The organism is Streptomyces diacarni, assembly GCF_003323715.1.
Lineage (GTDB): Bacteria > Actinomycetota > Actinomycetes > Streptomycetales > Streptomycetaceae > Streptomyces > Streptomyces diacarni.
On sequence record NZ_QOIN01000034.1, the window covers coordinates 170,920 to 228,221 of the forward strand.

General features: G+C 72.7%; 48 protein-coding genes and 1 riboswitch (2 of these 49 only partly in view). Of the genes, 18 read left to right on the plus strand and 30 right to left on the minus strand.

Annotation, left to right across the window (positions count from 1 at the left end; genetic code table 11):
• The 3 genes from DTL70_RS07430 to DTL70_RS07440 all read right to left on the minus strand — a co-directional run.
• A protein-coding gene (locus DTL70_RS07430; protein ID WP_220183593.1) for an ABC transporter ATP-binding protein crosses the window boundary here: on the minus strand, positions 1-107 show its beginning. The gene continues 664 nt to the left of window position 1, outside the view; the window shows 107 of its 771 coding nt (coding positions 1-107); the start codon lies at positions 105-107; the stop codon falls past the left edge of the window.
• A 160-nt stretch (positions 108-267) separates the two neighbouring features.
• Complete coding sequence (locus DTL70_RS07435) at positions 268-1,383, minus strand: tetratricopeptide repeat protein (protein ID WP_114021113.1); 1,116 nt, start codon at positions 1,381-1,383, stop codon at positions 268-270.
• 244 nt (positions 1,384-1,627) lie between these two features.
• The gene (locus tag DTL70_RS07440) at positions 1,628-2,440 is read right to left on the minus strand and encodes a thioesterase family protein (protein WP_114021048.1); all 813 of its coding nucleotides are present in this window, start codon (positions 2,438-2,440) and stop codon (positions 1,628-1,630) included.
• 89 nt (positions 2,441-2,529) lie between these two features.
• Between DTL70_RS07440 and DTL70_RS07445 the strand changes: the two genes are divergently transcribed.
• Positions 2,530-3,984: a glyceraldehyde-3-phosphate dehydrogenase gene (locus tag DTL70_RS07445; RefSeq protein WP_114021049.1), complete on the plus strand. Its 1,455-nt coding sequence runs from the start codon at positions 2,530-2,532 to the stop codon at positions 3,982-3,984.
• Positions 3,985-4,517: 533 nt separating this feature from the next.
• Positions 4,518-6,737: an NADP-dependent isocitrate dehydrogenase gene (locus tag DTL70_RS07450; RefSeq protein ID WP_114021050.1), complete on the plus strand. Its 2,220-nt coding sequence runs from the start codon at positions 4,518-4,520 to the stop codon at positions 6,735-6,737.
• Between the two features lie 183 nt (positions 6,738-6,920).
• Here DTL70_RS07450 and DTL70_RS07455 read toward each other — a convergent pair whose 3' ends face one another.
• On the minus strand, positions 6,921-8,261 hold the full coding sequence (locus DTL70_RS07455) for a DUF5685 family protein (RefSeq protein ID WP_114021051.1): 1,341 nt from the start codon (positions 8,259-8,261) through the stop codon (positions 6,921-6,923).
• A gap of 147 nt (positions 8,262-8,408) precedes the next feature.
• Between DTL70_RS07455 and DTL70_RS07460 the strand changes: the two genes are divergently transcribed.
• Both DTL70_RS07460 and thrS read left to right on the plus strand, forming a co-directional pair.
• Positions 8,409-8,771, plus strand: coding sequence for a hypothetical protein (locus DTL70_RS07460; RefSeq protein WP_114021114.1), 363 nt, complete (start codon positions 8,409-8,411; stop codon positions 8,769-8,771).
• Between the two features lie 267 nt (positions 8,772-9,038).
• Entirely contained in the window at positions 9,039-10,292 is a 1,254-nt protein-coding gene (thrS, locus tag DTL70_RS07465) for a threonine--tRNA ligase (protein WP_114021052.1), read from the plus strand.
• 178 nt (positions 10,293-10,470) lie between these two features.
• On the opposite strand, the gene DTL70_RS07470 is transcribed toward thrS, so the two are convergent.
• The 6 genes from DTL70_RS07470 to DTL70_RS07495 all read right to left on the minus strand — a co-directional run bounded on the left by DTL70_RS07470 (position 10,471) and on the right by DTL70_RS07495 (position 16,212).
• Positions 10,471-11,382 carry a (2Fe-2S)-binding protein gene (locus tag DTL70_RS07470; RefSeq protein WP_245979084.1) on the minus strand — a complete coding sequence of 304 codons (912 nt, stop codon included), beginning with the start codon at positions 11,380-11,382 and terminating at the stop codon, positions 10,471-10,473.
• On the minus strand, positions 11,379-12,179 hold the full coding sequence (locus DTL70_RS07475; RefSeq protein ID WP_114021053.1) for an ABC transporter ATP-binding protein: 801 nt from the start codon (positions 12,177-12,179) through the stop codon (positions 11,379-11,381). Before DTL70_RS07475 ends, DTL70_RS07470 begins: the two co-directional genes overlap by 4 nt.
• Entirely contained in the window at positions 12,176-13,192 is a 1,017-nt protein-coding gene (locus DTL70_RS07480; RefSeq protein WP_245979086.1) for a FecCD family ABC transporter permease, read from the minus strand. Before DTL70_RS07480 ends, DTL70_RS07475 begins: the two co-directional genes overlap by 4 nt.
• A 4-nt stretch (positions 13,193-13,196) precedes the next feature.
• Complete coding sequence (locus tag DTL70_RS07485; protein ID WP_114021055.1) at positions 13,197-14,255, minus strand: ABC transporter substrate-binding protein; 1,059 nt, start codon at positions 14,253-14,255, stop codon at positions 13,197-13,199.
• The gene (locus tag DTL70_RS35090) at positions 14,252-14,785 is read right to left on the minus strand and encodes an ATP-binding cassette domain-containing protein (protein WP_181860825.1); all 534 of its coding nucleotides are present in this window, start codon (positions 14,783-14,785) and stop codon (positions 14,252-14,254) included. Before DTL70_RS35090 ends, DTL70_RS07485 begins: the two co-directional genes overlap by 4 nt.
• A 67-nt stretch (positions 14,786-14,852) precedes the next feature.
• A riboswitch (cobalamin riboswitch) is annotated at positions 14,853-15,032 on the minus strand.
• Between the two features lie 448 nt (positions 15,033-15,480).
• Positions 15,481-16,212, minus strand: a complete 732-nt coding sequence (locus DTL70_RS07495; protein ID WP_114021056.1) for a DUF7873 family protein — start codon at positions 16,210-16,212, stop codon at positions 15,481-15,483.
• A gap of 169 nt (positions 16,213-16,381) precedes the next feature.
• Here DTL70_RS07495 and DTL70_RS07500 point away from each other — a divergent pair, with 169 nt between their 5' ends.
• Positions 16,382-18,640, plus strand: a complete 2,259-nt coding sequence (locus DTL70_RS07500) for a terpene synthase family protein (protein WP_114021057.1) — start codon at positions 16,382-16,384, stop codon at positions 18,638-18,640.
• Here DTL70_RS07500 and DTL70_RS07505 read toward each other — a convergent pair.
• The 5 genes from DTL70_RS07505 to DTL70_RS07525 form a co-directional block, all read right to left on the minus strand.
• Entirely contained in the window at positions 18,535-19,629 is a 1,095-nt protein-coding gene (locus tag DTL70_RS07505) for a DMT family transporter (protein ID WP_114021058.1), read from the minus strand. The genes DTL70_RS07500 and DTL70_RS07505 overlap by 106 nt on opposite strands.
• Before the next feature lie 160 nt (positions 19,630-19,789).
• Positions 19,790-20,026 carry a hypothetical protein gene (locus DTL70_RS07510; protein ID WP_114021115.1) on the minus strand — a complete coding sequence of 79 codons (237 nt, stop codon included), beginning with the start codon at positions 20,024-20,026 and terminating at the stop codon, positions 19,790-19,792.
• 192 nt (positions 20,027-20,218) lie between these two features.
• Positions 20,219-21,787 (minus strand): FAD-dependent oxidoreductase, encoded by a 1,569-nt coding sequence (locus tag DTL70_RS07515; protein WP_425470328.1) that lies wholly within the window; start codon positions 21,785-21,787, stop codon positions 20,219-20,221.
• A gap of 166 nt (positions 21,788-21,953) precedes the next feature.
• Complete coding sequence (locus DTL70_RS07520) at positions 21,954-22,841, minus strand: TIGR01777 family oxidoreductase (protein ID WP_114021060.1); 888 nt, start codon at positions 22,839-22,841, stop codon at positions 21,954-21,956.
• Between the two features lie 58 nt (positions 22,842-22,899).
• Positions 22,900-23,421 carry a DUF4240 domain-containing protein gene (locus DTL70_RS07525; protein WP_114021116.1) on the minus strand — a complete coding sequence of 174 codons (522 nt, stop codon included), beginning with the start codon at positions 23,419-23,421 and terminating at the stop codon, positions 22,900-22,902.
• A 188-nt stretch (positions 23,422-23,609) separates the two neighbouring features.
• Here DTL70_RS07525 and DTL70_RS07530 point away from each other — a divergent pair, with 188 nt between their 5' ends.
• Positions 23,610-24,557, plus strand: a complete 948-nt coding sequence (locus tag DTL70_RS07530) for an SDR family oxidoreductase (RefSeq protein WP_245979088.1) — start codon at positions 23,610-23,612, stop codon at positions 24,555-24,557.
• Here the strand turns inward: DTL70_RS07530 and DTL70_RS07535 are convergent.
• Positions 24,548-25,570 (minus strand): helix-turn-helix transcriptional regulator, encoded by a 1,023-nt coding sequence (locus DTL70_RS07535; RefSeq protein WP_114021062.1) that lies wholly within the window; start codon positions 25,568-25,570, stop codon positions 24,548-24,550. The two genes, DTL70_RS07530 and DTL70_RS07535, sit on opposite strands and share 10 nt — an antisense overlap.
• A gap of 75 nt (positions 25,571-25,645) precedes the next feature.
• On the opposite strand from DTL70_RS07535, the gene DTL70_RS07540 reads away from it, so the two are divergent.
• Positions 25,646-27,154: a sodium-dependent transporter gene (locus DTL70_RS07540; protein ID WP_114021063.1), complete on the plus strand. Its 1,509-nt coding sequence runs from the start codon at positions 25,646-25,648 to the stop codon at positions 27,152-27,154.
• On the plus strand, positions 27,154-27,258 hold the full coding sequence (locus DTL70_RS33445) for a methionine/alanine import family NSS transporter small subunit (RefSeq protein WP_181860826.1): 105 nt from the start codon (positions 27,154-27,156) through the stop codon (positions 27,256-27,258). The genes DTL70_RS07540 and DTL70_RS33445 overlap by 1 nt, the downstream gene beginning before the upstream one ends.
• Before the next feature lie 335 nt (positions 27,259-27,593).
• On the opposite strand, the gene aceE is transcribed toward DTL70_RS33445, so the two are convergent.
• The 8 genes from aceE to DTL70_RS07585 form a co-directional block, all read right to left on the minus strand.
• The gene (gene aceE, locus DTL70_RS07550) at positions 27,594-30,290 is read right to left on the minus strand and encodes a pyruvate dehydrogenase (acetyl-transferring), homodimeric type (RefSeq protein ID WP_114021065.1); all 2,697 of its coding nucleotides are present in this window, start codon (positions 30,288-30,290) and stop codon (positions 27,594-27,596) included.
• A gap of 323 nt (positions 30,291-30,613) precedes the next feature.
• Complete coding sequence (locus tag DTL70_RS07555) at positions 30,614-31,240, minus strand: GntR family transcriptional regulator (protein ID WP_114021066.1); 627 nt, start codon at positions 31,238-31,240, stop codon at positions 30,614-30,616.
• 180 nt (positions 31,241-31,420) lie between these two features.
• The gene (gene sucB / locus DTL70_RS07560) at positions 31,421-33,205 is read right to left on the minus strand and encodes a 2-oxoglutarate dehydrogenase, E2 component, dihydrolipoamide succinyltransferase (RefSeq protein ID WP_114021067.1); all 1,785 of its coding nucleotides are present in this window, start codon (positions 33,203-33,205) and stop codon (positions 31,421-31,423) included.
• Positions 33,206-33,267: 62 nt separating this feature from the next.
• Positions 33,268-34,674: a dihydrolipoyl dehydrogenase gene (lpdA, locus tag DTL70_RS07565; protein WP_114021068.1), complete on the minus strand. Its 1,407-nt coding sequence runs from the start codon at positions 34,672-34,674 to the stop codon at positions 33,268-33,270.
• Between the two features lie 247 nt (positions 34,675-34,921).
• Positions 34,922-36,475 (minus strand): leucyl aminopeptidase, encoded by a 1,554-nt coding sequence (locus DTL70_RS07570; RefSeq protein WP_114021069.1) that lies wholly within the window; start codon positions 36,473-36,475, stop codon positions 34,922-34,924.
• A gap of 164 nt (positions 36,476-36,639) precedes the next feature.
• Positions 36,640-37,413, minus strand: a complete 774-nt coding sequence (locus tag DTL70_RS07575) for an adenosylcobinamide-GDP ribazoletransferase (protein ID WP_114021070.1) — start codon at positions 37,411-37,413, stop codon at positions 36,640-36,642.
• Positions 37,414-37,510: 97 nt separating this feature from the next.
• Complete coding sequence (locus DTL70_RS07580; RefSeq protein ID WP_181860827.1) at positions 37,511-38,611, minus strand: nicotinate-nucleotide--dimethylbenzimidazole phosphoribosyltransferase; 1,101 nt, start codon at positions 38,609-38,611, stop codon at positions 37,511-37,513.
• A gap of 99 nt (positions 38,612-38,710) precedes the next feature.
• The gene (locus tag DTL70_RS07585) at positions 38,711-39,925 is read right to left on the minus strand and encodes a bifunctional adenosylcobinamide kinase/adenosylcobinamide-phosphate guanylyltransferase (protein WP_114021071.1); all 1,215 of its coding nucleotides are present in this window, start codon (positions 39,923-39,925) and stop codon (positions 38,711-38,713) included.
• A gap of 84 nt (positions 39,926-40,009) precedes the next feature.
• Between DTL70_RS07585 and DTL70_RS07590 the strand changes: the two genes are divergently transcribed.
• Both DTL70_RS07590 and DTL70_RS07595 read left to right on the plus strand, forming a co-directional pair.
• A complete protein-coding gene (locus tag DTL70_RS07590; RefSeq protein ID WP_114021072.1) occupies positions 40,010-40,261 on the plus strand; it encodes a hypothetical protein in 252 nt (83 codons plus the stop codon).
• A gap of 147 nt (positions 40,262-40,408) precedes the next feature.
• Positions 40,409-40,846 carry a hypothetical protein gene (locus DTL70_RS07595; RefSeq protein WP_114021073.1) on the plus strand — a complete coding sequence of 146 codons (438 nt, stop codon included), beginning with the start codon at positions 40,409-40,411 and terminating at the stop codon, positions 40,844-40,846.
• A gap of 193 nt (positions 40,847-41,039) precedes the next feature.
• Here DTL70_RS07595 and DTL70_RS07600 read toward each other — a convergent pair whose 3' ends face one another.
• Positions 41,040-41,792, minus strand: a complete 753-nt coding sequence (locus DTL70_RS07600; protein WP_114021118.1) for a class I SAM-dependent methyltransferase — start codon at positions 41,790-41,792, stop codon at positions 41,040-41,042.
• Positions 41,789-42,385, minus strand: coding sequence for a DUF3043 domain-containing protein (locus DTL70_RS07605; RefSeq protein ID WP_114021074.1), 597 nt, complete (start codon positions 42,383-42,385; stop codon positions 41,789-41,791). Before DTL70_RS07605 ends, DTL70_RS07600 begins: the two co-directional genes overlap by 4 nt.
• A 241-nt stretch (positions 42,386-42,626) precedes the next feature.
• On the opposite strand from DTL70_RS07605, the gene DTL70_RS07610 reads away from it, so the two are divergent.
• From DTL70_RS07610 to DTL70_RS07630, 5 genes are all read left to right on the plus strand, one after another.
• The gene (locus DTL70_RS07610; RefSeq protein WP_114021075.1) at positions 42,627-43,433 is read left to right on the plus strand and encodes a PspA/IM30 family protein; all 807 of its coding nucleotides are present in this window, start codon (positions 42,627-42,629) and stop codon (positions 43,431-43,433) included.
• 45 nt (positions 43,434-43,478) lie between these two features.
• The gene (gene pspAA, locus DTL70_RS07615) at positions 43,479-43,757 is read left to right on the plus strand and encodes a PspA-associated protein PspAA (protein ID WP_114021076.1); all 279 of its coding nucleotides are present in this window, start codon (positions 43,479-43,481) and stop codon (positions 43,755-43,757) included.
• 47 nt (positions 43,758-43,804) lie between these two features.
• The gene (locus DTL70_RS07620; RefSeq protein ID WP_181860828.1) at positions 43,805-45,139 is read left to right on the plus strand and encodes a sensor histidine kinase; all 1,335 of its coding nucleotides are present in this window, start codon (positions 43,805-43,807) and stop codon (positions 45,137-45,139) included.
• The gene (locus DTL70_RS07625) at positions 45,136-45,834 is read left to right on the plus strand and encodes a response regulator (RefSeq protein ID WP_114021077.1); all 699 of its coding nucleotides are present in this window, start codon (positions 45,136-45,138) and stop codon (positions 45,832-45,834) included. Before DTL70_RS07620 ends, DTL70_RS07625 begins: the two co-directional genes overlap by 4 nt.
• A gap of 220 nt (positions 45,835-46,054) precedes the next feature.
• On the plus strand, positions 46,055-49,192 hold the full coding sequence (locus tag DTL70_RS07630; RefSeq protein WP_114021078.1) for an efflux RND transporter permease subunit: 3,138 nt from the start codon (positions 46,055-46,057) through the stop codon (positions 49,190-49,192).
• Between the two features lie 517 nt (positions 49,193-49,709).
• On the opposite strand, the gene DTL70_RS07635 is transcribed toward DTL70_RS07630, so the two are convergent.
• Together DTL70_RS07635 and nadA are read right to left on the minus strand one after the other, a co-directional pair.
• Positions 49,710-50,591: a GNAT family N-acetyltransferase gene (locus tag DTL70_RS07635; protein ID WP_114021079.1), complete on the minus strand. Its 882-nt coding sequence runs from the start codon at positions 50,589-50,591 to the stop codon at positions 49,710-49,712.
• Between the two features lie 10 nt (positions 50,592-50,601).
• Entirely contained in the window at positions 50,602-51,789 is a 1,188-nt protein-coding gene (gene nadA / locus DTL70_RS07640) for a quinolinate synthase NadA (RefSeq protein WP_114021080.1), read from the minus strand.
• Positions 51,790-52,045: 256 nt separating this feature from the next.
• On the opposite strand from nadA, the gene DTL70_RS07645 reads away from it, so the two are divergent.
• Positions 52,046-52,399: a HesB/IscA family protein gene (locus DTL70_RS07645; RefSeq protein ID WP_114021081.1), complete on the plus strand. Its 354-nt coding sequence runs from the start codon at positions 52,046-52,048 to the stop codon at positions 52,397-52,399.
• Between the two features lie 108 nt (positions 52,400-52,507).
• Here the strand turns inward: DTL70_RS07645 and DTL70_RS07650 are convergent, their stop codons facing one another.
• A complete protein-coding gene (locus DTL70_RS07650) occupies positions 52,508-53,929 on the minus strand; it encodes a hypothetical protein (protein ID WP_114021082.1) in 1,422 nt (473 codons plus the stop codon).
• 335 nt (positions 53,930-54,264) lie between these two features.
• Between DTL70_RS07650 and DTL70_RS07655 the strand changes: the two genes are divergently transcribed.
• Entirely contained in the window at positions 54,265-55,239 is a 975-nt protein-coding gene (locus tag DTL70_RS07655; protein ID WP_114021083.1) for a carbohydrate kinase family protein, read from the plus strand.
• 201 nt (positions 55,240-55,440) lie between these two features.
• On the opposite strand, the gene DTL70_RS07660 is transcribed toward DTL70_RS07655, so the two are convergent.
• Complete coding sequence (locus tag DTL70_RS07660) at positions 55,441-56,880, minus strand: cysteine desulfurase/sulfurtransferase TusA family protein (protein WP_114021084.1); 1,440 nt, start codon at positions 56,878-56,880, stop codon at positions 55,441-55,443.
• 347 nt (positions 56,881-57,227) lie between these two features.
• Here DTL70_RS07660 and ctaC point away from each other — a divergent pair, with 347 nt between their 5' ends.
• Positions 57,228-57,302, plus strand: partial view of an aa3-type cytochrome oxidase subunit II gene (gene ctaC / locus DTL70_RS07665; RefSeq protein WP_425470329.1) — the beginning only. The gene runs 936 nt beyond the window's last position; 75 of the gene's 1,011 nt are visible here — the first part of the coding sequence; it begins with the start codon at positions 57,228-57,230; its stop codon lies beyond the right edge, outside the window.

Sequence of the window (57,302 nt, forward strand, 5' to 3'; positions counted from 1 at the left end):
GTCACGGCATTCTCCCCTGTGCCGTACGTTTTCGTGACGGAGTCCAGCCTCATGGCCGCTGCCCGCGTCGCCACCGCGGCTGCGGACGCTCCCCATTCCGATGTCATTTTCCTTGCCCTTTCCGGTTGTCGGCAGCTTCACCGTATGAGACCGCCGACGGGGCCACGAACGCCCTGGATCCCGTATCGATGGTGGTGCCTGCTACACCATCACGGTGCTGCGCACTCCACGGCGCGGGGTCCGTACCGGTTCACCTCCCGCTGTACGTCAGGGGCGTGAGGGGGCGTTCGCGGGTGAGGCCGAGGTGTCGGGCAGGGGCCCTGTGCCCAGTTCGGTGGCGGCCCGCTCGACCATGGAGCGCGCATGGTGCAGCCCGATGCGGGCGAACGTGTCGCGCAGTTCGGCCAGCTCCGCCCTGGTCGCGGACCGGGGCCTGCCCAGGCGGGCCAGGGACTTGGCGAGGCCGAGCCGGGACAGCGCCGTCCCCCGCTGCTCGTCCATCGCGGCGAACCGCCCCAGCGCCTGCCGGTAGATGTCGCGGGCTTCCGTGTACCGGCCGGCGCGGTAGAGGACGTTGCCGCGCATCTTGTGGTTGTAGGCCAGAGCGCTCGACAGGTGCATCCCGCGGCAGTCGGCCTCGGCCTCGGAAAGCAGCGCGAGGGCGCGCTCGGTGTCCTCGTCGCGTACGGACACCACGTCCGCGATGCCCCTCAGCGCCCAGGCCCGCCCCCTGCGGTCGTCACCCGCCGCGGCGGTGCGGGCGGCCTCCTCGAACAGCTCCAGCGCCCTGTCGTAGGAGCCGGTGTTGCGGTGCATCTGCGCTATGCCCTCCAGCGCCCACACCGTGTGCCGCACCTCGCCGCGGCCGCGGGCCTCGGTCAGGAGCTGGTCGTGGAGCGCGCCGACGGCCTCGTAGTCGCCCTGGATCCGGCCGGTCTCCGCCAGCCCGGCCAGCGAGTAGCCGCGGGCCAGCACGTCGTCGCCGCGTTCGCCCAGGTCGGCCGCGCGCCGCAGCAGCCGGTAGGCGAGCGGGAGTGCGCCGCGCTGGCGGGCGAGGGTGCCGCCGCTCCACAGGGCCCATGCCATGGCCCCGACGTCCCCCGCCGAGCGGGCCGCCCGGTAACTCGCCTTCCACGCCCGGTCGGCTTCGGTGACGTTTCCGAGGCGCCGGTGGGCCTCCGCGACGGCGAGCCCGCAGCGCGCCATCTCCTTCTCCTCCCCGGCCTGCTCGGCTGCCCGCAGCTGGGTCGCCCCCTGGACCAGTACGTCGGACAGGGACGCGTTGACGGACAGTGCGCCCAGGGCGCCCTGGTACTCGGGGGCGAACGCCTTGGTCCCCGCCGGGCGGGTCCGCGTCGGGTCCTGCCGCGTCGTCCGTGTCATGTGCCGCACCGCCATGCTCCATCGCTCGTCCGTCCTTCGTTCTTTCCGGTTCGACGCTATGAGCGCGGCGGGGGCCGCCGAATCCGTCTCCGCGCTGGTCAACGGGTCATACCTGAGTGCTACGTGTGGGCGCCCACTCCCGAGCGAGACGTACGGGACGTGCGCCGCCCGCTGCTTGCCCGTGGCCGTGGCGCCCGCTGCCTGCCCGTGGCGCCCGCTGCCTGCCCGTGGCGCCCGCTGCCTGCTATCCGCCGGTGGCCGGCAGGGGGCGCACGGTCAGGAGTTGCTGGGCGTGGCCGACCGGGCCGCTCAGGTCGTGCAGGACGGTGCTGGTGAGGCCCTGGCCCGTGGGGCCGAAGACGACGGTGGTGTCCAGGCCGGTCCAGGGGCCTTCGGGCTGACGGTGGAGGTGGAGGGTGAGGTCGACGTTGGGGAACATCCAGTCCGTGGGCGACTGGCGTACGGCGATGCCGTTGGCGGTGTCGACCAGGGTGACGAAGGAGGCCAGCGGGCTGCTGGGCCGGCCCGCCACGAGGTCGACCCCGGTGGTGACCCAGGTGGTGGTGCGGCCGGGCTGCGGCGGCGCGAGCGGCCGGATGTCGAGGGAGGCGATGTAGCCGCCGGGCCACACGGACTCCAGCGGCCAGCGCGCGAGCTCGTCGGGCGGGGTGAGCGTGGCGTCGCCGCCGCCGGCGACGGCCGTGGTGTCGGCTGCGGCCAGGAGCCAGGCGCGGGCGCGTACGACCGGGCGGTCGGCGATGAGGACGACGGCCTCGAGCAGTTCGATGGTGCGGCCCGGGCGGATGCTCTCCACCCGGATCTCACACTCGTCGAGGGCGAGACGGCCCAGGATGTCGAAGCTGATCCGTGCGGGGAGCAGTCCGGTGCGGGGGCGGGCCGCCAGGTGGCGGTCCATGGCGTGGACGATCAGGCCGCCGAGCGGGCTGAAGTGCTGCTCCTCGGTGTTCCACGCTCCGCTCGCGTGCGCGGTGGGCTTGTAGCGGTGTTCGTCGACGGGCTCGTAGTAGCTGTCGGGGGTCGGCGTGCCGGACTGCAACGGGGGGTCTCCTCGGGGACGGGCCGATCACATGATCGGGATGGCGGGGGTTAGCATATGAGCACCGCCTAGCTCGAAAGATAAGAACTGTGACTGTCAACGAGGACGCGTTCACCAACTGGAAGCACCGCGAGGAGATCGCGGAGTCGATGATCCCGATCATCGGGAAGCTGCACCGCGAGCGGGACGTCACCGTTCTGCTGCACAGCCGCTCACTGGTGAACAAGTCGGTGATCAGCATCCTCAAGACCCACAGGTTCGCCCGGCAGATCGCCGGCGCGGAGCTGTCGGTCACCGAGACGCTGCCGTTCCTGCAGGCCCTGACCGCGCTCGACCTGGGCCCTTCGCAGATCGACATCGGCATGCTCGCCGCCACCCACAGGGCCGACGACCGCGGCCTGTCGGTGGCCGAGTTCACCGCCGAAGCCGTGGCGGGAGCGACGGGCGCCAACAAGATCGACCGCCGCCAGGCGCGGGACGTGGTCCTCTACGGATTCGGGCGTATCGGCCGCCTCCTGGCCCGCCTGCTGATCGAGAAGGCGGGCTCCGGCAACGGCCTGCGGCTGCGGGCCATCGTCGTACGCGAGGCCGCGGGCCGGCCGGCGCAGGACCTGGTCAAGCGGGCCTCGCTGCTGCGCCGTGACTCCATCCACGGCCAGTTCCAGGGCACCATCACCGTCGACGAGGCCAACAACACCCTCGTCGCCAACGGCAACGAGATCAAGGTGATCTACTCCGACGACCCGACGTCGGTGGACTACACGGACTACGGCATCAACGACGCCGTCCTCATCGACAACACCGGCAGGTGGCGGGACCGTGAGGGGCTCTCCAAGCACCTGCGCCCCGGCATCGACAAGGTTGTGCTGACCGCACCGGGCAAGGGCGACGTCCCCAACGTCGTGCACGGCGTCAACCACGACATGATCAAGCCGGACGAGCAGATCATCTCGTGCGCGTCCTGCACCACCAACGCGATCGTCCCGCCGCTGAAGGCGATGGCGGACGAGTTCGGGGTGGTGCGCGGCCACGTGGAGACGGTCCACTCCTTCACCAACGACCAGAACCTGCTGGACAACTACCACAAGTCGGACCGTCGCGGGCGCTCGGCGCCGCTCAACATGGTCCTCACCGAGACGGGTGCGGCCTCCGCCGTCGCCAAGGCGCTCCCCGACCTGGACGCGAAGATCACCGGCAGCTCGATCCGGGTGCCCGTGCCGGATGTCTCCCTCGCCATCCTCAACCTCCAACTCGCCCGCGAGACCGACCGCAAGGAGGTCCTCGACCACCTCCGTGACGTCTCGCTCACCTCGCCGCTCAAGCGCCAGATCGACTTCACCAGCGCGCCCGACGCCGTCTCCAACGACTTCATCGGCTCGCGCCACGCCTCGATCGTCGACGCCGGCCCCACCAAGGTCGACGGCGACAACGCCATCCTCTACCTGTGGTACGACAACGAGTTCGGCTACTCCTGCCAGGTCGTCCGCGTCGTCCAGTACGTCTCCGGCGCCGAGTACCCGACGTACCCGGCCCCGGTGGCCTGAACGAGGTCAGGTGCCGGCGGGTCGGCGTGGCTCCCGCCCCAGCGCGTGCGGCCTGTGCCGCACCCACACCCCTACCCCGCTCGCTCCACCGCCTTCCGTCGGCGTGTGGCCGGGCAGTGCGGTGGCTGCCAGCCGGCCCCCGAGGGGCGGTGGGGCTGCTGGGCGACCCGAGCCAGCCGTGCAGGGCCGCGACCTGCTGGTATGGCAGTCCGAGGAACTGCCGGCGGTCTCGGGCAGGCAGAGCCCGGTGCTGCTCCACGGAGTCCCTCACGTGGCGGCGGGACGAGGTACGGGGAGTCAGCCGGGGTGACACGCGGCGGCCGCGTCCCTCGGCGCGTGGGCCGGGCGCCACGCCCCGGGGCTGCCGTCGTGCGAGGAGACAGCCTCCGACCAGGGATTTTTCGGGGGCCGGTAGAGGAAAGAGCCGTTGCCGCGGCCACACGCGGGCCGCTGTGCCCGCGCGCGGCCGGACGGGATATCTTGATATCGAGACGATGTAAACGCGAGACGCGCAGACGCGAAGCGGAGTAGCGGTGACTGACTCGACCATCATCTATACGCACACTGACGAGGCCCCGGCCCTGGCGACCTATTCCTTCCTGCCCGTCGTCGAGGCCTACGCCTCGACGGCCGGTGTCGCCGTCGAGACCCGCGACATCTCCCTGGCCGGACGGATCATCGCCAGCTTCCCCGAGCGCCTGGCGGAGAACCAGCGCATCGAGGACGCCCTGGCACAGCTCGGCGAGCTGGCCAAGACCCCCGAGGCCAACATCATCAAGCTGCCGAACATCTCGGCGTCCATCCCGCAGCTCAAGGCGGCCATCGCCGAGCTCCAGGAGCAGGGCTACGCGCTGCCGGACTACCCGGACGACCCGCAGACCGACGAGGAGCGCGAGGTCCGCGCCCGCTACGACAAGGTCAAGGGCAGCGCCGTGAACCCGGTGCTGCGCGAGGGCAACTCCGACCGCCGCGCGCCGGCCTCGGTCAAGAACTACGCCAAGGCCAACCCGCACCGCATGGGCGAGTGGAAGGCCACCTCGAAGACCAACGTCGCCCACATGGACGACGACGACTTCCGCTCCACGGAGAAGTCCGTCGTGCTGGCCGAGGACGGCGCCCTGCGCATCGAGCTGCACGGCGACGACGGCTCCAAGACGGTGCTGCGCGAGTCGGTGCCGGTCAAGGCCGGTGAGGTCGTGGACGCCTCGGTGATGCGCGTCGCCGTCCTGCGCGAGTTCCTCACGCAGCAGGTGGAGCGGGCCAAGTCCGAGGGCGTGCTGTTCTCGGTGCACCTGAAGGCGACGATGATGAAGGTCTCCGACCCGATCATCTTCGGCCACGTCGTGCGGGCCTTCTTCCCGCAGACCTTCGCCGCCTACGGCGACAAGCTCGCCGCCGCAGGGCTGACCCCGAACGACGGTCTCGGCGGCATCTTCAAGGGCCTGGAGTCGCTGCCGGAGGGCGAGCAGATCAAGGCCTCGTTCGACGCCGAGCTCGCCCAGGGCCCCGACCTGGCGATGGTCGACTCGCACCGCGGCATCACCAACCTGCACGTGCCCAGCGACGTCATCGTGGACGCCTCCATGCCCGCGATGATCCGCACCTCGGGCCACATGTGGAACAAGGACGACCAGGAGCAGGACACCCTCGCCGTCATCCCCGACAGCAGCTACGCGGGCATCTACCAGGCCGTCATCGACGACTGCAAGGCCAACGGCGCCTTCGACCCGGCCACCATGGGTTCCGTGCCCAACGTCGGTCTCATGGCGCAGAAGGCCGAGGAGTACGGCAGCCACGACAAGACGTTCGAGATCCCGGCGACCGGCACCGTCCGCGTGCTGGACGGCGAGGGCACCCTGGTGCTGGAGCAGGCCGTCGGCGAGGGCGACATCTTCCGGATGTGCCAGACCAAGGACGTGCCGATCCAGGACTGGGTCAAGCTCGCCGTCACCCGCGCCCGCGCCACCGGCGACCCTGCGGTCTTCTGGCTGGACGAGACCCGCGCCCACGACAGGAACCTCATCGCCAAGGTGCGCGAGTACCTGCCGCTGCACGACACCGAGGGCCTGCGCATCGAGATCATGTCCCCGGCCGAGGCGATGACCTTCTCCCTGGAGCGCATCCGCCGCGGTGAGGACACCATCTCCGTCACCGGCAACGTGCTGCGCGACTACCTGACCGACCTCTTCCCGATCCTGGAGCTGGGCACCAGCGCGAAGATGCTGTCGGTCGTGCCGCTGATCAACGGCGGCGGGCTGTTCGAGACGGGTGCCGGTGGTTCGGCGCCCAAGCACGTGCAGCAGCTCGTCAAGGAGAACTACCTGCGCTGGGACAGCCTGGGCGAGTTCCTCGCGCTGGCCGTCAGCTTCGAACACCTGGCGCAGAAGACGGACAACGCGCGCGCCCAGATCCTGGCGGACACCCTCGACCGGGCCACCGGCACGTTCCTGGCCGAGAACAAGTCCCCGACCCGCCGGATCGGTGGCCTCGACAACCGCGGCAGCCACTTCTACCTCGCCCTGTATTGGGCGCAGGAGCTGGCCGGGCAGACCGAGGACACCCGGCTCGCCGAGGCGTTCGCCGGCCTGGCCAAGACGCTGACCGAGCAGGAGCAGACGATCGTCGACGAGCTGGCGGCCGTCCAGGGCTCGCCCGCCGACATCGGCGGCTACTACCAGCCGGCTCCGCAGAAGGCGTCGGCCGTCATGCGCCCGTCGACGACCCTCAACGAGGCGCTGGCGACGCTGAGCTGAGACGTCCGACCGCCCGCAGTGAGGGCCCCGGGGGTGCGGCACCACGCCGCCCCCGGGGCCCTCACTCGCTCCGAGCGGGTGTCCCGTTCCCCGGCGAACGGAACGGGGCGGGGGTGAGGAGGGGGAGGTGTTCGGGCGTCACCGGCTCAGGGGGTGACGGGTGCGAGATGGGGGAGAAGTCGGTCAGAGGCCGCAGTCGCAGCAGCTGCAGCACTCACAGCACTCGCACTTCTCGCAGCAGCCCGCGCGCTTCTTGCGGGACCAGGGGCCCTCGTACTCGTCGGCGCAGCACAGCTTGCAGGTGCAGCACAGTCCGATGAAGGCGGCGCAGCCGGCCCAGAAGCCACGCGGGGGCTTGCGGCCCTGGTGCCCGCCGGGGTCGCCCGAGCCGTCGGGGCCGTCCGGGCCGCCGCCCCAACCGCCCCAGCCGTCGCCTCCGCCGCCGGGCGGCACCTCGCCGCCCCCGTGCGGATGTCGCCGCCCGCCCGGACCCCGCGGCGTCTGACCGTACGGCGCCTGGCCGTAAGGGTTGGCACCGTACGGGTTCTGCGCGTACGGGTTCTGGCTGTACGGGCCGTGGGGGCCGGGGCCGTACGGGTTCTGGTGGTACGGGTTGCCGCCGCCGTCGTAGGGGCCGGGCGCCGGGCCCGGGCCCGGGTGGGCACACCGGGTGGTGCCGAACGCGCGGTCGACCGCGCGCGGCAGTTCGTGCACCAGCAGCACGTGGGCCAGCCTGCCCTCGGCGAAGTCCACGTCGCGCAGCGCCAGTCGGATGCCGTGCAGGGCGTCGTCGCACAGGCGCCGCGCCTCGGCCACCGTCGCGCCGGTCGCCGTCAGGGGGTTCCAGGCGCCCTCGGCCGCGTCCTGGTAGCGGTCCTCGACCGCGTCCAGGAGGTGGGCCAGGCGTCCGAAGAGGCGGCCCGCCTCGGCCAGCGGCGCGGCGTTGCCCGGCTTGCCCGCGAGGATCGCGGTGTGCGCGAACGCCGCCGCGGTCGCGGTCTCGGTCGGCTCGGTCACCGTCGTCAGCGGCGTGCCGGGGCCCGCGGCGTGCTCGATGCCGGTCTGCCGGTCCACGGCGTCCACCAGGACCGCCGTGTCGAAGCCGAGTGTCCCGCCCGCGCGGGCGCCGGCCCTGTCCCAGCCCGCCGCTATCCGGCGGGCGGCGGCGGCCACGGGACGGCGGCGCATCATCCCGTTCCGGTCGGCTATGTGGTCCCGCACCTTGGCCGAGGCCAGCACCAGGGAGACGGAGGCCGCCAGCCGCGCGCCCTCGCCCTGCGCGACGGACGCCGTGCGCATGCCGCGCAGGGGGCAGGGGCCCGCGGTGCGGCGGGCCGCGTCGGCGCGGCCTGTCTGCGCGTCGGTGAGGACGGAGACGAGGAGGCCGTCGTAGTTGGTCACCACCCGCGCGAACTGGCCGTGGTCACCGCGCAGCGCCAGGCACAGCCCGCACAGGTGCGCCATCCACTCGGCCCGTAGCCCCTCCGAAAGCCGGTGCTGACACGGCCTGACGATTCCGAACACGAGATCCCCCGTACATGTGACTCCTGCCGTGGTGCTCGGGCAGTGCGGCGATGGTACCCAGCCGCCCGACACGGCCGTCCATCCTGCCCCGCACCTGTGCACGAAACCTGGCCCCGGCCCTCACACCGCTGGTGCACCATGGTGGGCATGTCCAGTGTGCTCATCCTCGGATTCGACCCGCACGTGGTGCCCGGTACGGACGCTGACGCGCTTCAGGCGGCGCTCGACGGGCAGTTGGCCCGGTTCGCCGACCACGCACTCGACGCGTCGGTGGCGCTGCTGCCCGCCGACGCATCGGCCGTCTCCGTGGCGGTCGCCGCGCTGACCGAGCGGGAGTGGGACGTGGTCGTCATCGGCGGCGGCATCCGCAAGCCGGAAGGCGCGCTGCTCTTCTTCGAGCAGGTCGTCAACCTGGTCCGCGAACACGCTCCCGGCGCGGCCCTGGCCTTCAACTCCGGCATCGGCGACACCTTCGAAGCGGCCCGACGCCGACTGCCCGCCGCACCCTGACAGCGCGGCGGAAAAGCGCGGCGGAAAAGCGCGGAGACGGCGCGGCGGAAAACCGGGTGCGCACCGCCCGCCCCGCTGTTACGTTCGACGGCGTGAAGCGCGCCCCACGCAGTGCCGACGCACGCATTGCCCTGACGACGACGCCGGAGCAGGACCCGGCGCGCTGAGTGACGTACTGAACGACGAAGCCCCGGGCCGAGCGCCCGGGGCTTCGTCGTGGTGGCGGCCCGCGAGGCGGCCCGGCCCCCGAGCAGCCAGGGAGCCTGGATGAACACCGCACAGCACGACCACCGGCGACAGCACGACCACCGCCGCCTGGGCCGCGAGTTGGCCCTCTTCGGCACCGACCCGCTCATCGGCGCGGGACTGCCGTACTGGCTGCCGGACGGTGCGGCCGTCCGGCACGCCCTGGAGGAGTACATCAGGGAGGCCGAACACCGCGCCGGATACCGCCACGTGTATACCCCGGTGCTGGGCAAACGCGAGCTGTACGAGATCTCCGGGCACTGGTCGCACTACGCCGACGACATGTTCCCGCCCATGGAGCTGGGCGACGGCGAACAGGTGGTGCTGCGGCCCAGCCTGTGCCCGCACCACGCCGTCCTCTACCGCTCCCGCGCGCACAGCTACCGTGAGCTGCCGTTGCGGCTCGCCGAACTCGGCGCCATGTACCGCTCCGAGCTGTCCGGCGTGCTGGGCGGGCTCGCCCGCGTACGGGCGATCCAGCTCAACGACGCGCACATCTTCTGCACTCTCGACCAGGTGGCCGACGAGGCGCATGCCGCGCTGGAGATGATCCGCGACGCCTACCGCGCGCTGGGCATCTCCGCCGCCCGCTACCGCCTCTCGCTGCCGGGACCCGGCGGCAAGTACGTGGCGGCACCGGACAGGTGGCGCCGGGCCACCGCTGTGCTGGCCGACGTGCTGGAGCGGGCCGGGCTGCCGTACGAGGCGGTCGAGGGCGAGGCCGCCTTCTACGGGCCGAAGATCGATGTGCAGGTAGCCGACGCGGCGGGCCGTGAGGCGACTCTCTCGACCGTCCAGGTCGACTTCCACCAGCCCGAACGCTTCGACCTGCACTACGTCGGCGCCGACGGCGCCCGGCACCGGCCCGTCATGGTGCACCGCGCCGTCATCGGCAGTGTCGAGCGCGCCGTCGCCCAACTGATCGAGGTGCACGGGGGCGCGTTCCCCGGGTGGCTGGCCCCCGTCCAGGTGCTCGCTCTGCCGGTCACCGACGGGCAGGCCGGCGAGGCGGAGGACTTCGTACGCCGCTGCCGCGACGCGGGGCTGCGGGCCAGGGTCGCGGGACCGGAGGCGGGAAGCCTCTCCGCCAGGATCCGCGCGGACCGGCTCGTTCCCTACCAGGCGGTCATCGGGGAGCGTGAGGCCGCTGCCCACGCCGTCGCCCTGCGCCTGCGCGACGGTCGACGCCTGGCCCCGATGCCGGCCGACGAGGCGCTCGCCCGCCTCTCAGCGCGGGTCGAGGCCCACAGCACCGAGCTGTGGGAACAGCCCTAGGCCGGCCGTGAGCCACGGGAGGGGAACACATGACGACTTGGGGTCCACGGGCGCGACGGGTCGTAGCGCCGCGCGCGGCTCCTCAACTCGGCCAGGGGGCGCACCGACCTGCCCTGAGCATGCTTCCGTGCACTGGGAGGGTGCGGGCGCCCCCCGGTCGGTCCGCTGCGCCCGGGGGTCACCGGGCCGCGTACGCCCGTAGGCGCTCCGCACGCGGGGTGAGGCAGCAGCTGGCGCAGCGGACCGCCTCGGCGCTGGTGTAGTAGAGGCAGCAGGTATGGCGCAGGTAGTGGAGGTGGCGGCTGCCGTCGCGGTGGGTGACCTCGGCGAGGTCGCCGAGCCGGGCGAGCCCGGGGAGGGGGCGGACGAACTCTTGCCACAGCGCGGCCAGTTCCGCGCTGGGCCGGGGAGCCGCCGCGCTCAGCGCCGTCGCGCAACCGTGTGCGACGCCGCCGTACAGCTGCCGCAGCCCCGCCCTGGTGGCGCCGTGCAGGGTGCGGGCGAGGGGCAGCAGGTGGGTGTCCAGCACCGCCTCGTGGAGCGCGGGCAGCGTGGCGGCCCGCTCCCGGGCAGGGGCGGCGAGCAGCCGCGGCTCCCGCAGCCGCACCCCCGCGATGCCGTGGCCGCCGGGGCGCACCAGCACGTTGTGCGGCCGTACGTCCCACACGCCGCCGTCCAGCGCCCAGCCCAGCATCGCCGCCGCCGTCACCCGCCCCGCGTAGACGGCGACGAGGGTGAGGGCCGCGGCGTGCGCGGTGCGATGGCCGCTACCCCGCCACTCGGCGCCGAGCAGCCGCGACAGCTCCCCGCCACCCCACACCTCGGCACCGCCCCCGCGCCCCTCGCCGCCGCCGCGCCCCCGGGCGCCCTCACGCCCGCGCCCCCGGGTGCCGCCGCGCCCCCGGGCACCCCCGTCGGCGTCCGGGGCCAGTAGCCGGTCGGCGGGCAGCCAGGTGTCCGACCGGGCCTCGGGCCCGGTCGGTTCGCCCGGCAGCATGTGGTAGCGCGGGCCGTACGTGGACGCCAGGTCGGTCAGGGCGGACAGCGCGGTCAACTCGTCCACGAGGACGGGCTCGTACGGTGCGCTCATCGGTGTACGTCCTCCAGGTCCGGCGGCAGGTAGACCACGGTCGGCGCCCCGGTACGGGGGTGCACGCGCACTTCGGCACGCACCCCGTACACCCGGGCCAGCAGCTCCTCCGTCAGCACCTCGGCGGGTGGCCCCGACGCCACCGTGCGCCCGGCGTCCAGCACGTGGAGGCGGTCGCAGAAGTAGGCGGCGAGGTTGAGGTCGTGCAGGGCGAGGAGCCCCGTGGCGGGCAGGTCGCGTACCAGGGTCAGCAGCTCCCACTGGTAGCGCACGTCCAGGTGGTTGGTCGGTTCGTCCAGGGCGAGCAGTCCCGGGTCCTGGACCAGCGCGCGGGCCACCAGGATGCGTTGCCGCTCGCCGCCGGACAGCGACTCGAACGGGCGCGTGGCCAGCGGGGCGGCGCCCGCCCGCTCCAGCGCCTCGGCCACCTGGGCGGCGTCCCGCGCGGTGTCGCCCTCCCAGAACCGCTTGTGCGGGGAGCGGCCCATCGCCACGACCTGCCGCGCGGTCAGCCCGAATCCGCCACCACCGTCCTGCGGTACGACCGCCACCTTGCGGGCCCGGGCCTTGGCGCTCAGCGCGGCGCCGTCGTCGCCGTCGAGCAGAATGCGGCCCCGCGTGGGGCGCAGGGTGCCGTAGACGCACCGCAGCAGGGTGGTCTTGCCGCTGCCGTTGGGGCCCACGATCCCGACGGTCTCGCCGGGCCGTGCCTGGAGCGTCACCTCCTTGATGAGGGCGCGGCCCTGTTCCACCTCGTAGGAGACCTCCTCGGCGCGCAGCGCGCAGGCGCGCGTCATGCCCACACTCCCTCGCCGCGCTGGGAGCGGCGCAGCAGCCACAGGAAGAACGGGCCGCCGGTCAGCGCCGTCAGCACGCCGACGGGAATCTCCTGCGGGGCCGCGACCGTGCGGGCGGCCAGGTCGGCCAGCACCAGGAAGGCGGCTCCGCCCAGCGCCGCGACGGGCAGCAGGGCGCGGTGCGCGGCGCCGACGACCATCCGGGCCGCGTGCGGCACCATCAGGCCGACGAAGCCGATGGAGCCGCTGACCGTCACCAGCACCGCGGTGACCAGGGACGCCAGGACGAACGCGGCGGCGCGGAAGCGGCCCACGTCCAGGCCGAGCGTGGTGGCGCCCTCTTCGCCGGCCAGCAGCAGGTCCAGCGGCCTGGCCAGCGCCAGCAGCAGTACCAGCCCCGCCAGCAGCACCAGCGCGGGCAGCGCCAGGGTGTCCCAGCGGGCCTGTCCGAGCCCGCCGAGGGTCCAGAAGAGGAGGGTGCGCAGGTGTTCCTTCTCGGAGGAGGTCACCAGCACCAGGCTCGTCAGCGCGGAGAGCACGTACTGCACCGCGACCCCGGCCAGCACCAGCCGCCCCGTCGTCATCGTGCCGCCGCGCCGCGCCATGGCGTACACGACGAGCAGCGCCGCCATCGCTCCGGCGAACGCGCCCGCGGGCATCGAGACGGCGCCGATCCCGAACACGACGACGAGTGCGGCGCCCGTCGAGGCGCCGGAGGAGATGCCCAGCAGGTAGGGGTCGGCCACCGGGTTGCGCACCAGTGCCTGCAACACCGTGCCGACCAGGGCGAGTCCGGCGCCGACGACGGCGGCCAGCAGCACGCGGGGCAGCCGCACGTCCAGCACGATCGTGGTGAAGGGCGAGGGACCTGAGCGGCCCGTCAACGCGGCCAGCACCTCGCCGACGGGGATGCGCGCCGAGCCGAGGGCCAGTCCGGCGACGGCGCCGGCGAGCAGCACGGCGGTCAGCGCGGCGCATACCAGGGTGCGCCGCAGCGGTGAGGTGCGGGGCACGGGCTCAGGCACCGTTTCGCCGCGGGTGGAGTTGGCGTGCCAGGTCGTCCACCGCTTCGGGGACGCGCGGGCCCAGCACCGCGGAGGAGAGGGGCAGCACCGCGAACCGCCGGTGCTTGATGGCGGGCACGTCGGCCAGCGCCGGATCCTCGAGCAGCCGCTTCTTCTTCTGGGCGAGAGTCGTCCCGCCGTAGTCGTAGAGCACCACGACGTCCGGTGCGCGCTGCACGACCTTCTCCCAGGAGACGTCGGCGAAGGGTTTGTCGACGTCGGCGAAGACGTTGCGGGCACCGGCCCGGCGCAGGATCTCGTTGCCGATGCCGGTGCCGCCCGCGGTGAACGCCGAGCCCTCGCCGCTGTCGTAGACGAAGACCCGCGTCTTCCCGGTGTCCTCGAGCCGCTTCGCGGTGGCGGCCAACTGCTTGTCCTGCGCCGCGATGAGGGCCTCGCCGCGCTCGGGCACTCCGAAGACGCGGGCGACCTGGCGGATCTCCTTGTGGAGGGTGGAGATGTCCGTGTGGTCGGTGCACGCCTCCAGGTTCAGGCGCGTGGGGACGCCGCCGTCTTCGAGCGCGGCCCGGTCGCGGCCCTCCGTCTTGTCGAAGGCGCTGGCGTATCCGCCGTAGACGAAATCGGGGTTGGCGGCCAGCAGCACCTCCTTGGAGGGGTACTTGCCGGCCAGCACCTCCACGCCCTTGTACGCCTTGCGGTAGCGGGGGAGGATCGCGTCGTCCAGGTAGGCGGTGCCGGCCATCCTGTCCTGGAGGCCGAGGGCGAGCATGACCTCGGTGACGTGCTGGTTCATGGTCACGGCCCGCTCGGGCGGCGCCGTGAAGGTCGTCTTCACCCCGCAGTTGGTGACCGTGTACGGGAACCCTGCGGGTGAGTCCTTGCCGGTGGCGCCGCCGGCACGGGTGCCGCTCCCGCACGCGGCCAGCGGTATCAGCAGCAGCGCGGTGAGCAGTCCGCGCGCGGCACGTGCCGCACCGGCCCGTCTGGTCGGAGCACATCCCGCATCCGCCCGCCTGGTCGCGGCACGTGCCACCCGTCTGGTCCGGATCATGAGGCCTCCTCCGCGGTCTCCCCCGGTTCCGTCTCGTCCTCGGGCGGGAACCGCACCGCGGGCCGCCCGCCTACGCCTTCGGCGGTCACCACCGAGCGCACCCCGTAGACCTGGGCGATCAGCTCCCGGGTCAGCACCTCGCCCGGCGGGCCCGCCGCCACCACCCCGCCCCGGCGCAGCGCCACCAGGTGGTCGCGGAGCATCGCCGCCAGGTTCAGATCGTGCAGCGCGACCACACTGGTGACCGGGCTGCGGGCGACGAGGGCCGGCAGCTCCAACTGGTGGCGCACGTCCAGGCCGAGAGCCAGCGGGATCTCCGTCGAGCCCTGGTCGAGCGAGACGGCGCGCTGGGGGCGGTGCTGCAGGGTGACCTCGTGCCCGCAGTTGTGCAGCGTGCGCGGATAGCCCGCTTGCCCGGCCTTGTCCGAGGCGGTTCCCGGCGACAGCGTCGTCCCGCAGCCCGTGACGGCCGGCAGGAGAGCGAGGGCGAGAACCGCGGCCCGCGGGGCCCCACGGCGCGTTCGGCGCATGGCGAGCTGTGTCCTTCTCCGTCGTAAGGCCCAGTCGCGGAGCCCGGCGTGCCACCGCCTCCGAGGTCCCGGAGTGCGGGTGCCAGCAGGTTTTCGGACTCGGGACTGTCGGAGTGTGCGCCTTCCCAGGGACCGTGCCCCAGTGGCCTCGTGCACACCCCAGTCCCACACCGCTGCGCGTCAGCTCCGGATTCGCACCGGATTCCCTGACCCGTTCAAGGGTTTGACTGGCGGCTGCAACGTACCACGCGGTCAGCGGCGCGGAGTGAGGGGGAGCAAGGGGGTGGAAGGGGAAGCAAGGGGGAGAAGTGACGAAAAGGGACCCCGGGGCTTTACCCGGCCCCGGGGTCCTGGGTGCCGTTCGTTCGCACGTCCCAAGCGGTTGATGGGCGGATCGTTCGGCGATGTCCTCGCGTGGAGCCACTCCACCACGGCCGCACGAAGAACGGCCGGCCGGGTTCGAACCGGCGTCTCGAGGTCGTCACCGCCCCGGTTGCCGGACGATGAACGGCGATGCTGAGCGTGGAGCGAGAGGTTGAGACTGACCGGGGCCTGACTGTGGCAGTGCCGCCGGGGGTTCACACATCAGCTTCAGTTTCAGCTTTGCGCTCCTGGCGCACCCCGGGCGGCAAGAGTCTGAATCTTTGCCCGGGGAGTCTGAGGGGTACCGGTGCGCGCTCGGCGCACCTGAGCGGTCAGGAGAAGAGGTAGCCGAAGACGGCGTCTCCGACGCGCTGGTCGGTCACCTCCGTGGCGTTGGCCTCCTCGCGGGCGAACTTCACCGCGGCGGAGAGCTTCTCCAGCCGCTCCAACAGCTCGTTGACGCGCCGCGCGGGAAGGGCACCGGAGTACTTGACCGTCGTCCAGTACCCGACGGGGATGTCCTCGTAGTAGACCTCGACCTGGGCCGGGTGCTTCTCGGTGGCCTCCGCCTTCACGTGGTTGCGCGGCACCTTCTTGGTGCGGACGGTACGGACCTGCTCGGTCTTCCACCAGTCCGTGGACGGGTCCCGCTCCCAGGCCTCCGCGCCGTCCAGCACCGGCAGCCTGCGCAGGAAGGTGCCCAGTTCGCCGAGCTGCTTCTCCAGGAACAGCAGGTAGGAGACCGGCACCTCGGCGAGCACGGTGCGCCCGTCGACGACGATGTCCGCGCGGGCCGTGAGGTTCGACCAGTCCTTCGTCGCCGTCACGTCGAACAGCCGCGTGAGGATCTTCGCCGTTTCCTTCAGCACATCCTCGGACTTGACCTGCACCCGCGTCGACTCCGGTGGAAGCTGCTCGCCCTCTTCGTCCTTGGGCTGGTACGTACGCGAGATACCGGCGAGCATCTGCGGCTTCCCCAGCCCGTGCTGCGCCTGCGCCAGGTCCTGGGCCACCTTGGACTTGACGCCCTTCTCGACTGCGATGATCTGATTCAGCTTCGCCACGTTCGCGAACCTAGCAGCCCAACCTGCCCGCCCACCACGGAATTTGTTCGACAGCCTCGTCACGGCACTGTCCGCGCCGTGTCCCACGTCCGGGTGAAAAAGGATGCTGATCGCTTCGCCCCGGGTAGGCCAAGTCCGCCAGCCAATCGAGCGACTGGGGGACCGGACGTTGTCGCAACCCTTCGAACTGCCCGACTTCTACGTGCCGTACCCGGCCCGCCTCAACCCGCACCTGGAAGCGGCGCGGGCCCACTCCCGCGAGTGGGCGGCGCGGCAGGGGATGCTGGAGGGCTCCGGGGTATGGGACACCGCGGACCTCGACGCGCACGACTACGCGCTGCTGTGCGCCTACACGCACCCGGACGCGAGCGAGGACGACCTCGCGCTGGTCACCGACTGGTACGTATGGGTCTTCTTCTTCGACGACCACTTCCTGGAGATGTTCAAGCGCACCCAGGACCGCGCGGGCGGCAAGGCGTACCTGGACCGGCTCCCGCTGTTCATGCCGCTGGAGGACACCGCGGCGGTGCCCGAGGCCACCAACCCGGTCGAGGCCGGGCTCGCCGACCTGTGGGCGCGCACCGTGCCGTCGATGTCCCGTGACTGGCGCTCCCGGTTCGCCGTGAGCACCGAGAACCTGCTCAACGAGTCGCTGTGGGAGCTGTCCAACATCAACATCGGCCGGGTGCCGAACCCGGTCGAGTACATCGAGATGCGCCGCAAGGTCGGCGGCGCCCCCTGGTCGGCGGGGCTCGTGGAGTTCGCCGCGCACGCCGAGGTGCCCGCCGCCGTCGCAGGATCCCGCCCGCTGTGCGTGCTGCGCGACACCTTCTCCGACGCCGTCCACCTGCGCAACGACCTGTTCTCCTACGAGCGCGAGATCGGGGACGAGGGCGAGCTGTCCAACGGCGTCCTCGTGCTGGAGACGTTCTTGGACTGCACCACCCAGGAGTCGGCCGAGGCGGTCAACGACCTGCTGACCTCCCGTCTCCAGCAGTTCGAGCACACCGCACTGACCGAACTGCCCGCGCTCTGCGCCGACAAGGGCCTCGACCCGGGGGAGCAGGCCGCCGTCGCCGCGTACGTCAAGGGCCTCCAGGACTGGCAGTCAGGCGGCCACGAGTGGCACATGCGCTCCAGCCGCTACATGAACGGCGGTGCGGCCGCCGCCGGGGACACCGGCCCGGCGGCCGCCCGCCTGCCGTTCGTCCCCGAGGGCCTGGGCACCTCCGCGACGGACATCCTCGCCAGTATCGCGCGCACCGCCCCGCGGCGCGTCCGCTCCTTCACCCACGTACCGCACGAGCGCACGGGCCCCTCGGTGCTGCCCGCCTTCGAGATGCCCTTCACACCCCAGCTCAGCCCCCACCTGGACGGCGCGCGCGAACGGGTCGTCACCTGGGCCCGGGCGATGGGGCTGCTGGACCCGCAGCCGGACGTGCCGGGCGGCCGGGTGTGGGACGAGGAGCTGATCCGCGACAACGACCTGCCGCTGTGCGCCGCCGGCATCCACCCCGACGCCACCCGGGACCAACTCGACCTCTCCTCCGCCTGGCTGGCCTGGGGCACGTGGGGAGACGACTACTATCCGGTCCGCTTCGGCCGCACCCGCGACCTGGCGGGCGCCAAGGTGTGCACCGAGCGCCTGTCGCTGTTCATGCCCGTCGAAGACGAGCCTGTTCCGCCGCCCGCCGGTCCGCTGGAGCGTTCGCTGGCCGACCTGTGGGCGCGCACGGCGGGCCCGATGTCCGTGGCCAAGCGCCGCCGCTTCCGCGCGGCCATCGAGACCATGGCGGCGAGCTGGCTGTGGGAGCTGGACAACCAGGCGGCCAACCGCATCCCCGACCCCGTCGACTACGTCGAGATGCGGCGCAGGACCTTCGGCTCCGACCTGACGATGAGCCTGTGCCGGCTGGCCCACCCCGACAGCATCCCGGAGGAGATCTACCGCAGCGGCCCCATGAAGTCGCTGGAGAACGCGGCGGCCGACTACGCCTGCCTGCTCAACGACGTCTTCTCGTACCAGAAGGAGATCGAGTACGAGGGGGAGATCCACAACGGGCTGCTCGTCGTCCGTGACTTCTTCGACTGCGACTACCCGACGGCGCTGCGTATCGTCGACGACCTGATGACCTCCCGCATCAGGCAGTTCCAGCACGTGGCCGCCCACGAGTTCCCCGTGCTCTACGACGACTTCGCCCTGGAGGAGGACGGCCGGGCCGCGCTGGACGGGTACGTGCGCGAGCTGGAGAACTGGATGTCGGGCATCCTCGTGTGGCACCGGGACTGCCGCCGCTACACCGAGAGCGACCTGCGGCGGCACTACGCGCCGGGCTGGCCGTTCGACGGCCCCGCGGGGCTGGGCACGTCGGCGGCCAGGCCCGCGCTCCCTGCTTCTTTCGGGGGGCTTGTCCCGGCAAGGGGGTGAGTCTGTTCGTCGTGTGCGGTCCGCGGGTGGGTTGTGGCTTGTCGCGCCGTTCCCCGCGCCCCTTCGGGGCGCCCCCGCGGGCGCCGGGCGGTGGGGGAGGTGCGGCCCGAGCGGGAGACCGCCACTCCCGCCAGGCACAGCAGGCCGCCCGCCAGGGTGATCGGGGCGGGCACCTCGTCCAGGGCGAGCCACGACATCAGCACGACGAGGACGGGCACGACGTAGGTCGTGGAGCCCATGCGGCCCGCGGTGGTGCGGGAGAGTGCGAAGGCCCAGGTGCTGAAGGCCAGCGCGGTCGGGAAGACGCCCAGGTAGGCGACGTTGAGCGACGCGGACAGCGGCGCGTCGCCGGCCTGCGTGAGGAGTTGGCCGCTGAAGGGCAGGCAGGCGGCGAACCCGATGAGGCAGCCGAACGCGGTGACCTGGAGCGGTGAGGCGTGCCGCAGGGCCGGCTTCTGGCTGACGACACCGATGGCGTAGGCGATGGCGGCCAGCAGGCACAGCACCACTCCCAGCGGGGAGGAGTCGCCGCCCTGCGACACGGACAGGCCCACGGTCACGGCGCCCGCGAACGAGACCGCGATGCCGGCCATCAGCCGGGGCGGGAACCCCTCCTTGAGGAACCGGCCGGCCAACAGCGCCATCAGGATGGGGCCGACGTTGACGACCATCGCGGCCGTCCCCGCGTCGACCAGGCGTTCGCCCCAGTTGAGGGCGACCATGTAGCCGCCGAACCACAGCACGCCCGAGGTGGCGATGCCGGGCCACGCGGCCCGCGGCGGGAGCCCCTCGCGCCGCAGCAGCAGCGCCGCGCACAGCACGAGCGCTCCGGCGCCGAGCCGGCCGAGGGCCATGGCGCCGGGGGAGTAGTGCTCGCCCGCGCTCCGTATGGAGACGAACGCGGAGGCCCACAGCACGACCGTGACCGCTGCCGCCGCCAGCGCCGCGGCCTCGGTTCTCGTCTTCCCTGCCACCGTCTCCGCCGCCATCCCAGGCTCCCTCCGTGGCTCACGGGCCCTGCCCGCTCGTCCGCGTCAGGACCGTTCCGTGTCAGGACCGTAAGTCAAGGATGGTAGTGACGCCAGCGGTTTTGCGACGGCGTCCTGCGGGCCCGCCCCGGGGGGCTTTCCCGGGGCGGGGGAGCGGTGTTCAGGGCAGCAGGGAGCGGACCAGGCGACAGGTGACGGGCGACGGCGGGTGCACGCCGATGCGCTGCGCCGTCGCGTGGATGGTGTGGTCGCACGCCTGTTCGGCGGTGTAGACGCCGGTGTCGAGCAGGGCTATGGCGATGCGCATGGCCTTCAGGTGGCGGTTGTGCGCCACGTACCACGCGCGCGGCCGCCCTGCAGGCAGCGGCTTCTTCGGCAGGGTCGGCAGCGTGGACATGGCCGGCAGCTGCGGCTGCTGGTGCCGCGGGCGGCCGGTGGGACGGGTGTGGGAACGGGAGGTACGGGTACGGACAGCAGTCATCGACGGCTCCTTCGATGCGTCGGTGCGCTCCCTGGCAACTCCTTGAATTCTACCCGCCCCCACTGACAAAACCCGCTGGTCACCCCGGAGTTCGGGACGCCTGTTCGATTAGGCTGCGGTCTCTTCCTCCACCGCTCCCGGCGGCGGCGCCGGCAGCCGGAAGTCGCGCAGGATCTGCTCCGTCGCGCGCTGCGCCGAACCGACCGCTCCACGCGGCGTACTGGTGTCCCGGTGCTCTCCGCACACGTAGAGCCCCGACAGCACCCGCACGGGACGCCGGGGATCGTGCGGGGCCGGCATCGCCACGACCGCCTCCGGGTCGTGGTACGCCGCCAGCAGCTCCCACCGGTCCGTGGACGTGCCGTAGACGCCCGCCAGTTGCGCGCGTGCCGCCTTGTCCAGCGCCGCGGAGGGGGCGGCCGACCGCTCGCCCAGCACCACCGACGTGACGAGCGTGCGCCCGCGACCGGCGCGCGAGGGGTCCACGGCCGACGCCACCCAGGTGTGGCTCACGGGATCGGTCTCGGCCCCGGCTTCCCCCGCGCCGGACCGCGCACCACCCCGCCGCTGCGCGCACACCGTGAAGGAGGCGCCCGCCGCGCCGGTCGGCAGCCGTTCCTCCGCGGCGTGGTGCAACACCGTCACCGGGTGGAAATCAGGCACCCTGAGCCCCGGCAGCAACCCGGCGGCCGACCGGGCGCCGGTGGCCACCAGCGCCGCCTCGCACGGATACGTGCCGTGCCGCTCGGTCCCGACGGCGTGCGTGCTCACCGAGGTCACCCGGACATCTGTGCGTACCGTGCCCGGTGGCAGCGCCGCGGCCAGCAGTGCGCAGACCTGGGCCTGACCGCCCGCGGGGACGCCCAGGCCGCCGCGGACGAAGCCGTGCAGCGTCAGGTCGGCGACCCGGCTGGAGGTCGTCAGCTCCGGGTCGGACAGCAGCGCCGTCAGCAGCGGGCGCATCAGCGTCCGCGCCGCCCGGGACGGCAGCCCGCGTGCGGACAGCGCCTGGCCTGCCGTCAGTTCGGGGCGCAGCAGCAGCCCCTGCGCGGGGGCCGAAGCGAAGCGGCCCAGCGCCCCGCGCAGCCGGGCCAGTTCGAACGCGTCGGACATGTCGGCGCGGCTGCGCGCGCCGCCGAGTGCGCGGGCGGTCGACAGCGCGCCTCGCGCGCTCTGTGCGCCCCTCGTGCGCCGGTCGAGGCGCGCGGTACGGGTCGCCCCGTCCTGCCCCTCGCCCCCTCGCGGGCCCTGCGGACGATACGGACCCTCGCCCCCCGGCACGCGCCCCGCGCCGCGCGGCCAGGGCCGTGCCGCGACCCGGTGCGTACGGTCCTGGCAGTGCAGCAGCGCGCCCCGTGCGAACGGGCGCAGGTCGAGCGCGTCCAGCGCGGGCAGCCCCGCGAACGCCGCACCGTCCTGGGCCAGGTCCAGCACCCCGGGCGTGCGGTCGAGGCGGTAGCCGTCCACCACGTCGGTCGCGAGCCGCCCCCCGGCCCGGGGCGCCGCCTCCAGTACGACGACGCGCAGGCCCGCGCGGGTCAGCCGGTAGGCGGCCGCCAGCCCGGCCAGGCCGGCACCCACGACGACCACGTCCGCGGTCTGCTCCCGGCCGGCTTCGTCCGCCCGAGGCCCACCACCCGTGCCTGCGCGGTTCGTCTGTGCGCTGCTGATCGGCACTGTCCCTCCCGACGTCGACGGCGTGCGGGTCCGGTTGCTCATTGCCTGATGCCCCGGTGCGCGTGGCTCATACCCGTGTTCGAGGGTTGGTGTGGGAACAGCGTGCGCGGTACGTCGCGCGGGGGGCGCCCGGATGCATGGCCGCGGGCGCCCGGGGCCGTGCAGATCAGAGCGCTGCCCTGATGGCCGCGGTGACGTCGGGGAAGGCGAACCGGAACCCGGCGTCGAGCAGCCTGCGGGGCAGCACCCGCTGGCTGCCGAGCACGTCCCCGGCGAACTCGCCGAGCGCGAGCCGCAGGACGGGCGCGGGCACCGCGAAAGGGGTGGGACGGTGCAGTACGCGCCCCATGGCGGCGGTGACCTCCCGGTTGGTGGCCGGGTGGGGGGCCGTCAGGTTGACGGGACCGGACAGGTCGGCGTGGTTGAGCAGGAAGCGGAGGGCCGCCACGTGGTCGTGCAGGGCGATGTGGCTCCAGTACTGGCGGCCGGTGCCGAGGCGCCCGCCGAGCCCGGCGCGGAAGAGCGGGAAGAGCCGTCCCCACGCGCCGCCGCCGCGGGCGACGACCAGACCGGTGCGTGCCGACACCGTGCGGATGCCCGCGTCCGTTGCCGGCCTGGCCGCGGCCTCCCAGTCCTGGCACAGGTCGGAGAGGAAACCGTCGCCGGGCCCTGCCGACTCGTCGACGGCGCGGTTCCCGGTGTCGCCGTAGTACCCGATCGCCGTGGAGAGCAGCAGGGTGTGCGGCGGGTTCTCCAGCGTGGCGAGGGCGGTGGCCAGCGTGCGGGTGCCCCGCACCCGGCTGTCGCGGAGTTCGCGCTTGTACGCCTCCGTCCAGCGGTGGTCGCCGACGCCGGCGCCCGCGAGGTGGACGACGGCTTCGCAGCCGACGAGCCCCGCGGTCTCGACGTGGCCCTCCCGCGGATGCCAGGTGACCTCGTCGGCGGCGGAGGCGGGGCGCCGCACGAGCCGGAGGACGTCGTGTCCCTCGGCGCGCAGCGACCGGGTGAGCGCAGTGCCGATGAGTCCGGTGGAACCGGTGACCGCGATTCGCATGGACCCATCCTGGCGCATGCGCCCGCGCGGGCCCGGGCGCCGGGCCCCTCGCGGCCCGTCAGTCGTTCCGGAAGCGGTCCCACAGCTTCGGCAGGCGCTCGGCCAGCGCGGTGCGGTTCTCCAGGTCGAGGGGGACGCCCGCGGGGTCGGCCGGCGCCTCGGGCAGGCCCAGTTCGGGCAGGACGGTGCCGGTCAGCTGCTCGTACGCCTCGTCGGCGGCGAAGCCCAGGTCCTCGCCGTCCCCGTCCAACTCCTCGTCGAAGTCGGCCAGCAGCCCGGCGAGGGCGTCCGCGTCGTGCGCGGCACCTTCGAAGACCTCTCTGCCCTGGCCGATCAGCCAGCAGCGGAACCCGTCGAAGACGTCGTCGCTCGCCCCGTCGAGCAGGATCCACGCGGCGGCCCACAGGTCCCACTGGTAGGCGCGGCTGTAGCGGGACTCGAAGTGGCGGGCGAAGTAGGTCACGGCGTCGGGGTCGAGCTGGGTGAGCCGCTCGACGAGCAGGTCGGCCTGTTCCTCGGGGTCGCCGTCCGCCTCCCGGCGTGTGGAGTCGATCAGCGCCCAGAACTCCGTCTCGTCCATCACGCCCCCCAGCATCGGGCCTGCGGGGCCGCGATGCACGCGGAGTGCGCCAGATGCGGCTGTGTCGTTACCCGGCCCGTGCCACGGCGTCCGGTGCGCGGTTCGCATACCCGACGGAAGGTGTCCGGTATCGCTGCGAGCGTGTTCCCCGTCGTACCGCGCGACGCCCGGACTTCCAGGAGGAACAGGTGCACGAATCCAACGCTTCTCGCGGGCCGCTGGCCGGAAAGGCCGCCCTCGTGGCGGGTGCCACCAGGGGCGCGGGGCGGGCCATGGCCGTCGAGCTGTGCCGCGCGGGGGCCACCGTCTACGCGACGGGGCGGACCACCCGGGCGCGGGCCAGCGAGGTCGGCAGGACGGGCGAGACGATCGAGGAGACGGCCGAGCTGGCGTGCGAGGCGGGCCGGGAAGGCGGGGGTACGGCGACCGCGGTCGCCGTCGACCACCTCGACCCCGAACAGGTGCGCGACCTGATCGTCCGCATCGACCGTGCGCAGGGCAGGCTCGACATCCTCGTCAACGACCTGTGGGGCGGCGACCACCTCGTCGGCTTCGGCAAGAAGCTGTGGGAACACGATCTGGCCGACACGCTCCGCGTCCTGCGGCTGGGCATCGACAGCCACCTGATCACCAGCGCCTGCGCGCTTCCCCTGCTGACCCGACGCCCCGGCGGGCTGCTGATCGAGGTCACCGACGGCACCGAGGAGTCCAACCGGAACTACCGCGAGCCCCTCTCCTACGACCTGGCCAAGGCCGCGCCCCTGAGAATGGCCCGCGCGCTCGCCCAGGAGACGGCCGAGTACGGCACCACCGCGGTGTGCCTGACCCCGGGCTGGCTGCGCTCGGAGGCGATGCTCGACACCCACTTCCACGTGACGGAGGAGAACTGGCGCGACGGCTGCGCCACCGACCCGCACTTCGCCATCTCCGAGACCCCGACCTTCGTCGGCCGCGCCGTGGCCGCCCTCGCCGCCGACCCGGACGTGGCGCGCTGGAACGGGCAGTCCCTCTCCAGCGGCGGACTCGCCCAGGTCTACGGCTTCACCGACGAGGACGGCTCCGCACCCGACGCCTGGCGCTACCTGGCCGAGGTGCAGTTCGCGGGGAAACCGGCCGACGTGACCGGCTACCGCTGACCCCCGGCCGGCGGCAGGTCCCCGTACAGCGCCGCCGCACGCCGCGCCGCCTCGGCGACCCTGGCACGCAGCGACGGCGGCGCCAGCACCTCGCACTCCGGGCCGAGGCCGGCGAGCTGGCCGAAGGCGACCTCCTCGCTCTCCACCCGCAGCGCCACCGTCGTACGCCCGTCCGCCCCGCTTGCGCCGGCCGCCAGCGCCTCGTCGGCCGCGGCCCTGTCGGTGACGTGCCGCAGCCGCCGGGTGCCCGCCGCGGTGAGCCGCAGCGTCACCTCGGAGCGCAGCAGGGAGCGCGCGAACGACGCCGCGCGCTCCGCCCAGAACGCGGCCAGGTCGAAGCCGGGATCGCGGACGAAGTGCGCGTCCCGCACGGCGACCTCGGTGAACCGGTCGACGCGGTACACCCGCCAGGCCTCGCGGCCCGGGTGCGCCGCGTCGGCCGGCACCCGGGCCGCCAGATACCACCGGCCCGCCTTCAGCACCACCCCGTAGGGCTCCAGCTCCCGCTCCACCTCGCCGCCGCGCTCGTCCCCGCGCCGGTAGCGCACCGCGGCCCGCCGGTCCGACCACACGGCGTCGGCCAGCGCGGGCAGCAGCGGCGGCGTCCCCGGCGCCTGCCACCAGCCGGGCGCGTCCAGGTGGAAGCGCTGCGCGGACCCCTCGTGCACGTCCCGCAGCGCGGGATCGAGCGCGGCCGAGACCTTCAGCCGCGCCGCCGAGGCCGCGTCGTCCAGACCCAGGTCGCGCAGCGCCGAGGGCACCCCCGACAGGAACAGCGCCTCCGCCTCGCTGCGGCCCATCCCCGTCAGCCGCGTGCGGTAGCCGCCGACCAGCCGGTAGCCTCCCGCACGGCCCCGGTCCGCGTACACCGGCACGCCCGCCTCGGACAGGGCGAGGACATCCCGCGCGACCGTGCGTTCGGAGACCTCCAGCTCGGCGGCCAGCTCGCCGCCGGTCATCTCCCTGCGCGCCTGCAGCAGCAGCACCATTTTGATCAGCCGCGCTGCCCGCATAGTGAATACCCCTCCCCGCGTTCTTTGTCCCGCTGTTAACGTTCCGCCAGTTATACAGCGAACAAGGAATCGGTCATGTCTCAGCAAACTCGCGAACAGTGGGGCTCGCGAACCGGATTTCTGATGGCCGCCATCGGCTCCGCCATCGGACTGGGCAACATCTGGCGCTTCCCGGCGGAGGCGTACAAGAACGGTGGCGGGGCCTTCCTCCTGCCGTATCTCGTCGCGTTGCTCACCGCGGGCCTGCCCCTGCTCATCCTCGAGTACTCGGTGGGCAGGAAGTACCGGAAGTCGCCCCCCGTCGCCTTCCGGCAGATTTCCAAGCCCGCCTCCGTCATCGGCTGGTGGCAGGTCGCCATCTGCTTCGTCATCGCCAGCTACTACGCCGTGATCGTCGCCTGGTCCCTACGGTATGCGGGCTTCTCCTTCGGCAAGGACTGGGGCAAGGACCCCGAGACGTTCTTCTCCGCGGACTTCCTGCACGCGGGATCCGAGCCGGGACTGCCCACCAGCTGGGTCGGCGGCGTCTTCTGGCCGCTGCTGGCCGTGTGGCTCGTCGTCCTGCTCATCCTGGCCCTGGGCGTACGCCGCGGCATCGAGCGCTCCAACCAGGTCTTCATCCCCCTGCTGGTGGTCTTCTTCGTCGTCCTGGTGATCCGCGCCGTCACCCTCGACGGTGCGGCCGAGGGCCTCGACGCGCTCTTCTCACCCGACTGGGGAGCGCTCACCGACGGAAGCGTCTGGGTCGCCGCCTACGGGCAGATCTTCTTCTCCCTGTCCATCGGCTTCGGCATCATGGTCACCTACGCCTCCTACCTGGGGCGCCGCTCCGACCTGACGGGCTCGGCGCTGGTGGCAGGCTTCGCCAACAGCTCCTTCGAAATCCTGGCGGGCATCGGCGTGTTCGCCACCCTGGGCTTCATGGCGCAGGCCAACGGCGTCGCCGTCGGCGAGGTCGTCACCGACGGGGTCGGCCTCGCCTTCATCGCCTTCCCCGCCGTGATCTCCCAGATGCCGATGGGCGGCCTCTTCGGCTTCCTCTTCTTCGCGTCCCTGGCCATCGCGGGCATCACCTCGCTGGTCAGCATCGTGCAGGTGATCATCTCCGCGGTGCAGGACCGCACCGGCATGCGGCGGCTGCCCGCCGTGTGGGGCGTCGGCGGGCTGGTCGCGGTCGTCTCGCTGCTGCTGTTCCCGACGGACGCGGGTCTGGCCCTGCTCGACTCGGCCGACCACTTCATCAACCAGTACGGCATCGCGCTGGCCGCGCTCGTCTTCCTCGTCGTCATGGGCTGGGTACTGCGGCGGCTGCCGGCCTTCCAGGCCCACGCGGACGAGACCTCCGCGATCCGGCTGGGCCTGTGGTGGCGCGTCTGCCTCGGGGTGGTCACCCCGCTGGTGCTCGGCTGGATGATGGTCGACAGCCTGCGCGCCGAGTTCGACGAGAACTACGGCGGATACCCGACCTCGTTCCTGGCCTGGGCGGGATGGGGGATCGCCGCCGGTGCGCTGGTGATCGGCGTCCTGATCGCCCTCGTCCCCTGGCGCACCGCGCCGCGAGCCGAGCGGGAGGAGGTGCGCTGATGTCGGCAGGAGCCGTGGTGATGATGACCGCCGCCATCCTCATCGTGTGGGGAGGCCTGATCGCCGCCGTGCTGCGTCTGCGGCGGCACCCGGACCCGGAGTAGCACGGGGCCGAGCAGTGCGCAGGGCCCGCCGCGGAGGACGCGGCGGGCCCTGCGCCGTGTTTCGGGGCGCCGTGCCCCGCCTCACCGCCGGACGGAGCCCGGCGGTGAGGCGGGCGAGAACCGGTGCCGGAAACCGGTGGAGGGCGCGCCGCCGCCCTGCTGCCGAGCCGAGGACGCTTCGTCGCACACCCGGTGGGACGCACCGAGCGCTGACCGTCGCGCGTCGCGCCTGCACACCGGCTGCGGGCGCCCGCGCGGGGGCACCCCACGCGGAAAGGGGCCTCCGCCGGGTGGCGGAGGCCCCTTGTCGGCCCGTGGGGCGCGGACGGATGTCCTTACGCCAGGCCGTACTTCTCGGCGGCCTTGCGGACGTCCTCCGACTTGACCTCACCGCGGCGTGCCAGGCGCGACAGCGCGGCGACGACCACGGACTCCGGGTCGACACCGAAGTGGCGGCGGGCGCCCTCGCGGGTGTCGGAGAGGCCGAACCCGTCGGTACCGAGCGAGGACCAGTCCTGCTCGACCCACTGGCTGATCTGGTCGGGCACGGCCCGCATCCAGTCGCTGACGGCGAGCACAGGTCCTGGCGCACCCTCCAGAGCGCGGGTCACGTACGGCACGCGCTCCTCGCCGCGCAGCGCCGCCGCGTCGCACTCCATCGCCTCACGGCGCAGTTCGGTCCAGGACGGCGCCGACCACACGTCGGCGGCCACACCCCACTGATCGGCGAGGATCCGCTGCGCGTCGAGCGCCCAGTGGATCGCGGTGCCGGAGGAGAGCAGCTGGATGCGCGGGGCGTCCTTGGGGGCGCTGTCCGCCTCGCGGAAGCGGTAGAGCCCCTTGAGGATGCCTTCCTCCACGCCGTCGCCCTCCGGCATGGGCGGTTGGACCTTGGTCTCGTTGTAGACCGTCAGGTAGTAGAAGACGTCTTCCTGCTGGTCCGCTTCCGGACCGTACATCCGGCGCAGGCCCTCCTTGACGATGACGCCGACCTCGTAGGCGAACGCCGGGTCGTAGGAGATCGCCGCGGGGTTGGTGGAGGCCAGCAGGTGGGAGTGGCCGTCGGCGTGCTGGAGGCCTTCGCCGGTCATCGTCGTACGGCCCGCCGTGGCGCCGATGACGAAGCCGCGCCCGAGCTGGTCGGCGAGCGCCCAGAACTGGTCGGCGGTCCGCTGGAACCCGAACATCGAGTAGAAGATGTAGAACGGGATCATCGGCTCGCTGTGCGTCGCGTACGACGTGGCGGCCGCGGTGAAGTCCGCCAGCGAACCCGCCTCGGTGATCCCCTCGTTGAGGATCTGGCCGTTCTCGGCCTCCTTGTAGTACAGGAGCTGGTCGCGGTCGACCGGGTCGTAGGTCTGCCCCAGCGGCGAGTAGATGCCGGCGGAGGGGAAGAGCGACTCCATGCCGAAGGTGCGGGCCTCGTCGGGGACGATCGGCACCCAGCGCTTCCCGGTCTCCTTCTCCCGCATCAGGTCCTTGACCAGGCGGACGAACGCCATGGTGGTGGCGATCTCCTGCGAGCCCGAGCCCTTCTTGAGCGCCTCGAACGGCTTGTCGGCGGGTGCAGGCAGGCCGACCGCGTGGATGCGGCGGGCCGGCGCGGGGCCGCCCAGCTCGGCGCGGCGCTCCTGGAGGTAGCGCACCTCCGGGGAGTCGGCGCCCGGGTGCACGTAGGGCACCAGCTCGTCGTCCAGCTTGCTGTCCGGAATCGGGAGCTCCAGCAGGTCCCGCATGGCGCGGAACTCCTTGCCGGTGAGCTTCTTCATCTGGTGGTTGGCGTTGCGGGACTCGAAGCCAGGACCCAGGGTCCAGCCCTTGACCGTCTGCGCCAGGATCACCGTCGGCGCGCCCTTGTGCTCGACGGCCGCCTTGTACGCCGCGTACACCTTGCGTGGCTCGTGCCCCGCGCGCGAGGTCTTGAACAGCTCGGTGATCTTGTCGTCGCCCAGCAGCTTGCCGATCTCGGCCAGCGCGGGGGAGGCGCCGAAGAAGTGCTCGCGGATGTAGGCCGCGTCGCGGGTGGCGTACGTCTGGAACTGGGCGTCCGGCACCTCGCGCAGCCTGCGGGTGAGCGCACCCGTGGTGTCCAGCGCGAAGACCTCGTCCCACGCGGAGCCCCACAGGGACTTGACGACGTTCCATCCGGCGGCGCGGAACTGGGCCTCCAGCTCCTGCACGATCTTGAAGTTCGCGCGGACGGGGCCGTCGAGGCGCTGGAGGTTGCAGTTGATGACGAAGGTGAGGTTGTCCAGCTGCTCGCGCCCGGCCAGGGCGAGGGCTGCGGTCGACTCGGGCTCGTCCATCTCGCCGTCGCCGAGGAAGGCCCACACGTGCGAGGCGGAGGTGTCCTTGATGCCCCGGTTGGTGAGGTAGTTGTTGAAGCGTGCCTGGTAGATCGCGGAGATCGGGCCCAGGCCCATGGACACCGTGGGGAACTCCCACAGCCACGGCAGGCGGCGCGGGTGCGGGTAGGACGGCAGTCCGTCACCGCCGGACTCCTGGCGGAAGCGGTCCAGGTGGTCCTCGGTGAGCCGCCCGTCGAGGAACGCGCGGGCGTAGACGCCGGGGGAGGCGTGACCCTGGACGTAGAGCTGGTCGCCCGAGCCGCCGTCCGCACCCTCCTTGCCCTTGAAGAAGTGCTCGAAGCCGGTCTCGTAGAGCCACGCCGCCGACGCGAACGTCGCGATGTGGCCGCCGAGGCCGTAGCGGCTGCCGCGGGTGACCATGGCGGCGGCGTTCCAGCGGTTCCACGCGGTGATGCGGGACTCCATCGCCTCGTCGCCGGGGAAGGCCGGCTCGGCCGAGGTGGGGATGGTGTTGACGTACTCCGTCTCCAGCAGCCCTGGCACGGCCAGGCCGCTGTGCTGGGCGTGCTCGACGGTGCGACGCACCAGGTACGCGGCTCGTTCGCCGCCCGCGTGCGAGGAGACGGCGTCGAGCGACTCACGCCATTCGCCGGTCTCCTGCGGATCGCGGTCCGGGAGCTGGTCGAGCTCGCTCGGATGCGGCGGGCGTACGGGGTCGGGCATGGTGGCCACCTTCCGGACGTGTAGGCCCCTCCAAACGGGTCGGGAGGGCGGTTGTGCGAGTGGGCTTTGCAACCCTGAACGGGCAGGACAGGGGGCACCCAACACAAGGACTCTACGCCCGTGATCGATGATCGATCAAAGGATTGGAAGGTAAAAACCGCCCACGACCCGAAATTGGCATTCCGTGCCTCGAAACAAGGCACGGAATGCCAGGCGCAGGGGGTCGCCCCGAAGAGGCGCGGGGAACTGCGCGACCAGCCACAACGGACCCGCACACGCCGCTTCCGCCGCCGCAACGGTGGGCTGCCGCCCAGCAGTGGGTGCTATCGGGGCGCCGGCGCGCACCCCAACACGTGCTCCTTCACCAACGGCCCGATCTCCGGATCACACCGCTCGATCGCGGCGAGCACCGCGTCATGCTCCTCCGCATACGACTGCTGCACCGTGCCCAGCCACCGGATCGACAGCGCCGTCCACACCTCGATGCCCAGCCCCTCCCAGGTGTGCAGCAGCACGCTGTTGCCGGCGGCGCGCACCAGCTCCCTGTGGAAGGCCACCGTGTGCCGCACCTGCGCTTCTCCGTCCCCCAGCCGGTCCGCCTCGTACAGCGCCTCCACGTGCGGTCGCAGCGCGGAGACGTCCCCCGCCAACCGGGCCACCGCCAGCTCCGCGGCGATCTGCTCCAGGCCGGCCCGCACGGGATAGATCTCCTCCAGATCGGCGGGCGACAGCTCCCGCACCCGCGCGCCCTTGTTCTGCGCCGACTCGATCAGCCGCAGCGCCTCCAGCTCGCGCAGCGCCTCCCGCACGGGCGTCTGGCTCACCTCCAGCTCCACCGCGATCCGCCGCTCCACGATCCGCTCGCCCGGCTTCCAGCGCCCGCTGACGATCCCCTCGACGATGTGCTCCCGGATCTGCTCGCGCAGCGACTGGACGACGGGCGGCGTCATGAGAATGCTCCTCGCAACGAGGGGGTGGGGCCCCTAGACGATACGGCGTGGGCAGGCACGCGGTGCCACTGCGGTCCGTGAGGGAGCCGTCACCGCCCCACACGGCACGTCCCGCGACGCGACGGTGCCCCCGCCACACCCGTGGCGGGGGCACCGTTTACGGACCAGGTGGCCGAGGGGTTACAGCCCCAGCTCGCCCTCGAACTCGCCGGCTTCCAGCCGGGCCTTGACGTCGGCCAGGTAGCGGGCGGCGTCGGCGCCGTCCACGAGCTGGTGGTCGTAGGAGAGGGTCAGGTAGACCATGTCGCGGATCGCGAGGGTCTCGCCCAGCTCCGGGTGGTCGATGACCATCGGACGGCGGACCGTCGCACCGATGCCCAGCTCCGCGACCTGCGGGTAGTTCACGATGATGGTGTCGAAGAGCGCGCCCCGCGACCCGGTGTTGCTGATCGTGAACGTGCCGCCGGACATGTCGTCGGGACCCAGGCCCCCCTCGCGGACCTTCTTGGCCAGCTCGGCGGTCTTGCGGGCGATGCCCGCCAGGTTGAGGTTTCCGGCCTCCTTGATGACCGGGACCATCAGCCCCTTCTCGGAGTCCACCGCGATGCCGATGTTCTCGACGTCGTGGTAGGTGATGGTGCCGTCGTCGTTCAGGCGGGCGTTGACTGCCGGGTGGGCCTTCAGCGCCTCGGCCGCCGCCTGCACGAAGAACGGCATCGGGGAGAGCTTGACGCCCTCCCGCGCGGCGAAGGAGCCCTTCGCCGCCGCCCGCAGCTTCATGATGCGGGTGACGTCCACCTCGACGACCGTGGACAGCTGCGCCTGGTTGTGCAGCGCCTTCATCATGTTCTCGGCGATGACCTTGCGGATGCGCGGCATCTTCACCGTCTGGCCGCGCAGCGGCGAGGCCTCCAGCTTCGGCGACTTCGGCGCCGCCGAGGCGGCAGCGGCCGGAGCCTGGGCCTGCTGCGCCTGCTGGGCCTTTTGCGACTCGGCCGCCTCGATGACGTCCTGCTTGCGGATGCGGCCGCCCACACCGGTGCCGCGCACCGAGGTGAGGTCCACGCCCTGCTCGGCCGCCAGCTTGCGCACCAGCGGCGTCACGTAGGCGCCGTCGCTCTCCGGCGCGGCAGCCGGAGCCTGCGCCGCGGGGGCGGGCTGCGCCGGAGCCGGCTGGGCCGGAGCGGCGGGCTGTGCGGGCGCCGGCTGGGCCTGCGAAGGCTCCGGCGGCGTCTGCGGTGCCGCCGGCTGGGCCGGGGCCGCGGGGGCCTGCGGGGCCTCCTGAGCGGGCTGGGCAGGCGCCGACTCGGCGGGCTTGCCCGGGGCCGACGGCGCCGGAGTGGCGGCGGCGGGAGCGGCACCGGCCGCACCGATGACGGCCAGCTTGGCGCCGACCTCGGCGGTCTCGTCCTCGCCCACGGCGATCTCCAGCAGGGTGCCGGAGGTCGGAGCGGGGATCTCGGTGTCGACCTTGTCGGTGGAGACCTCCAGCAGCGGCTCGTCGGCCTCCACCTCGTCGCCGACCTGCTTGAGCCAGCGGGTGACGGTGCCCTCGGTGACGGACTCGCCCAGCGCGGGCAGCGTCACGTCGGTGCCCTCGGCGGAGCCGCCGCCGGACGGGGCCGCGGCGGGCTCGGGCTGCGCCTCGGCCTGGGCGGGCTCTTCCTGCGCCGGGGCCTGGGCGGGCTCGGGCTCGGCGGCCGGCTCGGCCGCCGCGGGGGCGCCGGAGCCGTCGTCGATGACGGCCAGCTCGGCGCCGACCTCCACCGTCTCGTCCTCGGCGACCTTGATCGAGGACAGCGTCCCGGAGGCCGGTGCGGGGATCTCGGTGTCGACCTTGTCGGTGGAGACCTCGAGCAGCGGCTCGTCGGCCTCGATGTGCTCACCCTCGGCCTTCAGCCAGCGGGTGACGGTGCCCTCGGTCACGCTCTCGCCGAGCGCCGGCAGGGTTACGGAAACCGCCATGGTTCCTGTTGCTCCTTACGAACTGTGCGGATGGGTCGCGCCCTTGAGTGACTGCTCGGCGGTCAGTCGTGGGAGTGCAGCGGCTTGCCGGCCAGCGCCAGATGCGCCTCGCCGAGCGCCTCCGTCTGCGTCGGGTGGGCGTGGATGAGCTGGGCCACCTCGGCGGGCAGCGCCTCCCAGTTGTAGATGAGCTGGGCCTCGGCCACCTGCTCACCCATGCGGTCACCGACCATGTGGACGCCGACCACGGCACCGTCGCGGACCTGGACGAGCTTGACCTCGCCCGACGTCTTGAGGATCTTGCTCTTGCCGTTGCCCGCGAGGTTGTACTTCAAGGTGACGACCTTGTCCGCGCCATACCGCTCCTTGGCCTGCTCCTCGGTGAGGCCGACGGAGGCCACCTCCGGGTTGCAGTAGGTCACGCGGGGGACACCGGCGTAGTCGACCGGCACCGGGTTCAGCCCCGCCAGCCGCTCCGCGACCATGATGCCCTCGGCGAAGCCGACGTGCGCGAGCTGGAGCGTGGGGATGAGGTCGCCGACGGCGGAGATGGTGGGCACGCTGGTGCGGCAGTACTCGTCCACCGTGACGAAGCCGCGGTCCATGGCGACCCCGGCCTCCTCGTAGCCCAGGTTCTGCGAGACCGGGCCGCGGCCGATGGCGACCAGCAGCACCTCGGCCTCGTACTCCTTGCCGTCGGCGAGGGTGACCTTGACGCCGTCGTCCGTGTACTCGGCCCTGTCGAAGAAGGTGCCCAGGTTGAACTTGATGCCGCGCTTGCGGAAGGCGCGCTCCAGCAGCTTGGAGCTGTTCTCGTCCTCGACCGGCACCAGGTGCTTGAGACCCTCGATCACGGTGACGTCCGCACCGAAGGACTTCCACGCGGAGGCGAACTCGACGCCGATGACGCCGCCGCCCAGAATGATCGCGGACTTCGGCACCCGGTCCATGACCAGGGCGTCGTCCGAGCTGATGACCCGGTCGTTGTCGATGGTCAGGCCCGGCAGCGTCTTGGGCACCGAACCGGTCGCCAGCAGGATGTGGCGGCCCTCGTAGCGCTGGCCGTTCACCTCCACGGAGGTCGGCGAGGAGAGGTAGCCGGAGCCCTCCACGTAGGTGACCTTGCGGGAGGCGACCAGCCCCTGCAGACCCTTGTAGAGGCCGGAGATCACGCCGTCCTTGTACTTGTGGACGCCGGCCATGTCGATGCCCTCGAACGAGGTCTTGACACCGAACTCGGCGCTCTCACGCGACTGGTCGGCCACCTCGCCGGCGTGCAGCAGCGCCTTGGTCGGGATGCAGCCGCGGTGCAGGCAGGTACCGCCCAGCTTGTCCTTCTCGATGAGAGCGACATCCAGACCGAGCTGTGCGGCGCGAAGGGCAGCGGCATAACCGCCGCTACCGCCTCCGAGGATCACTAGGTCGAAAACGGTGCTGGCGTCGTTCGCCACGTCACGTCCTCCATGCATGGGTACGCCGTAGCCGGTCTCCTGTGACCGGGCGGCTTCAGGTTCGGCCGCTTGTGTCTGCTCGGCCCTTTGTCAGTCGGCTTCTGTCAAGCCGTGCGGGGCCCTGTCCTGCCAGTGACCCATCTTCGCACTTGTTGACGGAAACCGGGACGCGGGGCCGGTTACCTCGAAGTACGGTCGCGAGCCGCAGGCCCCGCTCGCCACGGCGAGCGGGGCCCACACGCCCGTCGGCGATGTGGCGGACGTCTCAGCCCAGGTCGCCGTCCGCCGTGCGCTCCACGAGTCGCACCAGCGTACGGACCGCGGAGCCCGTGCCGCCCTTGGGCGTGTAGCCGAACGGCGCCGCCTCGTTGAAGGCCGGGCCCGCGATGTCCAGGTGCGCCCAGGGGATGTCCTCGGGCACGAACTCCTTCAGGAACACCCCGGCCAGCAGGCCGCCGCCCATCCGGTCGCCCACGTTGGCCATGTCGGCGACCGGCGAGTCGATGCCCTTGCGCAGGTGGGCGGGCATCGGCATCGGCCAGGCGTCCTCGCCCGCCTCGCCGGCCGCCTCGTGCACGGCGGTGCGGAAGGCGTCGTCGTTCGCCATGATCCCGAACGTCCGGGCACCCAGTGCCACCATCATGGCGCCGGTCAGCGTCGCCACGTCCACCAGCGCGTCCGGCTGCTCCTCGCCGGCCCTGGCCAGCGCGTCCGCCATCACCAGACGGCCCTCGGCGTCGGTGTTGAGCACCTCCACGGTCTTGCCGCTGTACATGGTCAGCACATCACCCGGACGGGTGGCCGAGCCCGACGGCATGTTCTCGGCCAGCGCCAGCCAGCCGGTCACGTTGGCGCGCAGCCCCATCCTGGCCGCCGCCACGACGGTCGAGAAGACGGCGGCGGCGCCGCTCATGTCGCACTTCATCGTCTCGTTGTGACCCGCGGGCTTGAGCGAGATGCCGCCCGAGTCGTAGGTGATGCCCTTGCCGATCAGGGCCAGGGACTTCTTCGCCTTCGGGTGCGACCAGCCGACCCGCACCAGGCGCGGCGGCTGCGTCGACCCGTTGCCGACGCCCAGGATGCCGCCGTAGCCGCCCTTGGTCAGCGCCTTCTCGTCCAGCACCTCGATGGTGAGGCCGTACTCCTTGGCCGCGGCACGCACCTCGCCGGCGAACGCCTTCGGGTCCAGACCGTTCGCCGGGGTGTTGATCAGGTCCCGGGCGCGGTGCACCTCCTCGGCGACCACCACGGCACGCTCGGCGGCCGCCTTGTGCGCCTTGTCCCGCGCCTTCGCGCCGACCAGCGCGATCTCCGCCAGTGGCGCGCTCTTGGCGTCCTTCTTCGCGCTGCTGTCCTTGCCCTTGTAGGAGGTGAAGGAGTAGGCGCCCAGCAGCGCGCCCTCGGCGACCGCGGCGACGGCCTCCGCGTCCTCGACCGGCAGCGCGAAGGCCGCCTTCTTGGTGCCCGCCAGCGCCCGGGCCGCCGCACCCGCCGCGCGCCGCAGCACCTCCGGCTCGAAGGGCTCCTTGCCGTCCGCCGCCTCGCCGAGACCGACGGTCACCACGACCGGAGCCTTCACCCCGGCCGCCGGCGCCGGGAGCTTGGTGACCTCTCCCTCGCCGCCGCTCGCGCCGAGCGTCTCCAGCGTCGCGGCGAGCTTGCCGCCGTACGCCTTGTCGACGGCCTCCGCGCCGGGCGCGAGGACGAGCGAGGCCTTCTTGCCCGCCTTGTCGGCGGAGCCGCTTGTGGCGACGCCGACGACGACAGCGTCCGCGCGCAGGGTCGCCGCGGACGAGGAGCTGAGAGTCAGTGCAGACACGTGGGAGAGACCTTCTTCCTTGACAGGGCGCGGAGTGCGAAGCCGCCTCCGGCTCAGGACGCTCCGGGCATGGTATGCCCGCCCCCTCCCCCGAACCGGGGACGGTTGGCACTTGCACCGAACCCGTCACACACCGCGCCGTCGGACCCGTCGCCCACCGCGCCTCAGAGCGCGGCCACCACCAACGCGCACGTCGCCGCCACTTCGGCCAGCGCGCCGAACACGTCCCCCGTCACCCCGCCGAACCGCCGCACGCAGTGCCGCAGCAGCAACTCGGCGGCGCACAGCCCCAGTACGGCGCCCACCGCGAACACCGCGAGGGGCCCGGCGAGCCCGGCCACCACGGCCGCGGCCACCACCAGGACGGCGACACCCCACGCGGTGCCCCGCGGCACCGTGCCGGCGACCGCGGCGCCCAGGCCCTCGGGCCGCGCGGCGGCGACCCCCTCCCGCGAGGCGAGCGTGAGCGCGCCGCGCGCCACCAGCGCGGACATCACGACGGCGGCGGCCCCCACGGTCCAGCTCGCAGCGAACAACCGTGCCACGGAGGCGATCTGGGCCAGCAGCACGAACACGAGCGTGACGACGCCGAACGGGCCGATGTCCGACCGCTTCATGATCCGCAGGGCTTCGTCCGCCGGCTTCGCGCTGCCCAGCCCGTCGGCGACGTCGGCGAGGCCGTCCAGGTGGAGGCCGCGGGTCAGCACGGCGCCGGTCGCCACGGCGGCGACGGCCGCGACGAGCGCGGACGCGCCGCACGCCAGGAGTACGCCGCCCACCGCGGCGGCCGCCAGGCCGACCACCACGCCGGCCAGCGGCGCGCAGACCATGCCCGCACGGGCAGCCGCCCGGTCCCAGCGGGTGACCCGCACGGGCAGCACCGTCAAGGTGCCGAGAGCGAACCGTATGCCGTCGCCGGGCGTGGGGGAACGATCCATGGCCGAGCACGTTACCGGGCCCGCCACCGCACAGGGGCGGGCCCTTCGCGTCCGGCACACGGTGAGGGCCGTGCCCGTACGGCAGGGCTCAGGGGGCTCAGGTGGCGTCGAGGGCGCTCTGCTCGGTGGGGGAGGGCGCAGACTCGCTCTCGTGCACGGGCAGCTCCGCTGCCAGCGCGGCGGCGGCCCGGACCAGCGGCAGGGCCAGCAGCGCCCCGGTGCCGCCGCCGACGGCGACGCCCTGTTCCAGGAGCGGGTCGGCGGCGAGCCGGTCGAGCGCCTTGGCGTGGGCCGGCTCGCCGCCCAACTGCCCGGCGAGCCACCAGTCGGGCGCGCGGAAGGCCACCCGCTGGCCGACCAGCGCGCAGGCCGCGGAGACGACGCCGTCGAGGACGACGGGGGTGTGGCGCACCGCGCACTGGAGGAGGAAGCCGGTCATGGCGGTCAGGTCGGCGCCGCCGACGGTGGCCAGCAGCTGGAGCTGGTCGCCCAGCACGGGGCGGGCCCTGCGCAGGCCGTCCCGGATGGCGGCGCACTTGCGCATCCACGTCAGGTCGTCGATGCGGCCGCCGCCGCGCCCCGTCACGACGGAGGCGTCGGTGCCGCACAGGGCGGCGATCAGGGCGCCCGCCGCGGTGGTCCCGCCGACGCTGAGGTCGCCGAGGACGACGAGGTCGCATCCCGCGTCGGCTTCCTCGTCCGCGACGGCCATCCCGGCGCGGAAGGCCTCCTCGGCTTCCCCGAGCGTGAGGGTGTCCTCGGCATCGAGCCGCCCCGAGGAGCGGCGGACCCGGTGCCGGGTGACCTCGGCGGGCAGTTCGGCCGGGTCGCAGTCCAGCCCCATGTCGACGACGCGCACCGGCACCTCGAAGCGCCGGGCCAGCACGGCGGCGGGGGAGGCGCCGTCGAGCAGCGCGCGCACGAGGTGGTGGGCGGTGCCCGCCTCGCGCGTGGAGACGCCGAGTTCGGCGACGCCGTGGTCGCCGGCGAACACGACGAGCCGGGGGTTGGCGACGGGCCGCACCGGAACCTGGGCCTGCGCGGAGCTGAGCCATTCGCCCAGGTCGTCGAGGCGGCCGAGCGCCTGCGGGGGCAGCCCGGTCCGGGTGCGCCGCTCCTCGGCCTGCCGCCGCAGGGCGCCGTGCGGCCGCTCGATGAGGTCGGAGAAGTCGTCAAGGTCCAGGCTGCGCTCGCTCATGATCTGGGAGCGTACGTGAGTCCCCCGCACGCTTCATCCCTCGGCCGGCGCGGGGATCCGGGCGGGGTCAGGCGCCGATCCCGCGGGCCGCCGGCGGGCTCACCGCAGAGGTACGGGCACGCCGGCGACGGTCAGCAGGACGTGCTCGCACTCGGCGGCGAACCGGGCGTTGAGGCGGCCGAGTTCGTCGCGGAAGCGGCGCCCCGCGGGGGTGGCGGGCACCACCCCGGAGCCGACCTCGTTGCTGACCGCGACCAGCCGCCGCGGGGTCGCTCGCACCGCCGCCACCAGCGCCTCCACCCGCTCGGCCAGCGCGGTGGCGCCGCCGCGCGCCCACAGGGTGTCGTCCCAGGCCTCGATCTCGTCCATCGTGCGGGTCAGCCACAGCGACAGGCAGTCGATCAGCAGCGGCGGTCCCGGGTCCGCGAGCAGGGGCACCAGGTCGCAGGTCTCCTCGGTGCGCCACGAGGTGGGGCGGCGTTCTCGGTGTTCGGCCACCCGTGCGCCCCATTCGGGGTCGTCGTCGCGGCTGCCGCCGGTGGCCACATAGACCACGCCGGGGAAGGCGGCCAGTCGCCGTTCGGCCTCCACGGACTTGCCGGAGCGGGCTCCGCCCAGTACGAGGGTGCGCCGGGGGACCTCGGGGAGCTCGTCGGCGCCCGCGTACGCGCCGACGGCGAGCGTCGTACCGTCGGGCACGGTGTGGGCGCCCGCCGCCGCCAGCCGCCGGTGCAGTTCGTCCCCGGGCGGCGCGTCGTGCCCCAGGTGGACGGCCAGTACGTCCGTGGCGGGGCCGACGGCTCCGGCGTCCCGCAGCGCGGCCGGCGCGTCGGGGCGGCCCAGGACGTCCAGCGCCACCAGGTCGCAGGGCGCGCCGTACACGTGCGGGGCGCCCGCACCCGCGGGAGCGGCGCCCGGCGGCAGATACAGCAGCCTGCGGGCGTCGGGGCCCGTGACCAGGTAGCCGGTGCCGGGCGTGTCCAGGGCGAGGGCCTGGACGCGGTGTCCGCTGATCAGCGCCAGTTCCTGCCGTTCCGGCACCCGCACGGGCGCGGGCAGCCCCGCGGGCACCTCCAGCGCCGGCCCGTCGTGCGGGTGCGTCAGCAGCACCTGGCGTACGCCGCTGAGCGACGCTCCGGCGCGGGCGGCGGCGAAGGCGGGCCCGGGGGTGAGGTCGAGCAGCAGTGTGCCGTCCACCAGCAGCGCGGTCGCGGCGCGCGCCCGGTCGCCTCTCGCGGCGGCGCAGCGCGCGCAGGGGCAGTCGGGTGCGGGGAGTCCTGCGGGTGAGCCGGTGCCGAGCAGAGTGAGTTCCACCCACCGATCGTCTCCTGACCTGCCGCCGGACGCGCACAGGGGACTACGCTTCCGGGAGCAACGGCCGATCTGACGGAGGCATCGATGGCGTGGACGTGGCGGTTCGAGAAGGCCGACGGTTCGCAGACGGAACCCGCGGTCGAGCCCGAGGAGTTCCCCACCCAGTCGGACGCCGAGTCGTGGATCGGCGAGGTCTGGCGGGAGCTGCTGGAGGGCGGCACCGATCAGGTGACCCTCCAAGAGGACGGCTCCACGGTCTACGGCCCGATGAGCCTGCACGACGCCTCCGGAGCGGACGGCGAGGACGGCGAGGACGGGGACGCCGCCGAGGAGTGAGCCACGCCGGGCGGCGCCCCGCGTGCGCCGCCCGGTGCGGAGGCCGCGGCGCGGTGCTGCGGACCGCGGCGCGGTGCGCCCGGCAACTTCCGTGCGCCCGCGGCGCGTTGCGCGAAAACCCGCGCTGAGCCGCTACCCTCGGTGCGCATGAACGTACGTGGCGCTGTTTACGTGGTCCTGCGGGGCCCGGCCGACAAACGCGAGAAGGCCCTGACGACGCTGAAGAAGGCGGGGATCTTCGCCGAGCGGTCCGTGCGCGGGCCCGAGCAGATCGAGGCCTTCTTCCACGGCGGCGACGAGCGTCCCAGCCCCCGCTTCATGGACGCCTGCGCGGCCCATGTCGGCAAGGCGCTGATCGGCACGGACTTCGCGGTGGAGGAGACCGGCACCATCAGCAGCGCGGCCGCGTCCCGCCGCCTCGCCTACAACCGGCGGACGGGGGAGTGGCTGGGGGCCTTCATCGACACGGAGGCTCCCGAGGAGGCCCGGGCCGAGACGCTGGCGCACCTGGCGCGCGAGCAGGGCATCGACGTCGCCGACATAGAGCTCCGCGAGCCGCCGGAGAGCCGGCTCCCGGCGGTCTGAACCCGGAGCGGCCCGCCCCGCCCGGTTGCCCGCGCGCCTGCCGCAGGAGGGCGGACACGGGTGCCTGACGCGCGCCCCACCGGGGGCGCGCACCCGGCCGGGGGCGCCCCCACCGCCTGTCTCAGCCCGGGTGTGCCCGGACAGGCGTCCCTGTCCCAGCCGGCTGTCCGGGCCGCGCACGGCGAAGGCCGTCTCAGCCGCGCACGCCGAACAGGTGCAGTGACGGGGCGACGCCCCGGTAGGGGTCCATCCGGCAGGCGAGTTCCTCCACGGCGGCAGCCGCCTCGGCAGCGGCCTCGTGGGCCGCGTCAGCCGCGTCGGCGGACTGTTCCTGTCCGGCCGCCGACCCGGCATCCCCGTGGGAGCCGTCCGCCGCGAAGACGCCCACGCCGTACCAGCACTCCAGCGGCACCCCGATCCGCGCCAGGAACGAGGTCAGGGCCTCCCGCCGCAGGAAGCGGTCGCTCTCCTCGGGCTGGGCCACGAGCGCCGCCCGAGCCGCCCGCCAGTCCCCGGCGAGCCCGGGGCGCATCGCGCGGGCAGCCGCGTTCGGGATCACCAGCGACAGCAGCCCCCCGGTGTCCAGCACCCGGGCGAGCCCGGCCAGCGTGCTGTCCGGATCCTTCGCCCGGTCGAGCACGCCGTGGCAGAGCACCACGTCGAACGTGCCGGGCAGGAAGTGCGCCCCGGTGTCCTGACCGCTGCCGGCCAGTGCGCGGAAGCGCGCCCGTATGCCCTCGGGCTCCGTCTCCAGCGCGGAGGTGAACGCGGCCAGCCGCCCCGGATCGGATTCGAGACCCGTCACCTGGTGTCCGCCGCGGGCCAGCCGCAGCGCCTGCGCGCCGTCGCCGAGGGCGACGTCCAGCACCCGCAGCCGGCGCCCCACCTCGAAGTGCGTCGCGATCCGCTCCTCGAGCTGCCGGGCGACCAGCTCGTGCCGGATCAGGGCTTCTCGCCGCGCTTGACCTGCGGCTTGGGCAGGCGCATGCGGCGCATTTGAAGGGTCCGCATCAGCGCGTAGGCGACGGCGCCCCTGCGGTTCTCCTTCGGGTGACGCTCGGCGATCTTCTTCTTCAGCCGGACGGCGACGCCGATCGAGTCGAGGACGATCAGGATGATCACCACGAGCCACAGCAGCAGCGAGATGCTCCGCAGCTGCGGCGAGGGCAGCATGCTCAGCACCAGGATGATCACGGCCAGGGGCAGGAAGAACTCGGCCACGCTGTAGCGCGAGTCGACGAAGTCGCGCGCCAGCCGCCGCACCGGGCCCTTGTCCCTGGCGGGCAGATAGCGCTCGTCACCCCCCGCCAGCGCCTCACGCTGCTTGACCGCGTCGGCCCTGCGGGCCTCCCGCTGCCGCTTGGCGGCGTCCTTGCGGGTCATCGGGCCGCTGGACATGGGGCGGCGCGGCCCGCGCGCCTCGTTGCGCTTGGGGGTCGGCCGGCCCTTGGGGGCCTGCGGGTCGCGGGACTGTCTGGGCTCGGCCCGGTCCTCGGGGGACTTCACGGCCTGCCCTTCTTTCGAACGGCTACGGAACACACCTCAAGAGTACGGTGTGCGTGTGAGTGTCCCCCAGCCCCTGGGGGGAGACCGGAGAAGACCGGTCCCCGCCGCTGGGAGACATCTACTCCCTGCGCCGGAGAGGACACGGAACTGATCGTCCTCCAGGAGGAGCGCATCAGTGCCCGAACGGTGCGGTAATGGAAGAGGGCCCCGTACTCTGGGGACCAGTAGATCTGCCGAGGGTTTGAGTCCGTTACGAAGGGGGCGCGCGAGGCCCATGAGCGGTGTCATGAAGCGTATGGGGATGATCTTCCGCGCGAAGGCCAACAAGGCCCTGGACCGGGCTGAGGACCCGCGCGAGACGCTCGACTACTCGTACCAGAAACAGCTGGAGCTGCTGCAGAAGGTGCGCAGGGGCGTCGCCGACGTCGCGACCTCCCGCAAGCGCCTCGAGTTGCAGATGACCCAGTTGCAGGGGCAGTCCTCGAAGCTGGAGGACCAGGGCAAGAAGGCTCTGGCTCTGGGGCGTGAGGATCTGGCCAGGGAGGCGCTGTCCCGCAAGTCGGCGCTCCAGCAGCAGGTCACGGACCTGGAGGGGCAGCACCAGACCCTCCAGGGCGAGGAGGAGAAGCTGACGCTGGCGGCGCAGCGGCTCCAGGCCAAGGTCGACGCGTTCCGCACCAAGAAGGAGACGATCAAGGCCACCTACACGGCCGCCCAGGCCCAGACCCGGATCGGCGAGGCCTTCTCCGGCATCTCCGAGGAGATGGGCGACGTCGGCATGGCCATCCAGCGTGCCGAGGACAAGACGGCACAGCTCCAGGCCCGCTCCGGTGCCATCGACGAGCTGCTGGCCTCCGGCGCTCTGGACGACCAGTCCGGGATGGCCAAGGACGACATCACCGCCGAGCTCGACCGCCTCTCCGGCGGCGGCGACGTGGAGCTGGAGCTCCAGCGGATGAAGGCGGAGCTGGCCGGCGGCAGCAGCGAAGGCGGCCGGCAGGCCCTCGAAGGCGGCCAGGGCGAGGGGGGCCAGGCGAGTGGCGCCCAGCAGCAGGACACGCCCCGGTTCAACAAGGACTGAGCCGGGCGTGAGCGGCATCCCCCGCAGCCCGAGGAGGAGAGCGACATGATCGTGCGGATCATGGGCGAAGGCCAGGTGCAGCTGGACGACAGGCACTTCGTCGAGCTGAACAAGCTGGACGACGAGCTCCTGGAGGAGATGGAGAACGGCGACGAGGCGGGCTTCCGCCGCACTCTCGGCGCGCTGCTGGACGCGGTACGCAGGCTGGGCAGCCCGCTGCCCGACGACGCGCTGGAGCCCTCCGAGCTGATCCTGCCCGCCCCGGACGCCACGCTCGAAGAGGTGCGGGACATGCTGGGCGACGACGGACTCATCCCCGGCTGACCAGCGCCCCCCCGCACAAGAACAGACCAGGAGAGCCGGGCCTGACGGTGCCTGCCGTGACACTGCGCGAGATCCGCGAGCGCCTGCGGGCGCACCCCTACGCGGTCGACGCCCTCATCGCCGCGGGGGCCCTGGTCTGCATCCTCCTCGGCGCCGCCACCGAGCCGCACGGGCCCCACGGCCAGCCCCGCTTCGCGGAGCGTGACGTCACGGTGCAGACGGCGCTGCTGGCCGCGCTCTCCTGCGGGGTGCTGGCGCTGCGCCGCCGCGCCCCGATGCCGGTGCTGCTGCTGACCAGCCTGGTCTCCATCGTCGCCCTGATCGCCGGCAGCCCGGGCTCCGCCTCCAGCTCGGACCGCCAGGCCTCGCTGGTGGTGGCGCCGGTCATCGCGCTCTACACCGTCAGCAACACCACCGACCGGCGCACCAGCTGGCAGGTCGGCGCGGTCACGGTCGGTGCGCTCACCGCCGTGGCCATGATCTTCGGCGCCCGGCCCTGGTACGCGCAGGAGAACCTGGGCGTCCTGGCCTGGACGGCGCTGGCCGCCGCCGTCGGCGAGGCCGTCCGCAACAGGCGCGCCTTCGTCGACGCGATCCGGGAGCGCGCCGAGCGGGCCGAGCGCACCCGCGAGGAGGAGGCGCGGCGCCGCGTGGCCGAGGAGCGCATGCGCATCGCCCGGGAGCTGCACGACGTGGTCGCGCACCACATCGCGCTGGTCAACGTGCAGGCGGGAGTGGCCTCGCACGTCATGGACAAACGCCCCGACCAGGCCAAGCAGGCCCTCGCCCACGTCAGGGACGCCAGCCGGCACGCGCTGGCCGAGCTCCAGACCACCGTCGGGCTGCTGCGCCAGTCGGGGGAGAGCATCGCCCCCACCGAGCCGGCGCCGGGCCTGGAGGTGCTGGAGGAACTGGTGGACGGCTTCCGGCACGCGGGGCTCTCCGTCTCGGTGGCCGCGCCCGCGCTCGCCCCCGGGACCGCCCCGCTGTCCTCCGCGGTGGACCTGACGGCCTACCGGGTCGTCCAGGAGGCGCTCACCAACGTGCAGAAGCACGCGGGCACCGGCGCCTTCGCCCAGGTGCGCATCCGGCGCGACGCGGAGGCGCTGGACATCAGCGTCGTCGACGACGGCGCGGGCGGCGGCGTGGTGGAGGCCGTGGAGCGGGAGCCGGACGAGTCCGACGCCGCAGCGCCCATCGGTGGCGGCGAGGCCGGCGGCGGCGAGGCCGGTGGCGGCGGGCACGGCCTGGTCGGCATGCGGGAGCGGGCGGCGGCGCTGCACGGCGCGTGCGAGACGGGGCCGCTGTCCGGTGGCGGCTTCCGCGTCCACGTACGGTTGCCCCTTCGCACGACGGCGCCACGCAAGGAGACCCCCGCATGATCCGTGTCGTACTCGCCGACGACCAGGCGCTGTTGCGCAGCGCGTTCCGGGTGCTCGTCGACTCCGAGGCCGACATGGAGGTCGTGGGCGAGGCGGCCGACGGCGACGAGGCCCTGGCGCTGGTGCGGGAACACGGCGCCGACGTGGTGCTGATGGACATCAGGATGCCCGGCACCGACGGTCTGGCCGCCACGCGCGCCCTCAGCGCCGACCCGGAGCTGGCCGACGTCCATGTCGTCATCCTCACCACGTTCGAGGTGGACGAATACGTCGTCGGTGCGCTGCGCGCGGGCGCCTCCGGTTTCCTGGGCAAGGGCGCGGAGCCGGGCGAACTGCTCTCGGCGATCCGGACGGCGGCGCAGGGCGAGGCGCTGCTGTCGCCCGTGGCGACCAAGGGACTGATAGCCAGGTTCCTCGCCCAGGGCGACGGCGGGGCCGGCGAGCCGCCGGGATCCGGCGCCGAGTCGTCCCGGCTCGCGGCGCTGACCGCACGCGAACGCGAGGTGCTGACCCGGGTCGCGGCCGGCCTGTCCAACGACGAGATCGCCGACCGGCTCGACGTCAGCCCGCTCACCATCAAGACCCACGTCAACCGCACGATGGCCAAGCTGGGGGCCCGCGACCGGGCGCAGTTGGTGGTGGCCGCCTACGAGAGCGGTCTGGTGCGGCCCTACGGCTCAGAGCCGGGAGCGTGAGGGCACCGCTCGGCGGCGGACCCGGAGGGGACGGCGTATCCCCTCGGTGGAGACCGGGGGCGGTGACGTACTACGGCCGGAGTACGCGGCCTTCGGCAGAAGGGGACCTGCGGGGGACAAACCGGCGCCGATCCTGGGCGAAGGTATAGACGGCACCGGTGTCTGCCCGCACGAAGGCGGCGCCCGCTCCATCCTTTCCCGAGAGAGAGACCCGGCAACCATGTCCTGGCTGTCCCGCCTCAGCCTCGTCCAGCGTGGGCTGATAGGTCTGATGGCGCTCGTCGCCGTCGTCTTCGGCGCCATCGCCGTCCCGCAGCTCAAACAGCAACTGCTGCCCTCCATCGATCTGCCCATGGTCTCGGTCATCGCGCCGTACCAGGGCGCTTCTCCCGACGTGGTCGAGAAGCAGGTCGTCGAGCCCCTGGAGGAGAACATCCAGGGCGTCGACGGCGTCACCGGCGTCACCTCCACCGCCAGCGAGGGCTCCGCCGTCGTCATGGCCCAGTTCGACTACGGCGACGGCTCCGAGCAGACCATCGCCGACGTCCAGCAGGCCGTCAACCGGGCCCGCGCCAAGCTGCCCGACGGGGTCGACCCGCAGGTCGTCTCCGGCGGCACCGACGACATCCCCACGGTCGTGCTCGCCGCCTCCGCGAAGAACAAGGACCAGCAGGCCCTCGCCGACGCGCTGGACACCTCGGTGGTGCCCGTCCTCAAGGACATCGACGGCGTCAGCCAGGTCACCATCGACGGCGTGCAGGACCTCCAGGTCGCCGTCACCCCCGACGGCAAGAAGCTGGCGGCGGCCGAGCTGTCCCCCGCCGACCTGTCCAAGGCGCTGGAGGCGGGCGGCGCCTCGGTGCCCGCCGGATCCTTCGACGAGGGCGGCAAGAGCAAAACCGTCCAGGTCGGCGACGGCTTCACCTCCCTCAAGGAGATCGAGGAGCTGGCCATCCCCGGCAAGGGCGGAGCCGGGAAACCCGTCACGCTCGGCGATGTCGCCACCGTCGAGGAGCGCCCCGAGAAGGCCACCTCGCTGACCCGCACCAACGGCGAGCGCAGCCTCTCCGTCGCCGTCACCATGGACAACGACGGCAGCGCCGTGGACATCTCCGACGCCGTCAAGGACGAACTGCCCCAGCTCCGAGCCGACCTCGGCAAGGGCGCCGAGCTGACCGTCGTCGCCGACCAGGGACCCCAGGTCTCCGACTCGATCAGCTCACTGACCACGGAGGGCCTGCTCGGGCTGATCTTCGCCGTCGTCGTCATCCTGGTCTTCCTGCTGTCGCTGCGCTCCACCCTGGTCACTGCGGTCTCCATCCCGCTGTCCGTCGTGCTGACGCTGATCGTGCTGTGGACCCAGGACCTGTCGCTCAACATGCTCACGCTGGGCGCCCTGACCATCGCCATCGGCCGGGTGGTGGACGACTCCATCGTCGTCCTGGAGAACATCAAGCGGCACCTGGCCTACGGCAAGGAGCGCACCACCGCCATCCTCGACGCCGTCAAGGAGGTCTCAGGCGCGATCACCTCCTCCACGCTGACGACCGTCGCCGTCTTCTTGCCGATGGCGTTCGTCGGCGGCATGGTCGGCGCCCTCTTCGGCGGCTTCTCCCTCACCATCACCGTCGCGCTGCTCGCCTCGCTGCTGGTGTCGCTGACGGTGGTGCCGGTCCTCTCCTACTGGTTCCTGCGCGCGCCCAAGTCGCTGCGCGGGCTCGACCCCGCCGAGCAGCGCCGCAGGTCCGAGGAGAAGGAGGCGGGCAGCCCGCTGCAGAAGCTGTACGTGCCCATCCTCCGCTTCGCCACCCGCCGCCGCCTCACCAGCCTGCTGATCGCGGTCGTCGTGCTCGTCGCCACCTTCGGCATGGCACCGCTGCTCAAGACCAACTTCTTCGACCAGGGCGAGACCCAGCAGCTGGCCATCAAGCAGGAACTCCCGCCGGGCAGCAGCCTCGGCGCCGCCGACGCGCAGGCCAAGAAGGTCGAGAAGATGCTCTCCGGCATCGACGGCATCGAGGACTACCAGGTCACCGTCGGCTCCGCTGGCCTCATGGCGGCCTTCGGCGGCGGCACCGACGCCAACCAGGCCTCCTACCAGATCAAGCTGAAGGAATCCGCCGACAGCTCCGCCGTCGAGAACGCCGTCAACGACGGACTCGACAAGCTCGGCTCCGGCATCGGCGACACCACCGTCAGCGCCGGCGACGGCTTCGGCGGCCAGGACCTCAGCGTCGTCGTCAAGGCCGGCGACCAGGACGTCCTCAAGAAGGCCTCCGAACAGGTACGGGCCAAGGTCGCGAAGCTCGACGACGTCACCGACGTCCAGTCCGACCTCTCCCAGTCCGTGCCCCGCATCTCCGTCCGGGCCAAGCCCGAAGCGGCCGCGTACGGTCTCTCGGACGCCGCCCTCGGCCAGGCCGTCGCGCAGGCCGTCAGCGGCACCAAGTCCGGCACGGCAGTGCTCGACGACACCGAGCGCGACGTCGTCGTGCGCGCACCGCGGCCCGCCGAGACCGTCGCCGAACTGAAGAAGCTGCCCGTCGGCAAGGCGACGCTCGGCGAGGTCGCCGACGTCGCGACCGTCGACGGACCCGTCCAGATGACCCGCATCGACGGCGCCCGCGCCGCGACGATCACGGCCAAGCCGACGGGTGACAACACCGGCGCGGTCGGCACCGCGCTGCAGACCGAGATCGACTCCCTCGACCTGCCCGAGGGCGCCACCGCCGAGATCGGCGGCCTCTCCCAGGACCAGGACGAGGCCTTCGCCTCGCTCGGCCTCGCCATGCTGGCGGCCATCGCGGTCGTCTTCCTGCTCCTGGTGGCGACCTTCAGGTCGCTGATCCAGCCGCTGATCCTGCTGGTCTCCATCCCGTTCGCCGCCACCGGTGCGCTGGGCCTGCTCGTGGCGACCGGCACCCCCATGGGCGTCCCCGCCATGATCGGCATGCTGATGCTCATCGGGATCGTCGTCACCAACGCCATCGTGCTGATCGACCTGATCAACCAGTACCGGCGGCAGGGATACGGCGTCATCGACGCCGTCATCGAAGGCGGCCGGCACCGGCTGCGGCCCATCCTCATGACGGCACTGGCCACCATCTGCGCCCTGACACCGATGGCACTCGCCGTCACCGGCGACGGCGGGTTCATCTCGCAGCCGCTGGCGGTCGTCGTGATCGGCGGGCTCATCACCTCCACGCTGCTCACGCTGCTGTTGGTGCCCACGCTGTACGCCATGGTCGAGCTCCGTAAGGAGCGGCGTGCCGCGAAGCGGCGCGGTGGCGCGCCGGTGGAAGAGGGCTCCCTCGATGTGCGGGAGCCCGAAATGGCGGAGAGCTCCGCCTCCTCCTGAGCGGCTGGGGCCCGGCGACCCGTGGGGGGTCACGCCGGGCCCCGGCCCCCCCTCCTCGGGGCTCCGCCCCCTGCCCCCGACATGGTCTTCCCCTTCTTCCGTGAGGGCGCCCTCGGCCGTGGTCGGGGGCTCCGCCCCCAAACCCCCTTGGCCTCGCCGGCCGGGCGTTGGGGCGGCTCCGCCCCCCAACGGCCCCCCGCTACGGGGGACTCCGTCCCCCCTAGGAGCCCCCTGGAGGAGCGTCGGTTCCCCTCTTACACGAGTCGGCCCGGCACTGGGGTTCTGTGGTGCTGTCTCATGTGGGGGTCCAGGGGGCGGAGCCCCTTGGCGGGGGTTCCTAGGGGGGCGGAGCCCCCGTAGCGGGGGGCCTTTGGGGGGCAGCGCCGCCCCAAAGCCTCCCCGGCGAGGGGCCGGGGGTCTGGGGGGCGGAGCCCCTCAGGGAGAGAGCAGCCCTTCGGGGGTGGGCTGGCTCCACGGAAAAGGGGGAGGTCTGGGGGGCCCGCCCCAGGCGCTGGAGCTACAGGAAGGCGCCGGAGGGGATGTAGGGGGCGGGCGGCCGCATGCCGCGGAAGCAGACGAAGCCCTCGGACCGAAGCTCCAACCCCGCCGCAAGGCCCACGTCAACAGCCCACTGCTGCTCCGCGGTGACATCGTGCACCTCCACCACCCCGCCCTCCTCGCCCCCGAGGAGGGCGGCGCGCAGGACGCGCGACGCCAACCGGCGCGACGTCGCTGCCAGCAGGGCGACTTTGCCGTCCGCGTTGATGTAGCAGTAGCCGCTTCCGGCGAGGTCGTCCGCGACGACGAGCCGGTTGTGGCGCATCAGGTAGGCGTGGTCGGGGCCGTGGGCACCGCCCCGCAGGCGGCGGTCGACGGAGTCGAGGAGGTCCTGGTCGCGCGGGGTGCCCTCGACGGCGGGGCCGTCGACGGTGCCGAGCCGGTCGCGGTCGACGACGCCGCGCATCCGGATGGTCGGGTGCAGCGCGAACCCGGCCTGCCGGTACACGCGCGCGGCGGCCGGGTGCCGCGAGCAGCAGATGATGCCGCGCAGGCAGCCGCGCCCGTACTCCAGCGTGCGCTGGAGCAGGGCGCGCCCGACGCCTTTTCCTTGGGCGCCGGGCGCGACGACGAGGAGGCCGAGCCCCCAGGTGCCTTCGCGGAGGGAGGACTGGGCGGCGCCGACGGCCTGCCCGCTGCCGTCCTCGGCGATCCAGCTGCCGGCGGGGTCGTGCCGGGTCAGGTGCCGGATCTTCTCGCGGCTGCGGGCCGCGCGCTCCGCGGGGACCGGCCCGCTGGGCGCTTCGCCCTTGAGCGCGTGCGACGCTCCGAAGGCCGCTTCGGCGAGCTTCCGTACGGTTTCGGCGTCCTCTTCGGTGTCCCTGACCGGTCGCAGCAGCATTCGCCGCAGGTTACGGCAGGGCGAGCATCCGCTCCAGGGCGAGTTGGGCGTGCTTCTGGGTCTCGGCGTCGACCTCGATGCGGTTGACGACGGTGCCGTCGGCCAGCGATTCGAGGGCCCAGACGAGGTGGGGGAGGTCGATGCGGTTCATGGTGGAGCAGAAGCAGACGGTGCGGTCGAGGAAGACGATCTCCTTGCCGCCCTCGGATTCGGCGGCGAAGCGGTTGGCCAGTCGGCGGACGAGGTTGAGCTCCGTGCCGATGGCCCACTTGGAGCCGGGGGGCGCGTCTTCGAGGGTCCGGATGATGTGCTCGGTGGAGCCCACCTGGTCGGCCGCGGCGACGACCTCGTGCTTGCACTCGGGGTGCACCAGGACGTTGACGCCGGGTATGCGCGCGCGGACCTCGCCCACGGAGTCGAGCGAGAAGCGGCCGTGTACGGAGCAGTGGCCGCGCCACAGGATCATGGTGGCGGCGCGGAGCTGCTCGGGGGTCAGGCCGCCGCCTGGCTTGTGCGGGTTGTAGACGACGCAGTCGTCGAGTGACATGCCCAGGTCGCGGACGGCGGTGTTGCGGCCCAGGTGCTGGTCGGGGAGGAAGAGGACCTTGTCGCCCTTCTCCAGGGCCCATTCCAGGGCGCGCTTGGCGTTGGAGGAGGTGCAGATGGTGCCGCCGTGTGCGCCGGTGAAGGCTTTGATGTCGGCGGAGGAGTTCATGTAGGAGACGGGCACGGTCGTCTCGGCGACGCCGGCGTCGGTCAGTACGTCCCAGCACTCGGCGACCTGTTCGGCGGCGGCCATGTCGGCCATGGAGCAGCCTGCGGCCAGGTCGGGCAGGACGACCTGCTGGGCGGCGTGGGTGAGGATGTCGGCGGACTCGGCCATGAAGTGCACGCCGCAGAAGACGATGTACTCGGCCTCGGGGCGGGCTGCCGCTTCCCTGGCGAGCTTGAAGGAGTCGCCGGTCACGTCGGCGAAGGCGATGACCTCGTCGCGCTGGTAGTGGTGGCCGAGGACGAAGACCCGGTCGCCGAGTTTCTCCTTGGCGGCGCGGGCGCGTGCGACGAGGTCGGGGTCCGACGGGGCGGGGAGGTCGCCGGGGCACTCGACTCCGCGCTCGCTCGTGGGGTCGGCCTCGCGGCCGAGCAGCAGCAGCGCGAGCGGGGTCGGCTGTACGTCCAGCGGCTGGGCGGCACTCACAGGACCTGCCCTTTCTGTTGTCGAGCGTCGTTGGGTGCCACGGGGAAGCCGGGACGGACAGGCTTCTCGTCTATGTGACGTTATCTATCATAGCCGCTTCACGTCACTTTGACGATGCCGATCGCGTCGATGTGACGCATTCCCGATCGCTTCGGCGGTGTGCGAGCATGAAGTGACCACTCCTGGAATGAATCCGGGATGCCGTCGGTTGAGCCGACGGTAAGAGAGCAGTCCGTACAACCCGGGAGAGAAGCAGATGTCCGTTTCGGACGAGACCGCTGTAAGCGAGGGCATCATCCTGTCCGACGCCGCCGCCTCGAAGGTCAAGAGCCTGCTGGAGCAGGAGGGCCGCGACGACCTGGCGTTGCGCGTCGCCGTCCAGCCGGGTGGCTGCTCGGGCCTGCGGTACCAGCTCTTCTTCGACGAGCGCTCGCTCGACGGCGACGTGGTCAAGGACTTCGACGGTGTCAAGGTCGTCACCGACCGGATGAGCGCCCCCTACCTCGGCGGCGCCTCCATCGACTTCGTCGACACCATCGAGAAGCAGGGCTTCACCATCGACAACCCGAACGCCACGGGCTCCTGCGCCTGCGGCGACTCCTTCAACTGATCCCGTCGGCCGTATCGCTCGTGCGGCCGCACCGGGCATGACAAGGGCGGCGGACTCCCCCCACCAGGAGTCCGCCGCCCTTGTCGGTTCACGGGCGGCAGCCGCCGCTCACTTGCGTGGCAGCTTCTCGCCGTCCCGCGCGTCGACGACCTTGCGGTCGCCCAGCTTCTTGTCGAGCTCCACCTCGACCGTCTGCCGCTTGGCGATCTTCACGCAGACCTGGTCCTTCTTCTTCGGCTTCGCGTCGATCTTGACCTTCACCGAGGACGCGGACTCGTCGGCCGTCGCCTTGTAGGTGTCGCACACCCCGCCCCAGAAGCGCAGCTTCAGGGTGCGCCCGTCGGCCGAGTACGACTCCACCGCCTGCGCCGACCCCTTGCCCGCGCCCGTGCCGACGTCGCCCTTGCCCGGCTTCGAGGGGGCCTCGCCCGGTTTCGAGGGGTCCTTGCCCGGCTGCGAGGGCTGGTGCCCCGAGGTCTTGGCGGGCTTGAGGTACTTGGGGTCAAGCGCCGGGTGGGTGACCTCCATGTCGCCGCCGCCGGGCCGCTTCACCTCGTAGATCCAGGCCGGGACGAGCAGCGGCTCGCCGTGCGAGCGCTCCAGCGACAGGCCGAAGACGGCGTCCCCCACGGCGGTCGGCTCGTCCTTCTTCCCCGCCCCGGCGCCGTGGCCGCCTCGCGACTGGCTCGCCTTGTTCAGCTGGTCGAGCGTCGCGGTGGCGCTCATGACGGGGTAGGTCTCGCCCTTGCGGGTCGTGTTCCAGCTGCCCTGGGCGCGGGTGACGGCGCCGTCGTCGTCCACCACGAAGGTGCTGTCCCAGCCGTGCGTCGGCAGGCCGTCCACCTTCGGGGAGGCGGTCACCGTGCGGGTGCCGCCGACGGACGAGCCGGCCTCGAGCCCGGCGTCCTGGAGCCCGAGGGCGCGCAGCGCCGGCTTCACGGCCTTCTCGGCCTCCTTCGGCGAGAGCGGCTTCCCGTCGGGCGCGGGGTCGGCCTCGGGGGAGGCGTCGGCGTCCAGCGGCACGGTGTCGCCGTTCTGGTACGTCCAGGCGCCGCCGTCCTCGCCGCGGTCGACGGTCAGCCTGGGGCCCTTGCCCTGGCCGCTTCCGCCCGCCCGCCAGCGGCCGTCGTCGGCCTTGACGCCGCCCTTGATCTCCAGCGCCTCGGCCAGCTTCGCCACCTGCTCCTTGTGTACCTCGTGGCCCGTCCGGCGGACGGCGGCGGAGTCGGGGCCGCCGGGCAGCTCGCCTTCGGCGCGGTAGCCGCGCGGGCCCATCGGCTCGCCGGGGGCGATGCCCTCGTCGTCGTGCGCGGAGGCTGCGGTGCCGTCCAGCGCCAGTTTCGGGGGGCTCCCGGCGGGCGCGGCGCTGTCAGAGCCGTCCGCGTTGTCGGAAGAGGCGGTGGAGGCCCAGTACGCGCCGCCCCCGCCGGCCACCAGGACAGCGGCTGCCACGGAGACGACCGCCAGCTGCCGTCGCCTGCTCCGGGGTGCCGGCCGGTCCTCTTTCTGGGGGGACTGGTCTGTACTCACCGAAAACTCCTTTGGCTCCGCGTTCCTGAGCGTCCTGCCAGGCGGTCCCCTCATGCGGGGGACATGAGTGGGACGGGGTGGATGGGTGGACGGTTCCACCGCCGTGCCGCACTGCCGATGATCGCGTGTCTCCGACGGTGCCGCGCGGCCGGCGGTGGGGCGCTCGCGGCGGTGCCGGGGGAGCCATCGCTTCGGCGGTCTGCCGGGAAAGCCGTGCTATGAGGTGATTGTGTCCTGTTCGACTCGGCGACCCCAGCGGGTAGCGTTACTGGCGCCTTTCCCTCGTGCGCTGGGCGTACGGGGGTACCCGATGTCTCTCAGGAGCAGAATTCGTCGTGCGTATCGCAGTCTGCGGCTCCATCGCAAACGACCACCTGATGACCTTCCCGGGGCGCTTCTCCGACCAACTGGTCGCCGACCAGTTGCACACGGTCTCGCTCTCCTTCCTCGTCGACCGCCTGGAGATCCGCCGCGGCGGTGTCGGTGCCAACATCGCGTTCGGCATGGGCCAGCTGGGGGCCCGCCCAGTCCTTGTGGGCGCGGCGGGGGAGGACTTCGACGAGTACCGTGTCTGGCTCGAACGCCACGGCGTGGACACCGACTCCGTCCGCATCTCCGAGGTCGCACACACGGCACGCTTCGTCTGCACCACGGACGCGGACAACAACCAGATCGGCTCGTTCTACACCGGTGCCATGAGCGAGGCCCGGCACATCGAGCTCCAGCACGTCGCCGACCGTGCGGGCCACCTCGACCTCGTCCTCATCGGGGCCGACGACCCCGAGGGCATGATCCGCCACACCGAGGAGTGCCGTACCCGCGGCATCCCCTTCGCCGCCGACTACTCCCAGCAGATCGCCCGCATGGACGGCGAGGGCATCAGGCAGCTGACCGAGGGCGCCACCTACCTGTTCTCGAACGAGTACGAGAAGGAACTCATCGAGACCAAGACCGGATGGAGCGACGAGGAGGTTCTCCAGAAGGTCGGCACGCGCGTCACCACGCTCGGCAAGCGCGGCGCCCGCATCGACCGTGCGGGCGAGGAGCCCATCGTCGTCGGCGTCGCCGAGGAGCGCACGAAGGCCGACCCCACGGGCGTCGGCGACGCCTTCCGCGCGGGCTTCCTGTCCGGGCTGAGCTGGGGTGTGGGGCTGGAGCGCGCGGCGCAGGTCGGCTGCATGCTGGCCACGCTCGTCGTGGAGACGGTCGGCACCCAGGAGTACGAGCTGCGGCGCGTCCACTTCATGGAGCGCTTCACCAAGGCCTACGGCCACGACGCCGCCTCCGAGGTGGAGGCCCACCTGGGCTGACCCTTTCTGCGGAAGGTGCCCCGCATCCCGCTGAGTCGCTCCGCTCGTCCTCAAACGCCGGACGGGCTGAAATCAGCCCGTCCGGGGGCACCTCCCGGACGAAGTCTGGGGGAGTTTGAGGACCGGGGGTCCGGGGGGGGCACCGCCCGGCCGAAGGCCGGGGGAGGAGTCCGGGGGCGGCAAGGGCGAATGCCTTTCGCGTCAGCCCCCGGCCCGCCGCACCCGGAAAACGACCCCCGCGGCCCCCTCGAACGTGTGGCCCGTCATCTCGCACCAGGCCGGGATGTCGAGCCGCGCGGCCTCGTCGTCGGCGAGCACCCGCACGACGCCGCCCGCGGGTACCTCGCCGATGGCCTTCGCGAGCTCGATCACGGGGAGCGGGCAGAGCTTGCCCCGCGCATCGACGGTGACCTCCTCGTCCGCCGAGGTTTCCATGGAGCCGTCCGCCAGGGCATCAGCGGAGGCTCCCGCGGACTCCTCGGCGGCGTCGCCGCCCGAGGCGATGGCCCCGGAGGCGGCCCCCACCTGTGCCCGTACGCCCTCCACCACGCCGGGCAGCGCGTCGAGGAACCGTTCGACCTCCTCGTCGCTCGTCCCCGCGGGCAGCGAGACCCGCACGTTGCCCTCGGACAGCACGCCCATGGCCCGCAGGACGTGGCTCGGGGTCAGGGTGCTGGAGGTGCAGGAGGATCCGGAGGAGACGGAGAACCCGGCGGTGTCGAGCGCGTGCAGCAGTGCTTCGCCGTCCACGTACAGGCAGGAGAAGGTCACCAGGTGCGGCAGCCGCCGCAGCGGATCGCCGACCACCTCCGTCTCGGGCACCAGCGCGGGCACGCGTGCCCTGATCCGGTCCACGAGCGCCCGCAGCCTGGCGGCCTCGGCCTCTGCCTCGGCGCGTACGGCCCGCAGTGAGGCGGCGGCGGCGACGACGGCGGGGATGTTCTCGAAGCCGGGCGCGCGGCCGGCTTCGCGCTCGTCGGCAGGGCCGGTCGGCGCGAACCGCACACCTTTGCGAACGACCAGCAGGCCGACGCCGGGAGGCCCGCCCCACTTGTGCGCGCTCCCCGTCAGCAGCGACCAGTCGCCCGGCACCGGTTCCCAGGGCAGTGACTGCGCGGCGTCCACCAGCAGCGGCACCCCCGTCCGCGCGCACAGGGAGGCCGCCTCGGCCACCGGCTGGACGGTCCCCACCTCGTGGTTGGCGGACTGGAGGCAGGCCAGCGCGCAGTCCGCACCGAGCGCCTCTCCCCACTCCTGTACGTCGACCCGGCCCGCGCGGTCGACGTCGACGCGGTGGACGGTGCCCCCGCCCCTCTCGTGTGCCTCGGCCGCATGGAGGACGGCGGAGTGTTCGACCGCGGAGACGACCAGCCGCCGGCCCGTCCGGCGCCGCCCGGTGAGCGCGCCCGCGATCCCCGCGTGCAGCGCGTGCGTACCCGAAGGAGTGAAGTGGAGCTCGTCGGGGCGGCATCCGACGGCCTCGGCGGCGCTCTGCCGCGCCGCGTCCAGCAGCATCCGGGCCCGGCGCCCCTCACGGTGCAGCCGCGCGGGATCGGCCCAGCCCTCGTCCAGCGACGCCAGCAGCGCCTGCCGCGCGACGGGGTGGAGCGGGAGCGAGGAAGCGGCATCGAAATAGGACACCCGCGTACGCTACCGCCGAGGCCCCGGGGAGCCCGGCGGCGAACGGCCCCCGGCGCCGGGCGCCGTTCCGCCTCCCGCGGCGGGTGGTGGGGCGCCTTCCGCCGCACCCGCGCGGCCTTCGGCCGTGCGGGCGTCGGTGCGTCAGTTCCGGCGCGCTCAGGCGCTCTCCCACCCCATCGGGGGGCTGAGCGGCGCGTTACGCCCCCTCCCCGCGCGACCCCAAATGGCGTCGGCTAGGGTTTGGTCCGCATAAACATCCAAACCCTGCCCGCGCTGGGCCGGCGCCCGACCACGTAAGAGGGCCGCGCCCGACCGCGACGCGGGCGAGACTCTCGGGAAGGCGCTACGTGAGTCCCAACGGCTCCGACCTCCCCCACGGCCGCAGGACGGCCGCGGGTGGTACCCCCACATCGCGGCGCCCG

What these genes read in the sequence shown, in the direction of transcription:
- DTL70_RS07575 (WP_114021070.1), bottom strand. Translation starts at nt 37,413, where the DNA reads ATGGATCGTTCCCCCACGCCCGGCGACGGCATACGGTTCGCTCTCGGC.
- DTL70_RS07595 (WP_114021073.1), top strand. Translation starts at nt 40,409, where the DNA reads ATGAACGTACGTGGCGCTGTTTACGTGGTCCTGCGGGGCCCGGCCGAC.
- DTL70_RS07475 (WP_114021053.1), bottom strand. Translation starts at nt 12,179, where the DNA reads ATGACGCGCGCCTGCGCGCTGCGCGCCGAGGAGGTCTCCTACGAGGTG.
- DTL70_RS07635 (WP_114021079.1), bottom strand. Translation starts at nt 50,591, where the DNA reads ATGCTGCTGCGACCGGTCAGGGACACCGAAGAGGACGCCGAAACCGTA.
- DTL70_RS07610 (WP_114021075.1), top strand. Translation starts at nt 42,627, where the DNA reads ATGAGCGGTGTCATGAAGCGTATGGGGATGATCTTCCGCGCGAAGGCC.
- DTL70_RS07535 (WP_114021062.1), bottom strand. Translation starts at nt 25,570, where the DNA reads ATGCGGGCAGCGCGGCTGATCAAAATGGTGCTGCTGCTGCAGGCGCGC.
- DTL70_RS07470 (WP_245979084.1), bottom strand. Translation starts at nt 11,382, where the DNA reads ATGAGCGCACCGTACGAGCCCGTCCTCGTGGACGAGTTGACCGCGCTG.
- DTL70_RS07435 (WP_114021113.1), bottom strand. Translation starts at nt 1,383, where the DNA reads ATGACACGGACGACGCGGCAGGACCCGACGCGGACCCGCCCGGCGGGG.
- DTL70_RS33445 (WP_181860826.1), top strand. Translation starts at nt 27,154, where the DNA reads ATGTCGGCAGGAGCCGTGGTGATGATGACCGCCGCCATCCTCATCGTG.
- thrS (WP_114021052.1), top strand. Translation starts at nt 9,039, where the DNA reads ATGAACACCGCACAGCACGACCACCGGCGACAGCACGACCACCGCCGC.
- DTL70_RS07590 (WP_114021072.1), top strand. Translation starts at nt 40,010, where the DNA reads ATGGCGTGGACGTGGCGGTTCGAGAAGGCCGACGGTTCGCAGACGGAA.
- DTL70_RS07555 (WP_114021066.1), bottom strand. Translation starts at nt 31,240, where the DNA reads ATGACGCCGCCCGTCGTCCAGTCGCTGCGCGAGCAGATCCGGGAGCAC.
- DTL70_RS07505 (WP_114021058.1), bottom strand. Translation starts at nt 19,629, where the DNA reads ATGGCGGCGGAGACGGTGGCAGGGAAGACGAGAACCGAGGCCGCGGCG.
- DTL70_RS07625 (WP_114021077.1), top strand. Translation starts at nt 45,136, where the DNA reads ATGATCCGTGTCGTACTCGCCGACGACCAGGCGCTGTTGCGCAGCGCG.
- DTL70_RS07580 (WP_181860827.1), bottom strand. Translation starts at nt 38,611, where the DNA reads ATGAGCGAGCGCAGCCTGGACCTTGACGACTTCTCCGACCTCATCGAG.
- aceE (WP_114021065.1), bottom strand. Translation starts at nt 30,290, where the DNA reads ATGCCCGACCCCGTACGCCCGCCGCATCCGAGCGAGCTCGACCAGCTC.
- DTL70_RS07645 (WP_114021081.1), top strand. Translation starts at nt 52,046, where the DNA reads ATGTCCGTTTCGGACGAGACCGCTGTAAGCGAGGGCATCATCCTGTCC.
- DTL70_RS07525 (WP_114021116.1), bottom strand. Translation starts at nt 23,421, where the DNA reads ATGGACGAGACGGAGTTCTGGGCGCTGATCGACTCCACACGCCGGGAG.
- DTL70_RS07630 (WP_114021078.1), top strand. Translation starts at nt 46,055, where the DNA reads ATGTCCTGGCTGTCCCGCCTCAGCCTCGTCCAGCGTGGGCTGATAGGT.
- DTL70_RS35090 (WP_181860825.1), bottom strand. Translation starts at nt 14,785, where the DNA reads ATGCGCCGAACGCGCCGTGGGGCCCCGCGGGCCGCGGTTCTCGCCCTC.
- DTL70_RS07485 (WP_114021055.1), bottom strand. Translation starts at nt 14,255, where the DNA reads ATGATCCGGACCAGACGGGTGGCACGTGCCGCGACCAGGCGGGCGGAT.
- pspAA (WP_114021076.1), top strand. Translation starts at nt 43,479, where the DNA reads ATGATCGTGCGGATCATGGGCGAAGGCCAGGTGCAGCTGGACGACAGG.
- DTL70_RS07460 (WP_114021114.1), top strand. Translation starts at nt 8,409, where the DNA reads ATGTCCAGTGTGCTCATCCTCGGATTCGACCCGCACGTGGTGCCCGGT.
- DTL70_RS07540 (WP_114021063.1), top strand. Translation starts at nt 25,646, where the DNA reads ATGTCTCAGCAAACTCGCGAACAGTGGGGCTCGCGAACCGGATTTCTG.
- DTL70_RS07510 (WP_114021115.1), bottom strand. Translation starts at nt 20,026, where the DNA reads ATGTCCACGCTGCCGACCCTGCCGAAGAAGCCGCTGCCTGCAGGGCGG.
- sucB (WP_114021067.1), bottom strand. Translation starts at nt 33,205, where the DNA reads ATGGCGGTTTCCGTAACCCTGCCGGCGCTCGGCGAGAGCGTGACCGAG.
- DTL70_RS07520 (WP_114021060.1), bottom strand. Translation starts at nt 22,841, where the DNA reads ATGCGAATCGCGGTCACCGGTTCCACCGGACTCATCGGCACTGCGCTC.
- lpdA (WP_114021068.1), bottom strand. Translation starts at nt 34,674, where the DNA reads ATGCATGGAGGACGTGACGTGGCGAACGACGCCAGCACCGTTTTCGAC.